This is a genomic window from Sulfitobacter sp. G21635-S1, assembly GCF_027213915.1.
Taxonomy (GTDB): Bacteria; Pseudomonadota; Alphaproteobacteria; order Rhodobacterales; family Rhodobacteraceae; genus Sulfitobacter.
This window is the reverse complement of the sequence record NZ_JAPWGV010000006.1, coordinates 1-56,533: the sequence shown is the minus strand read 5'-3', so window position 1 is coordinate 56,533 and position 56,533 is coordinate 1. Positions and strand designations below refer to the sequence as shown.

Below are 56,533 nucleotides of genomic sequence, written 5' to 3'. Positions count from 1 at the left end.
CGGGATTTGCCGAGGCCCTGAAATCGGCACCCGAGGATTTTGGCGACCACATCGCGCAGAACGTCGCGATGGGACAGGCCATGACGCTGGCCGACAGAAGCTGGGCACATGCGGAACAGACCCGCATCTTACGCAACTTCAACAAGGTGATGGATGCGTTTGACATCATCCTGCTGCCAACCGCGCCGGTTTCGCCCTTTCCGTGGCAGCAATCGCACCCGACCGAAATCGACGGGCAGGTGATGGATGTCTATTACCGCTGGCTGGCGCTGATGTATCGCGGCTCTTTGACGGGCGGGCCCGCGCTCACCCTGCCCTGTGGCCGCGATGCGCAGGGCATGCCCTTCGGGCTTCAGATGCTTGGTCCCTTGCGCGGTGACGAACAATTGCTGGCCACGGCCAAAGCGCTGGAAGCCCTCTTTGCCCGCGACGCAGACACCGCCCGCCCGCGTCCCGACATGGCGGCGCTGGCGGCTTCGAATGTTGACTTGCGTGCGATCGTGACCCATCCGCCTGTTCTGACATCAGCGGTTCCGTCAACAACACCCAACATCAGAACGGCGGTATAATATCATGTGGTTCATCCCGATCGTTTTCATCGTCTTCCTGATCAGCGGCACCGCCTTTGCCTATCTGATGGGCTCGGTGTCGGTGCTGGCCTTTGTGGCCGTGGGCAAAACCCAGTTCCTGTCCATCATGCCACAGCGCATTTTTGCGCAGCTTGACGTCTTTGCCTTTATGGCGATGCCGTTGTTCATCCTGACTGCCGAAATCATGAGCCGCGCGGGTGTCACCCGCAGCCTGATCGACTTTGCCATGTCCATTGTCGGAAGGTTTCGCGGCGGGCTTGGCCACGTCAACATTCTGACCAGCGTGTTCTTTGCGGGCATCTCGGGTTCGGCCATCGCAGACAGCGCCGCACTGTCGCGCACCTTTGTTCCCGAAATGAAGGCGCGCGGCTATGATCCCTATTACGCCGGAGCCGTTACGGCAGCCTCCTCCATGATCGGACCGATCATTCCGCCATCAATCATCATGATTATCTATGGCGGCCTGACCGGCGCATCCGTGGCCGCCCTGTTCATCGCCGGCGTTATGCCGGGGTTGCTGCTGGCGGCGGCCCTGATGCTGCTGAATGCGCTGATCGCCAACATCAAGGGGCATCCCGGCGGCACATCGGACGATCTGCCGCAATTCCTGCCCAGCCTGATGCACGCCGCACCGGCGCTGTGCCTGCCGGTGGTGATCCTGGGCGCGCTGGTCTTCGGCCTTGCCACCCCGACCGAAGGGTCGGCCATCGCCGTTCTGGTCGCGCTGATCGCGGGCCAGTATTACAAGGGTCTGAACTGGCAGATGATCTTTGATGCCGTCGAGGCGACAGCCAGAATGACCGGCACCATCTTTATCATCCTCGCCGCCATCTCGGTGCTTGGCTATCTGGCGGGTCAGCTGGGCTGGTCGCAGGCATTGGCAAACTGGGTGGAATCCTTTGGGCTGACGGGCACGAAATACCTGTTCTTCCTGGTGGCCATCTTCCTGATCGCGGGCATGTTCATGGACACCCCCGTGGCGCTGACCCTGCTGATCCCACTGTTTGCACCACAAGCGCTGGCGCAGGGCATAAGCCCGATCCATCTGGGGATCGTGCTGTGTTTCAACCTGTGCGTCGGCCTGATTACCCCGCCGCTGGGCAAATGCCTTGTGGTCGTATCGGCGCTGACAAATCTGAACTACTGGCGGCTGGCCTATGCTGTGCTGCCCTTCATCGCCGTGCAGGTTCTGCTGCTGCTGGCGCTGGTCTACTGGCCTGCGCTCAGCCTGACGTTGCCGCAGATGTTCGGCTTTTCCGTGAACTGAATAAGGGAGGACGACAAATGAAACTGACATCACTGACACTGGCCGCACTTTTGGCCATGGCGGCCCCCGCCATCGCAGAAGTCAAGATTGCACTGGATGGCAAGCCCGATCTGGAACAATCGGGGTCTTACAACTGGGCCCATGCCTTTGGCAACGCGCTGAAAGACGCCGGGATGGAGGTGCGTGAAATGCCGCGCGACTCGGTCGGGAACGAGGCCGAGAAATTCGACCAGATTTCCACCGGACTGCTGGAGGTCTCGCTGTCGGATGTGCGCGCCATCGCCCAGATCGACCCATTCGTTTATGGCGTGCGGTTGCCCTATATCTTTGATGATGCGGCGCATATGGACCGTGCGCTGGCTGCGGGCAAGGTCTTTGACCGGCTGAACGAAAAGCTGGCCGCCCAGGATGCAATGGTCGTTGCCTTTGTGCCGATCGGGCCCTCATCGGGCATTATCACCACAACCAAGGCCGTGCGCGCGCCTGCCGATATGGCCGACCTGCGGATGCGGGCATTGGATGACGCGCAGATTGAAATGTATCAGGCCTGGGGTTCGACCGGCACGGTGGTGCCCTGGGGCGAAGTGCCCGCAGGCTTGCAAACCGGCGTGATCGACGGCTACCTCAACTCGCCTTTCGTGCCGGTGATTTTCGGCCAGACCGATTTTGTCAGAAACTTCTCGGATGCGGGTGTGATTATCCCGATGCGGGCGATCCTGTTCTCGAAAAGCTGGTATGACGGCCTGAGCGACGACGAACGCGCAACCGTCGATGCCGCCGTGGCGACGGCCGATGCCGCCAACCGCGCGTGGCTGGCCGAAGCGTCCGAATCCGGGCTGACCGCGCTTGAGGAAAAAGGCGTGACCGTACAGCGCCTGACCGCAGAAGAACGCGCCGTTTTCCGCGAAGCATCCAAGCCGGTGTATGAGTCGGACCTGATGCCTGCCGAAGACGTCAAGGTCTGGACAGAGCTGTCCGACAGCAACCGCTAAAACCAACCGCCGGGCCTGAACCAAGGCCCGGCATTTCCAGTGGAGACCGGCACATGCGGCACGTCATCATCTCGATCAGCAACAGCGTTCACGCAATCACGCGGCGGGCCGCGGTTCTTGCTGTCTGCCTGATGTTTCTGACGGTCATGCTGCAAATCATTGCGCGCTACGTGTTTTCCGCGCCCCCGATCTGGACCGAAGATGTCGCCCGATATGCGATGGTCTGGACCGGCCTGCTGGGCGCAACACTGTCTTTCAAAACCCGCTCAGACGCGGTGCTGATGCAAAGCGTCTTTCCCAAACCCTCCCAAATTCTGTCCGCGCTTGGCGAAGCCATCCAAAGCGCGGCCGTGCTGATTTTCATCCTGCCGGTGGTCTATTTCTGCTTTGTCGGCCTGCGTGGTGGTTTTGCCAAAGGCTACCTCGCCAGACAGTCGGGGCTGACCGCAGACACGCTTGGCATACCGATGGTCTGGATTTCGGTGTCGGTGCCTTTGGCGATGATCATCATCCTGCTGCATCTCACGGCAAGATGGGCAGGCGATACTGCCGCTGACAATGCCCAATCGCAGCTGGACTGAAATAGCAACCTCCGTGACACGGTCCGGTGTTGCCAAGTTGTTGGCTACAGATTGTGAGGCATTGGCCAAGGGCAGATCAAGCCGCCGTGTCGGCTATGTAATCGGGACTGTTGCGTTATCCGCCCCCCGACGGCAACAGTCCCTGTTCAGCCCTGTTTCAACGTGGCGTCGATCCGGCTGCGCAGATCCACAGGCAGGGCGGGATCCGCCGTGAGGCGTTTGGCGATATGGGCCAGGGCAAGCGCGCGTGATTTAGACTTTTCACCACGCGGCGAGGCGGAAATGTGCAGGAGTTTTGACATTCTGTCTCAGGTCCTTTTGATGTCTGTCCGCTCGGATGTGCCGGGCGTCACTTGCGCAGCGCTTCCAGATCGATCTCGACCTCGATGACCGGACCAAGGCCAAAGGCCACCAGCTGGTTCATGCCGAAATCGGTGCCGTCGATGGTCGCGGTCGCCGAAAACCCGGTTTTGATGGTCGACGCGTCCCAGGGCAGCGGCATTTCATTGTTCCAGACCACGTCCAGCGCGACTTCGCGGCTCACGCCGACCATGGTCAGATCGCCATAGACAATCGCCGTCCGCTCGCCCGTTTGCTCGATCCGGGTGCTGTCAAAGGTGATTTCCGGAAATTCGACAACGTTCAGGAAATCAACCCCGCCCATGTCGCGGTCGCGCTGTTCGGAATTGGTGTCGAGGCTTTCGGAGGCAATCACAACGGAAACGGAGCTGTTGGTGACATCGTCCTGGTCGAACGTGATGTCGCCCGACACATTGCGGAACATGCCGCGCGCATTGGCCCATCCGGCGTGGCTGACGCTGAAGGTGACCCAGGTGTGGTCTTCATGCACGATGTAGAGGTCGGCCGCAGTGGCGACGGTGGATGTCGAGAGGAACAGAGCCGCAGCAATGGCCGTACGTGAGAAGAGAGTCATGGTTTTTCCTTTCAAGAGGGGGTTTGGGGTGGGGGTGGTCAGAAATTGCGCAAGGCCAGCAGCATGGCGGGGATGCCCGCCATCAGCGCGAGGGCTGCAAACGCAAAGGGTTGAACGAGGAGCGGCAAGCGAGAGAGTTTCGCGTCCGCGAACGGCAGGGCCGCCAATGTCAGGAGGAGCAGATAGGCGGCCGTGCTGAGGTTGGTGGCAAAGGTGGACAGCTGGACAAACAGGATCAGCAAACCGCCCTGGACGGTCCAGATCATCATCGGATGTCCCGATTTCGGCGCCCCGTTTTTCAGCGTGACGACAAAGATCGCCAGCGCGTATCCGCCCAGGAGCGCAGAGAGCGACAGCAACACCTGCCCCAATCCGAGAAAACCACCGAGCAAGGCAAGGACGCTGGCCGTCATGCTCATCGCCAGGTGCGCGACGGGCGAAGTGAAGGGGGATCGGGACAGATCCGGTGCCTTTGCCAGCATCGGCATCCAGACGGCAATCGTTCCCAGCGGTAAGAGCCAGCCCCAGTCAAACCGGCCCGCCGTCAGGGGGCGCTGGACAAGCCAAATAAATGTGATCGCTGCGACAATAGCCAGAAGCGCGGCGCGGCGATAGGATGCCTGATTGAAGGTCACGAGGCCGAGCACCGGAAAGGCCGCGAGCGCGTAGGCAATCTTGTGTTTGGCGGAAATCGCGGGGAACGGCGGGAGGCCTTCGTGCAGCAGGTAGATGGCTGCAATGGCAAGGCCCATCGCGACCACCAACACCCGCGACGCCGCGAAAGCACGTTGCTCGACAACCCCAAGGCCAAACCCGAGGGCGATTGGAGCAACCAGCAGGACAATGATATCTTCTGCGCCCATCTATCTGCCATTCTTTCATTAAGTTCCGTCTGAATCAGACATATATGCATGTCATTTGTTGATTAAGACGTCTTGTGTTGAATCATTATCGCCGTTATGGCGTAAATGATGGACCGCATTGATCTTCTGAAAACATTCCTGAAGGTGGCCGACACCGGTTCCTTCACGGCGGCTGCCGAACGGCTGGACATGACGCCTCAGCTGGCCAGCAAATACATCCGCGCGCTGGAAAGCGAGTTGGGGGCGCAACTGTTTCACCGCTCCACGCGGCGGGTGAACATGACCGAAACCGGGGCTGCGTTCTATGATCGCTGCGCGCGTCTGGTGGATGACTTCGAGGAGCTCAAAGCCGATGTGCGTCAGGACCATTGCGCGCCCCGCGGACAGCTACGTTTGACCGCACCGCATTGTTTTGGTGGCAAATATCTGGTTTCGGCTCTGGCGGACTTTTCCGCCGAATACCCGGAAATCTCGGCAACGCTGGATTTGACCGACCGCTATGTCAATCTTCTGGATGAAGGGGTCGACCTGGCCATTCGGGTCGGCAGCCTGGAGGATTCCACTTTGCTGGCCCGGCAGATCGGCATGGTTCCCGTCGTCCTCTGTGCCAGCCCTGACTATCTCGAAAACGCGCCCGATCTGAACAGTCCTTGCGATCTCGAACATCACGCCTGCATCATCGATACGAACTTCAAATCCCAGAACAAGTGGACCTTTCTGGTCGATGGGCAGCCGGTGACCTATCAGGTTGAGGGGCGTCTCAAGGTCAACAGCGCAAACGGAGCGCGGATTCTGGCCTTGAAAGGGCAAGGCGTTTCGTTGTCCCTGCACTATATGGTGGAGGACGATATAAAGGCGGGGCGTCTGGTATCACTGTTGACCGACTACATGGCGACCAAGCTGGCCATCAATGCGGTGTACCCCCACACCCGGCATCTGACGGCAAGGGTCCGACGTTTCATCGACTTCATGGCTGACCGATGCAAGCATCTGAAATAGGAGGCGCAGCATCGGGGACGCGTTGACCCGGAACCCCGAGCGGGCACGGGGCCGCGCCCGTCTCTGTGGGTGATCCAGTCGGCGATGATGGAATACAGCTCATCCGATCCGGCGGCTTTCCACTTCGGCGTCAGATCCCAATCCTTTAAACCATCGGAATAGATCTTGCGGAACAGGTCGATAGTTTGCCGGTCAAAGAACAATGACGCGCCAAGGAAGCGGCTTTGCCCCAGTTCGGGACTGTTCTCGACATCGCACCGCACGCCCTTGAGGAGCGGCAGAACCTGGCCTGGGTTTGCGCTATATGTCTGCCGATCGAGGCCAATCCTTTTCTGTCCGATAATCGGAAACATGAGCATCGGGGCGGACAGAAAGGCCATGGTCATTGAAGTCTCAAGCCGTGACATGATGGTTTGTTCGGTCATCGCTTGGCGTCCTCGGTAACCTGCGCCGGGACAATCCCGGCCGCATGTTAAGAAAGAGGCGGCGCAGCAAGCGCGCCCTCATCGCTTGCGGAACGCCGCGGCCTTGGCCCGGTTGCCGCAGACCTCCATCGAGCACCAGCGCCGCTTATGATTCTTGCTGATGTCGAGGAAATAAAGCGTGCAACTCGGCCCCTCGCAATTCCGGACATAGCGGAAATCCGCCTCGGTGATCAGGCGCGCGGCGGCGGTCGCGATCCTGACGATCAGGTCGCGCGGCTCGGTCAGCGGGTGACTGTCGACAAGGGCAAGCGGCTTGCTGGCGAGATCCTCGGCTGCGGCGGCGGGGGCGATCCGAAGAAACCGCGGCCCCCGTGCGAGGATCGCATTGATCTCGGCAAGGATTGGATGGTCTGCCTCCGTCAGCGGGCCGCCGCTGATGGCTTCGATGAAAGGGCGTAGCCTTTCGCGGAAGGTGACGATCTCTTTGCGTGCCTCTTCGAGCGCGGGCGCGGCGGCGGGTTCGCGGAAAGGCGTCAGCTCGGAGTCTGAGGCAAGCTCTGCCGCAACCAGCCAGTCCAGCAGGTCCGGGCCACTCTCCAGCCAGTCGTAGCGCACATTTCGCGGAATCGCGACGCTGTTCAGGAAATCCAGCGCGGGGCTTTCCCCGACGAAGAAGGGCGCCGGTCTGGGGTCTTGCGCCATCGGGTTCTCCGTCTGCGCGGCAGGGGTGTGAACGATGATGATAACCGCTATTTTCCTATTTTACCAGTTATAATCATGCGCGGGCCATCACAAAAAAGTAACTGGATAAACTTATCTTTCAAGGTTACCAAACATAACCATCAAAAACCATTAACAACAGTTATCCCGGCGCAGCATGAACCGCTCGCTCCCAACCGAACCCTACTAAAAGGACCCATCCAATGACCCAGATTCTCTATATCACGGCCTCGCCGCGCGGTGAGATGTCCCAGTCCGGCAAGCTGGCCGAGGCCTATCTTGCGGCGCGGCAGTCGGCCCAGCCGGACGTCACCATCGACCGTCTCGATCTGTGGCGCGCCGATCTGCCCGAGTTTGACGGCGACAAGGCGGCGGCGAAGATGACCTTCTTCGGCGTGGGCGACATGGACGGCCCGCGCCAGAGCGCCTGGGACCAGGTGGTCGCTGTCACAAACCGCTTCACCCAGGCGGATGAATACGTGCTGTCGGTGCCGATGTGGAACGGTGGCATCCCCTACAAGCTCAAGCAGTATATCGACATCATCACCCAACCTGGCCTGCTGTTCGGCTTTGATCCCGAAGCGGGCTACAGCGGGTTGCTGAGCGGCAAGTCGGCGCGTGTCTTCTACACGTCTGGTGTCTATGCGCCGGGGGCACCCGCCAAATACGGCACCGATCACCATTCGACCTATCTGGACTGGTGGCTCGACTTCATCGGCGTGACAGAGATCGAAACTGTGCGCTTCCAGCCCTCGCTGCTGACCGCAGACCCGGACGGAGATCAGTTGCAAGCGCTGGAACGCGCGGCGGATCTGAACCTGCAAAACGCCTGAACCGAAAGTGCCACCCCGGCGGACGAACACGCCAGGGTGGCACTGCGTCACAGCGCGCCCGTATATTCGCCGCGCGCCGGGTAGTCGTTGTTGATCGCGAAATCCAGCGCGCCCAGCAGTTCCGAGAAATGCGGCCGCACGAAGGGCATCGTCTGCACCGAGGCGTAGTAGAGCGTCTGCTCGGGCGTCACCATGAACAGGCCGGGTTCGGAAAACAGCGCCGGCTCTTCGATCCCGATGGAGGTCTTGCCGCGCGAGGTCGAGGTGAACAATCCCCAATCGTCACGCGCCGCGGGTAGTGCCAAGTCATAGGCCACCCGCAGCTTGTCCGCGCCGATCTTCTCGGCCATTCCCGCCGCCCGCTCCGACCCGTCAGAGGACACGGCCACGGTGGTCACGCCACGGGCGTTGAACTCCGGTGTCAGCTTTTCCAGTTCCTTGAGATAGGTGGCGCAGATCGGGCAGTGCAGGCCGCGATAAAAGGCGATGACGGTGCCCCGTTCGGCCTTTTCGGTGGACAGGGTGAACTGACCACCCCCGACCAGGGGCAGGGACAGATCCGGGGTTTTCTGGCGCGGGATCAGCATGGGGTTCCTCTTCGTTGATATTGCGTCTCTCCACGAGATGATGGATATTCAGTCAGAATTTGTCCGAAATACCCGACTGAAAGTCCTGTTTATGACCGACCGCCTCGCCGCCCTGATGCCTGGCCTGACCGTCCATGCCGTGGGGCTGGACCCGGCGGGCGCGAATCTGCTGATCTGGAGCTGTGCTGACGGCCATGTGCTTGGGCCAGCGGGAGCGATGCCTTTTGGTGCCGAGTTACACTTGGCCGCTCGCATAGGTGGCGGCGTGTGGATGGAGCACCTCTGGCCGGAGATGCCTGCCGTGCGGATCGGTTCGGACGATGCAACCTATCCGCTGGTCGCGCTGGCGCTGGCGGAGCTGGCGCAGCCGCGCTGCGGGAGCGTGGCGTTGATGCAGGGCTATGTTCAGGCGATCATCGTCCACATCCTGCGCAACGCCATCGAGCGCGGTAAGGTCAGCTCCGGCGTTCTGGCGGGACTGGCCGATCCGCGCGTTTCGCGCGTGCTCGTGGCACTGCATGACGATCCGGCGCTGGACTGGAACGTGGAACGCATGGCGGGGCTCGCAGGCATGTCGCGTTCGGCCTTCATTGCGCGGTTTGGCAAGGTTCTGGGGGTGCCGCCCGCCAGCTACCTGCGCCAGTTCCGCATGGCCCGCGCGCGGCAGGATCTTTCCGCAGGTGAAAAGACCCGCACCGTCGCGCGCCGCTACGGCTATGGCTCGCCCGAGGCGTTTTCGCGGGCATTGCGCGCCAACGGTCAGGCGGCGTAAGATAACCGAACGCCGCGAGTTCCAACGCGCAGTGCAACGTCCCAGCCGACTTTGCAAATCTCTGTCGGGACCTCTTAATTTCGGCACCTTCACACCGCGAGGCAGAGATACTTGATTTCCAGATAGTCATCGCAGCCGTACTTTGAGCCTTCACGCCCCTGACCGGATTGCTTGATGCCGCCGAAGGGGGCGACCTCGGTCGAAATGAGGCCCGTGTTCACACCTACCATGCCGTATTCCAGCGCTTCGGCAACTTTCCAGACCTTCGAGAGATCCTTGGCATAGAAATAGGACGCAAGTCCAAAGATCGTATCGTTGGCCTGTTCGATGACGTCATCGACAGTTTCAAATCTGAACAGCGGTGCGACCGGCCCGAAGGTCTCGTCGCGGGCCACCTGCATTTCCCGCGTGACATCCCTGAGCACCGTTGGTTCAAAGAATGTACCGCCAAGCGCATGTCGTTTCCCGCCCGTGACGATGGATGCCCCCTGCGAGACGGCGTCGATGATATGCGCCTCCACCTTCCCGACCGCGGCCTCCGAGATCAGCGGGCCTGCGGTGACCCCATCGGCAAACCCGTCCCCGACATTCATCGCCTCAACGGCTGCAGTGAGCTTTTCGGCAAAGGCGTCATAGACACCGGCCTGCACATAGATGCGATTGGCGCAAACACAGGTCTGCCCGTTGTTGCGATATTTGGAGATCATCGCGCCTTCGACCGCTGCATCCAGATCGGCGTCATCAAATACGATGAAGGGCGCATTGCCGCCCAGCTCCATCGAGGTTTTCATCACCTGGTCCGCGGATTGCTTCATCAGGATGCGGCCAACTTCGGTTGATCCGGTAAAGGTGAGCTTGCGGACCTTGTCGTTCTCACAGAATTCCTTGCCGATGTCAGAGCCTGATTTCGAGGTGACGACTGAAAACAGCCCGGCGGGCACACCCGCCTCTTCGGCCAGCCTGGCCATGGCGAGGGCGGAGAGCGGCGTTTCCGCAGCCGGTTTGGCAACAAAGGCGCAACCGACAGCAAGGGCGGGCCCGACTTTGCGCGCGATCATGGCATTGGGAAAATTCCACGGCGTGATCGACGCCACAACACCGACAGGCTGTTTCAGAACCATGATGCGTTTATCGGGCTGGTGTCCGGGGATGATATCGCCGTAGACACGTTTTGCCTCTTCCGCGAACCATTCGATGAAGCTGGCCCCATACAGGATTTCCCCCTTGGCTTCCGTCAGTGGTTTGCCCATTTCAGCGGTCAGGATGGCTGCAAGGTCATCTGCATTGGCGATCATGAGATCGTACCATTTGCGCAGAATGCCGGCACGCTCCTTACCCGTGCGCGCCGCCCAGTGCCTTTGTGCCGCATAGGCCGCATCAATCGCTGATCTGGCACCACCACGGCCCATGTCGGGCAGTGTGGCGATGACAGCGCCAGTTGACGGATTTCTGACCTCGAACAGGCCCCGGCCATCCGCTTCGGCCTCGGCGGCACTGACCCATCGGCCACCGATCAGGGCCGCATTTGACAGCAGGTCTGTGCGGTTGAGACGGTCTTCCAAATCGGTGTTTGACTGTGGCATCGGGGTATCCTGGTAGAGTGCTGCGCAGGTTTTGTGGTGACCGAGGGGCGCGCCCCTCGGCCGATGGTGTTCAGCGAATTGCTGTCGGGTTGATCATCATCTGGACAGCGCCCTTCATGCGTGTCACGCCCAGCACGAACATGAACTCCCAGGCCTCGTCCTCAGCCAATGCGCGGGTATCCATGTTTTCCAGAAGGTAGATCCCGTGTTGCGGGATCAGGATCTGGTGGACGGCAAAGACCCCATCGGTTCCGTTTTCAAAGGGCACCGGCTCCACCCCCCAAGTGTCGGCGCCAACGGCGACAACGCCGATTTCGGCAAGATACTCCGCCCCCGAGATGCCAAGCCCCGGCTCAACCGAGACATATCGTTCGTGATCGGGATTTTCACCATCGAGCAGGTCCAGCCAACCGGAATGGAACAGCACCGTGTCGCCCTTTTTCAATTCGACACCCTGCGCTTCGGCAACGGCGATGATGTCTTCCTTGGTATAGGCTGTGCCCTCTTCAACGATGTCCTGCCCATAATGCGCGGACATATCCAACAGTACACCGCGCGTGACGATCGGGGGCAGGTTGTGAAGCCCAAGCTTGGCCAGACCGTCCGCCTGTGCGACCTCTCCGCCCTTCAGGCCATTGTAATATTCGTGCTTGATGCCGATGTGACCAAGCCCGTCGATCTGGGGACCGATGCCGAGCCATCCCATGAAGATGTCGTCGTTGTAGGTCATACCATTGGTGCCCAGACCCTGTGTGGTGATCTGGTTAGGCTGCAGCACTGTGATGCTCATCGACCGCGGCGCAAAGGCCGGGGTTTTCGAGTCGACCACAATGCCAAGATTGTAGGTTTTGCCGGTCTTGATGAGTTTGGACGCGGCAAGCACGCTTTCAGGTGTGATGTGATTTGCGGCCCCAAGTTCGTCATCGGGCCCCCATGGCGAGTCACGCCAGTCCTGAGCCATGCCTGCACCCGCCATGCCACATAGCAGAGCTGCCGCCAGTGTAAGTTTTTTCATTATCTTGTCCTCCCTAGGGTTACTCGGTTTGTTGGTTCTTGCGCAGACGACAACCGAGAGACGACGCCTGCTGATTGCGTCAGAGCGACGCCTGGTAAATCCGCGCGGCATCCTCCTCGTGCATTTCGCGCGGATTGTTGATAAGGAGCCTGGTCTGGTTCATGGCATCGGAGGCCAGTTTCGGAATGTCCGACTGGGAAATACCCACGTGTTGCAACCCCGCCTCCAGACCCAGGTCAGTGTTGAGCCTGCCCAGACGTTCAATGAATTCAGCAGCCACAGCCTGAGTGTCGCGCCCGGTCTCGATGTCCGGAAACACCAGCGGCGCGAGCTCGGCATATTGCGCCCCGCAATTGGGCGCGTTGAACCGCATCACAGCTTCAAGCACCAAGGCATTCGAAAGTCCGTGCGGGACGTGGAACAGGCTGCCCACGGGATAGGCCAGCGCATGCACTGCCGCGACGGGCGAGTTGGCAAAGGCCTGCCCGGCCAGCATGGAGCCCAGCAACATCTTCTCGCGCGCCTCCCGGTTCGCACCATTCGATACGGCTTCGCGGATGTTGGCCCCCAGCAGGCGCAACGCCTCCTTTGCCAGCGTCTGCGAGATCGGATTGTTGTTCGGGCTTTTCGAGGTGAAGGCCTCGATCGCATGAACCATCGCATCGACACCCGTCGCAGCCGTGATGTGCGGCGGCAATCCCAGTGTCAGCTCTGCATCCAGCACCGCGATGTCCGGCAGGATGATGGGCGAGACGACACCCTTTTTCTCTTCCGTGCCGGTTGTCAGGATCGACACGGCGGTCACTTCTGATCCGGTTCCGGCCGTGGTGGGCACCAGCACCAGCGGCAGGCGCGTACCCTTGGCTTGGTTGACACCATACATCTCATCCAGCGGCTGGTCCGTATTGGCCAGAAGCGCGATCATCTTGGCCACATCCATGGAACTGCCGCCGCCAAAACCGACGACGCAGGCCGCGCCCTGCTGTTTCGCGGTCGCGACAGCCTCCAGCACGGTGGAGGCCTTGGGGTCCGCCTGAACCTGATCAAAGACGATCACGTCGAAACCGCATGTTTTCAGGTTGCTGATCGCGGGTGCGGCGAGGCCGAGTTTCATGATGCCCGGATCGGTGACGAACAGGACCGCCCCGTTTCCGTCCGCAAGAGGAAGGGTGTTTGCGATCTCTCCCAACCGGGCAGCGGTTCCCCAGCCCTGACGGATCGAAGCGGTTGTGTTGAAAGTAAAATCACTCATGGTTACGCGGCCTCCGCGCGGGACATCAGGCTGATCTGCCCGCGCTCAATGGAATAGACTTTGTCGACGACTTTTTCGGAATGCGTGTAGTCGGATTCCGAAATCAGAACGGTCAGTTGCTCCTCGCGCAGATTACCGATCACCTCCATCAGACGTTGGGCAAGCGCCGGGGCCACGCCTTCGAATGGCTCGTCGAGCAGCAACAGGTTGGGCCCGGAAACGAGCGCCCGGGCCAGGGCAACCAACTTCTGCTGACCCCCGCTCAGGGTCATTGCCTTGCGCTCGGCAAAGCGGCCGATTTCGGGCATCAGGTCGTAGACCCATTTCAGCCTTGAATGGTCTGTATTCCTGGTCGCCCAAAGCGAAACCATGATGTTCTCTTCAACCGTGAAATGGGGCACCAGACGCCGGTCCTCCGGCAGGTATCCGATGCCGAGAATGGCCCGTTCATGCGCTTTCGCGCTGTGCAGGTCAGTTTGGTTGAACCGAATGCTGCCCTGTTCGGCGGGCAGGATACCCATGATTGCCCGCATCAGGGTGGTTTTCCCGGCACCGTTCCGTCCGATCAATCCGCAGGTTGTCCCGGTTTCGATCTCCAGGTTCACATCCCGCAGGATCGGTACGCGTTGGATGGAAAGGCTGACATTGTTCATCGTCAACATTAGGATGCCCCCTCTTTTGCTGTTTCTTGCGCGGCTTCGCGGTGGAATTCACTGCCGATGACGAATTCGCGGACCTTGTCGTTCTCAAGCACGTCGGCGGTTGGTCCATCGGCCAGAATGGTGCCCTCGTAGAAGGCGACGCACCGGGGCGAGAACGCCTCGACGATTTCCATGTCATGCTCGATGAACAGAACGGCGGTATCCGTGGTCTTCAGCGCATCAATCAGGATGCGCATGAGGTCCATTTTCTCGTCCGCGCTCACGCCGCTGGTGGGCTCATCGAGAAACAACAGCTCCGGTTCGGCCACGGTCGCCATGGCGATATCAACAAGTTTCCGCACCCCTTGCGGCAGGGTCTGGATCTCCTGATCCGCATAGCGATCTATGTCGAACCGGGCGAGGAGGTCGTGCGCCTCCCCTTCCAGGGCGCGATCAATGGCGGGTTTGAACAAAACCGGCTTGTGCTGCTTCGAGATCGTCAGTGCGATCAACACATTCTCGATCACGGTGAGTTCCGGGAAAAGCTGCGGGATTTGGAACGAACGGCAGATCCCCAGCCGGGTGATGTCCCGCGTCGCCTTGCCGGTAATACTCTTGCCGCGATAGCTGATTTGACCAGAAGTCGGGGTCAGATAACCGGTGACCATGTTCACGAAAGTCGTCTTTCCGGCCCCGTTTGACCCGATCACGCCCACGACCTCACCTGCGGCGATGGAGATGTTGATGTCCTTTGCCGCGTAAACGGCCCCGAACTTCATTTCCAGGTTCTTGGTTTCAAGGATTGTTGTCATGTCATTCACCTGCCACCGAAGCATTCGCGCCGGCTGATTTCTTGGTTCTCGTCTTTCTGGTGAGCAGCGACCACAGTCCCTTTGGCAGGAAGATAATGGTCAGAAGCATCACACTGCCCAGGATCATCTGCCAGGTGTTCGGAGAGATCTCGACCGCGTAGACCCGGACGATTTCCAGAATGAAAGTCCCGATCATGGGTGCTGCGATGTTGCCCGTACCGGAAAGGATCGAGACAAAAACGAATTGGCCTGAGGTCGTCCAATTGGTCATTTCCGGATCGACATGGCCCAGCGGCAACGCCCAGAGAACGCCACCGACGGCGGAGACGATCGCTGCAAGCACATAGGTGATATGTACCGCCTGGTGGGCGGACGTACCCAGATATTCCACCCGCAATTCGTTCTCGCGAATGGCTTCGTTCACGTAGCCGATCGGGCTTTTGAGGAAGCGGTTGAGTGCAATCGCGCACCCGATGGCGATGGCGCATGTGAGCGTGTAGAGCATGAGCTGCGTTGTATCCCCCTCCGGCGTCCAGCCCAGGTAGGACGGGGTCGGAAGGTTGAAGCCATCGGTCGATCCCAGTTCTTCCGTGCTTGAAAGCAGACCGAAGAGGATCATTGAAACCGCCAAAGTCAGCATCGCAAAGAAGATTTCGCGATAACGCCGCAGCAGGAAGCCGAGCAGAGCGGACAGGATCAGGGCCGCCACGATGCCGGAGGCCAGCAAGACAAAGAAATCGGTAACGCCCAGGAACTTTGCCATCATGCCAGCCGCATAGCCGCCGACGCAGAAATATAGCCCCTGGCCAAAGGACACCAATCCGGCGCGCATCTGGATCATGACGCCGAGCGCAACCAGCCCGGTGCCCATCGAAACATGGACGTAATTAACGATCCACTTGGGCAAGATGAATGCAACAAGGATCAGAAGCGGCAGGGCGATGAGCAGCCCGATTTCGGTACGATCTAGAGTCTTGGTCATATCTTCCTGCTTTCTGCCAAGGCGAACAGGCCATAGGGCTTCACCGCCAGAACGGCAGCCATCACGAGGTAAATCGAGAAGAGCTCCGCCGGCGGATAGAGATGAACGGAGGCGGCGCGCGCAAAGCCGACGATCAGGGCACCGATCATGGCGCCACCGATGGAGCCCATTCCGCCAATTACGATGACGGCAAAGGACAGCACGATGATTTCGGCGCCAATACCGGGAGAAACCGAAATTTCGGGCGCGGTGATGGCGCCGCCAAGCGCCCCGAGGATCGCCCCGACAACAAAAGTGACGGTGAAGAAACGAGTCACATTGATCCCGAGCGCCCCGCTGATTTCACGGTCTTCGATCACCACCAGAAGCAATTTTCCGACGCGGGTTTTGTTGAGCACGAGATACAGCGCCAGCCCGACCGCGATGGCCGTCCCGATGATGATGAACTTGTAGACGGTATAGGGTATGTCAAAAATTTCGACGGTGCCGAAGTAGAAGGCCGGTTGCCAGGCCACGTAGGATTGCGTGCCCCATATCAGCTTTGTGACATCTTCGAGGATGAGGAAAATGGCGTAGGTCACGAGCACCATCAGGACCTCGTCCCGCCCGTACATGAATCTCAGGACGCCTCTTTCGACCACAAGCCCGGCGATGACGCCCGCAATCAGCGCAGCGAGCGGGATCAACAAAAAGCTCAGTGCGACGGTCGAGCCGGTGGCGGTGTAGATGCCGATGGCCCAGGCCGAGGAATACGCCCCAAGGGCATAAAAACCACCATGGGCGATGTTGAGGATCCGCATCACACCATAGATCAGTGTGAGACCAACTGAGGACAGGAACAGCCACGCGGCAAAGCCAAGACCATCCACTGCTATCGCGGTTGCGGTTAGCATAGATTACTCCATTTCATTGATGCGTTCACGCGGACGTTCAGGTCTGCGGCGAACAAAGTCCGGGCTTCTGTTCAGGAATTTCTGAGGTCAGTAGCCCGGTGAAGTTGACGGAGAGGGCGGTTTTGCTGCCCCCTCCGACAGGGAGTTCAGGTGGTCAGTCGCACTTGGCACCTTCAAAGCCGCTCTCGATCCACGCGAGGGAGGCCACACCGGCGGGCGGGTTCACACATTCCGCATTGAACCGCACGACATCGACCAGAACAGGTTTGCCTGTGTCCTTGTCGAATTTGTACGTGCCATAGGCCGTGTCCTGAATGGCCTGATGCCCATTCGCCAGCGCCATGGAGACTTTGCCGCTCGGGCCTTCCCATTCCAGCCCCTTCAGTGCGCCAATGATCGCATCCTGATCGGCACTGCCCGCCTTGTCCGCAGCGGCCTTCACGCCCAGAAGCGCCTGCGCCATCTTGTAGGAGGGATAGGTCGGCAATGTGCCGAAGCGATCGAAATAGGCCTGACGGAACCAGCTGTTCAGCTCGGAGTCCGGGGCCAGTTCGCCATGCGGACCACGCGCGCCGATGACGGTGCCATCCGGCATCTGGGCACCAAGACGGTGGAGTGCGGTTTCACCGGTCGTGAGCACGACCTTGGAGCGTTCAAAGATACCGCGTGCGGAGCCCTGAATGATAAAGGCCTCCATGTCGCCACCCCAAAAACTGGAATGCACGACATCGGGCTTTGATGTCAGCAGGGCCGAGATTTCGGACCCATATTGCCCCGCACCGATCTTCGGAAACTGCTCCGTGGCAATCGAGGTGCCGCTGTCGATCTGTTTCACCGATTCCGAGAAATCGCGCCATGAATCCTGACCGAAAGCATAGTTCTGATTGATGCCCGCGATGCTGTCCAGGTTGACACCTTGTTGATCCAGGTACAGCGCGGCCGCCACGTTATCCATGGTGGCATGTGCACCGGTGCGGAAGGTGTATTGCGGATCAGTGAGGATTTCCTCGAATATCTGCGGCGTGCCGCAGTCGAACAGGATTGTCAGCTTCTGGGCCTTCTCGGCCTCCGGTGCAATCGCCTTGCAGCTGCCGGATGAGATGTAGCCGATCACCATATCGACGCCGTCTTTCTCGACCAGCTTGAGGAAGTCCGCGTTCTTCTGCTTGGAATTCTCGTCAACGAAGATCGGCTCAATCATCGCGCCGCCCACACCTGCGGTATTATAGACGCCTGGCACGCTGCCTGCGTTGATGGCCTCGATCATCAGCTCGGCCGCATTACGCGCCGGAACGCCGAACGGTCCCGCAGCACCACCGGACAGGAATGTCACGATACCGACCTTGGCGGTCTTCTCCTGCGCGCTCGCGGCGCCGGTCAGAGCCATGAGGCCGATGGCTGCGGCAGCCATGAGAGATGTTGAATTTTTGAGAAGCGCCCCCGTGGTCGCGCCGAGACGAGATTTCGTCATGATTTTCCTCCAGTTTCTATCCCGTTAAGGGGTAGAAAATCGCACCCATGTGCACAGTTCGGCGAACCGCCTTCTGCGCCGTTTGTTGTACGAAGTCCTCCCTTGCAGCCTCTGTGAGGCCGCGCCCTCAGGAGACGGCAAGGCGGCCCCGTCTTCAATTTCGGCTGCGAAAAGCGGTGAGCGCATCGCGCTCAATCCGCTCCTTATTTGAGCGGCAACCGCTCAAACTGGCATCGTTCCGAGAAAACAGTCGCTGCAATGCTGGTAGACACCAAACTGTTCACCGATGTGAGGCGAACACCGACAAATGTGTACAAAGCGTCCAAACACCATTTTGTACGCGCAAGGACAAGACGGACATTGGGGAGGCAGGCAGAGATTGGCGTTGTGAGCCCAATCGGACCGATGCTGCGCTCTGCGCGAAATTCGGCTTGGCTTTGGTGATCCAAAAGCCTAGACTGAATGTCATCATCTTGGAAGATGAAGCTCCTGCGTGACACCGAAAGCCACGGCAAGGAATGTCCTTCTTCAGTTAAACTGTGGAGGACTCTTTTTGGCCCATAGCCTAAATGTGAATTTCGTTGCCGGGCGCTATGCCGTTTCCCAACTCGCCACCGATACTGACATTCCGCAGTGGTTTTGTGGGCCGGGCTTCAAGGCTGCTATCTACTCGGACGACGAGACAACCCTGGTCTGCCTCGAAGAACGTGTTCCTGCTGAAATTCCGACAGAAAAGGGTTGGGCCTGCTTGCGTACTGTGGGGCCCTTTCCTTTTGATGCTGCCGGAATTGTTCAATCTCTGATTGCGCCGCTGTCCTCCAATAATATCGGCGTCTTTGTTCTCTGCACATATGACGGCGAGCATGTGCTGATCCCATCCACAGATACTGCCAAGGCAATTCGCTGCTTGAGAGACGCGGGGCACACGATCAACAAGAAGAACCCAACGAAATAACAAACTGAAAAGGTTGAGAGAAAATGTCGACTGGACTTACTGGAAGCTGCCTATGCGGGAAGGTGACCTACGACACAGGTAGCGATCCGCTTTGGATCACCATATGCTATTGCAAGTATTGCCAACGCGCTACTGGGTCTGATCGAATGATCGAGCCAGTTTTTGAAAGACATCACTTCAACTTCACTGCAGCCTCACCTGCGGTCTTTACGCAACCCTCTGACGGAAGCGGCAAAGACATTCATGCGCACTTCTGTTCAGATTGCGGCACTAAGTTGGCGCTGACCTTCGAAAGGTGGCCAGACAAGATCGGAATATACATCGGGACGCTGGACGATCCGTCTCGGATCAGCGTCAAGCCAGAAAACAGCAAGCACATTTTCGTTTCCGAGGCTCCCTCAGGGACCCTCTTGCCTCCCAATGTCAAAATCTACCAGCGTCATGCCGCGGAGAATGATGGAACCCCAATCGAGCCAACCGTTTATTCGAAACCAGTGATCAAATAACCGAAGCGGCCGTTCGCGCAGCCGCAGCGAAAGCTCGCTTCGTCCGCACACCCAAAATCGGGGCTGCTTAACCGGAATGTCCGCTTTCAACGTGATGCATGTTCACTCGGGCCATCAGTTTGCGTGACCACCAACCGCCGAACGGGCCAGGGCGTTACTCGGACGTTGGTCGTTCTTCCACCCGGGGCCATTCCACAGGCGGGTGGTAGACCGACCATTCCCCCAGCTGAACGGTCGCGGGAGGGTATTGGTTGTTCACGATGGTCCGGCCAATCGCCTGAACCTGCAAGAGCTGGTGTGTCGCCGGATCCATGCGCGATCTGAACCCTTCCGGGTCTTCCGGCAGCGAGAGTTCGAGGTTTTCAAGTGCGGCGCGCAGGCGGTACTTGTCCCCTGTGCCACCGGCCTCACGCACGGCTTCAGCAATCGCAAGGATGCCGGAATAGGCCCCTTCTGCCGCGTAGCTTGGATAGCGCCCTGCCCGCTCATAGAACTTTTGCACAAAATCCCGGTTCTGCTCTGTTGGCGGCCAGTTCACATGATGACGGGCAGAAAGAACCAGACCAAGCGGCATGTCATTGCCAAGGGCTGCCAGAACTTCGTAATTGCCGCCTGCATCGAAATTCATGAATTGCGTGGCACCGAAAAGCCCCTGCTGATCCGCCTGTTTTACAAAGGTGACAAGGTCGAGGCCCCATTGCCCGTTGATCACGATATCCGGCTTCGCGCGGATCAGCGCGCTGATGTAGGGTGCGAAATCCGTCTCGAACACGCGCGGCCAGAACTCACCGACGTTTTCGAAGGGCACGCCATCGGCCTTGAGAAATCTCCGCAGATCGTCCCACGCCTGATAGCCGTATTCATAATCCGGTCCGATGAAGGCGATCTTCAGCGGCTCCGCGCGTTGCGCATAGGTCTCAGCTATGTACCTCGCTCCTGCCAGCATCGACTGGCGGCTGCCATTGGTCAGACGGAAGTAATAGGGATGCAGGTCTTCGCTGGTCAATGTGGGGGAGGCATGATCGGTTCCGATAAAGAACACCTCCTTTTCCCGTGCCACCGCCGACACGGATCTGGCTATGGATGAACTGACGACACCGCACAGAAAATCGACCCGATCTTCCTCGATGAACCTCCGGGCAATCTGGATGGAGCGCAAAGACTTTGACCGGCTGTCCTCGATAAGAACGTCGATCTGCGGATAGTCAGCCGGCCACAGGCTTTCGATATGCGCGACAGCCAGGCGGATGGCGACAGCGCTGTCGCGTCCATAAAGCGCACCGGGACCGGACAGCGGATAGAGGCAACCGACCTTCACCGGCGGCAAGGATTGCGCCGGGACGGCCGATCCCATCATTTGGGTTGCGACGACCATGAGAAGAAGAACAGCCCGCATCATGACAAGCCCAACCGATGCATCTTGCGCTTCAGCGCGTGTCGGGAAATGCCCAACCGTTCCGCGGCAAGTCCCTTTTTGCCGCTGCATCGCATGAGCGCTTCGCGGATCAGGTCGCGCTCGACCGTTTCCATGGACTCTTCGATCGAAAGCGCATCCTGGGGCTTTACCATCTGAATTTCAGTGGGCAGCAGATCGACGGTAATCACTTCCCCGGGATAGATGATCGACAGACGTTCAATAAGGTTTTTCAGCTCGCGCACATTGCCCGGCCACGCATAACTTTGGAAGAAATCACGCGTTCGGCCTTCAAAGCTGATCGGCTTGCCTGACGAAGTTCGGGCGAAACGGGCTGCAAAATACATTGCAAGCAACTCGATATCCTTTTCGCGGGTGCGTAGCGGCGGGATATCGAGGGGAACAACATTGAGCCGGAAAAACAGATCCTGCCGGAACTGGCTTTCTTCAACCGCCCGCGCAAGATCCTTGTTGGTCGCCGCAACGACCCGGACATCGACGCGCCGTTCGGTCTTTTGACCCGGCACGCGGTAGGTGTGGGTTTCAAGAAAATGCAGCAGCTTGGCCTGAACGGCGGTCGGCATTTCGCCGATCTCATCCAGGAACAAGGTGCCCCCGTCGGCGATATCCACCAACCCCCTTTGGCGCATGAAATGGCCGGGCTGCGATCCGCGCTCCGCCCCGAAAAGTTCCAGGTCGATCTGCCGCTCGGGCAGGGTCGCGCAATTGACCTCGACGAAAGGCGCGTCTTCTGCCGAGATCTTGCGATGAAGCTCCCGTGCGACAACCGCCTTGCCGACGCCGGTTTCCCCTCTGAGCAGAATGGTCTGTGCGTTGCTTTCGGCGATCCGGTCAATGTCCGCACGCAATTGCTTGATGCCCACACTGTTGCCGATGAAATCGAAATCGGTTGTCCGTTCTCGCAGATAGCGCACCTCGCTGTCGAGCCTGCGCCGGGTCTCGGTCTCCTTCAACAGCAAGATCAGCTCGTCCACGTCAAAGGGTTTGGCGACATAATCCACCGCCCCCATCTTCATCGCGGTGACCGCATCCTGCGTGTCATCAAAGGCGGACATCATGATGACGGGGACATCGGGCAGTTCCGTCCGGAACCATTCCAGCACCTCCAACCCGTTCATCCCCGGCATCCGGATGTCCAGCAGCACAACATCCGGCTGCTCTTTTTCGGCAAGCTGACACCCGACCCGTCCGTTATGGGCCTCGCGGCATTCAAACCCGGTCTGTCGCAAGGTGAAGGCGAGCGAACGCACCAGGTTGATCTCGTCGTCAATGATGAGAATGTTCAGATTCCTCATGAGGACCCCTCATCCTTGGCATGTGCTGCAAAGCGCATGGTGATCACTGTTCCCACGCCTGCGTCGCTCTCGATCTGGAAAGAGCCGCCATTGGTCTCCACCAGTTGCTTTGTCACGGACAGGCCCAGACCGGAGCCTCCTGTGCGTGTCGTGAAGAACGGACGCAGCACCTTTTGGCGGGTTTCCTCGTCCATACCGGCTCCGTCGTCGGCCACGGTCACCACCGCCTCGCTACACTCGCGATAGGCCTGAAGCCTGAGATGCCCGCCCTCCGGCATCGCCTCGATCGCATTGAGGCACAGGTTGAGGAGGATCTGGCTGAAATGGGCCTGATCGATCTTGATGGTCAGCGCTGAATCGCCCGAAAGATCAATGACCACATTCCCGGCTTTCGCGTTGGTGGCCAGCAAGGTGCGGATCGAGCGGAACGCGTTCCGAATGAGAACGGGTTCCGGGTCCGGCGCTCTGGGCTTTGCATAGTTCAGAAACTCGCTGATCGTGCGGTCCACGCGGTCGATTTCCGATGAGATCACCTCGAACATCTGCTGGCGTTCCGCGTCGACCTCATTGCGTTTGAGGCCATGGACCGTGGTCGCCACCGTGGCCAGCGGATTGCGGATTTCATGGGCGATGCCAGCGGCCATACCGCCCAGTGCGGCGCGTCGTTCGACCTCGACCCGGGAGTTGATAAGCCCCTCAAGCTGCAGGCGCATGCGATTGTAGGACCGCGCCAGCGCGCCGAGTTCCCCCGGGCCGTCCTCATCGACATGTACGCTGAAATCCCCGTTTGCGACCGCCCGCGCACTCTGCGTCAAAGGGACCAGATAGCCGGACAGGCGTTGTGACATCTTGAAGAACAGAAAGACCAGCCCGAGCGCGGAAAGCGCCGCCGCAACAAGCAGGCCATAGCGGATCAGGCTGAGCGGCTCGTCAAGGTTTCCGCCGTCATCAACCAGATGGATTCGCCATCCGGGCAGAAAGTGACGTGACCGGGCGAGACTTTGCCGCGCGGGATCCGGCGTTCCGACAACGGACATGCGCAGCCTGTCAAAGACAACGATCTGCGGACGATAGACCCCTGATTTGGACAGTTGAGAACCGAGTTCGGTGAGCGAGGCCAATCGCATACGCAGTGAGACGATGCCGATTGTCCCCTCCTTGTGCAGCACCGGCATCCGAATGAGAAACCAGCCGGGCCGTCCGTTCCTGGGCAGGATCGGGCCGATGACCTCCGTGTTGCCATGCTGAACAAACGGGGCATCGCTAAGACCTTCCCGATCATCACGGGCGCGCGCGCTTGGCACCTGTGTGATCAGCTCACCGTCTTTCGTCGACAATTCGATGGCGTATACATCAGGGCTTTCTGTTTCAAGAAGGAGCAGGTCCTTCAGCAAGGGGGGGATCTTCTGATCTTGCGATCGCAGGAAGAAGTCGCTCGTGTCACTCAGATCGACAATGCTCTCCAGCTTGTTGATCTGGACCGCGATGAAACTGCTCATGCGGACGGCTGTTGCCTCCACATCCGCCTCGACACGATTGGTGACCAGGGTGTCGACCAGGTTGGCGCTGTATCGGTCATAAAGCGCCGCCATCACCACAAGTGGGATCAAGGCAGCAACAAGCGCGCCCCAAAGATAGCGGCGTGCCAAATTCAGCTGCCTTCCAAAAAGGCTCTTCATGGGCTCCTCCCCGGAGCACCGTAGAACACGAAACGAAAGGCGGAAACCGCTCGGTGAAATATGCGTGAGCGGTTTTCGCTCATCGGGACTGTCATGTGGAAAGACTTCGGGGGGTTCCGTCGCAACGTTTCACTCTTTGCACGAAGCGGTCGCGCCGGTCGCCGATCAATCCGCAAGACTGGCATGGATCGTGAATGCGCGCCCCTGGCCCAGTTGGCCTTTCCCAATCATGTGCGCAGTTTCGATCCCGTCCAAAGTTGCTTTTGCTGTTACGATTGATTTGATGCCCATCATCGGTCTCATTCGCCGTTTGCAGTCACCTTAACCCGCCGAGTTGGCAAGCCGGTCGCAGATCAGGCAAGGTTGGCCGCTGCCATCCAAGCCTCGAACGCTTCGAGCGGTTGGTGAGGGCAGAGAGCCGATTGCGGGTTGCGGACTGCACGGATACGAAGCGTTGTAATTCACCCGACGATCGGAAGCCGTGCATTACCCGCTCTCGCTTTCGGAAGGGCAAGTGGCTGTACTCGGCGCGGTTATTGAGCCCCTTGTGTGACCAATGATCTGAGGCGGCAGCAGGTGGCGTTTGCAGCTGATCTTCTGTGTCTGCATCGACACCGCCTCCGCTCAGATCAATGAACCGGCAACCTAAGGCCCGTGAATGTGACAACTCGGTTTGCGGACATCGCAGGTTGCGCGAAGATATCGCGAGGCGTCGGTTCAGGGGGTCACATCAAAGCCGAACCATTTCATCGAAATCTCTTTCATGGTGCCGTCGGCTTTCAGTTCTTCCAGCGCGACATTCAGCTTTTCGCGCAGGGCATCGTCGTCCTGCCTCACCGCGATGGCTGCACCCTGCCCCAACAGGCCGCCGCCAAAGCGGGGTCCGAACAGCACAAGGTTCTCCTTGCCGTCCTGTTTGACCAGATCACTGAGGTACATCAGCGAGGCCATGATCATGTCGACCCGCCCCGCCGCCAGATCCAGTTCGGCCTCATTGCCCTTGTATTCGCGGATCTCCACGTCGGGCAGATATTTGTGAAAGAACTCGGTGGCGATGGTCGAGGCCTGAAGCCCGGCCACCTTATCGGCAAAGGCTGTGTTCAGGTCGGCCAATGCGGCCTTCAGGCTGTCTGCGTCTTTGGGGTCTTCCAACCGGATCAGGGTGTCGACATAGGGCTTGTCGGCCAGGCTGTTGTCCTTGCTGGTCACAAAGGTCAGACCGCCAGCGGCGTAGGGAATGGTGAATGATACGACCTTGGCGCGTTCGGGATTGGCCGACATGGCGGCGACAATCGCGTCGTATTTGCCCGCATTCAGCGCCGGGATGATCCCGTCCCATGGCTGGGCGATGATGGTGCATTTTGCCTTCATCCGTTCGCACAGGGCGTTGGACAGATCGACATCATAGCCGTCCAGGGTTCCGTCCTGTTTGGTCAGGTTGAACGGAGGAAAGGCCCCCTCGGTCGCGATGCGGATCGTGTCCCATGATTTCTCTTGCGCCTGCGCTTGTGCAGGCAGGAACGTGTGCGCACAAAGTGCGATCAGAGCAACAGCGGTGCCGCGCGTCAGATGTGTCAGTTTCATGGTGGTCTTCCTCCAGTGTTGGATTGGCCCTTCGTGCCGGGGCCGGTTTTTGGGGGCGTTTACCCCTCGATGAACCGCGCGAGGCGGGTGTTGTTGCCGGCCGCAAAGACTTCTTCGGGCGGGCCGGATTCCTCGATGACGCCTTCGTTCATGAAGATAACGGTGTCCGAGATGTCGCGGGCAAAGCCGACCTCATGGGTGACGATCAACATCGTGCGTCCTTCCTCGGCCAGAGCACGGATCACCCGCAGCACCTCACCAACCAGTTCGGGATCAAGCGCGGAGGTGGGCTCGTCGAACAACATCACGGCCGGTTTCATCGCGAGAGCGCGTGCAATGGCGGCGCGCTGCTGCTGGCCACCGGACAGGCGCGATGGATATTGGTCGGCCTTGTCCGCGATCCCCACCTTGTCCAGCAGCGTGCGCGCCTCGGCGATACATTCGGCGCGGGGGCGTTTCTGGACATGGGTCGGTGCCTCGATCACATTGCCCAGAACGGTCTTGTGGGACCAAAGGTTAAAGTCCTGAAAAACCATGCCGATCCGCGCGCGCATCCGGTCCATGGCGCGTGTGTCCGCCGGCCGCCGTCCGCCGCCGCGTTGGGCGACCAATTCGATCTCGGTGCCGTCGACGGTCACAGTGCCGTCTTCGGGGATCTCCAGCATGTTGATGCAACGCAGCAGTGTGGATTTGCCCGAGCCGGACGATCCGAGGATCGACACGACCTCGCCGCGATGCGCGTCAAAGTCGATGCCCTTGAGCACTTCGAGTGCGCCATAGCGTTTGCGCAGGCCGCGCACGGAAACGGCGGGGGGCTGTGCGGGCGGGGTCATCTGGTTCATGGATTCACTTCCTTTCGGGCCGCACTGACTCCGGCCCCGGGGGCAGGCTCGCGTTGATCGGGGTTCAGACGGATTTCAGCCAGGCGCACCAGCAGGATCAGGCCGTAAGACAGGGCCAGATAGATCGTGCCGGCAGCGACAAAGACTTCTACGGGGCGATAGGTTTCCGCGATGATCCGGGCAGCGATGCCGGTCACATCCGCCAGCGTGACCAGGGACGCCAGCGAGGTTGCCTTGATCATCAGGATGAATTCGTTGCCATAGGCGGGCAGCGCCTGACGCAATGCGATGGGAAAGCTGATGCGGCGGAACAGCAGCAGACCCGACATGCCACAGGCCCTGGCGGCCATGATCTGACCACGCGGCACCGACAACAGCGCACCACGCAGGATCTCGGAGCCATAGGCGGCTGTGTTCAGCGTCAGCGCCAGAAGCGCACACCAGTAAGGCTCACGCAGATAAGTCCAGGCAAAGCTGCTGCGGATTTCGGGGAATTGCGCCAGCCCGTAGTAGATAATGAACAATTGCACCAACAGAGGTGTGCCGCGAAACACATAGACATAGCCGATCACCAGCCAGTTCAATGGCCTGATCCGGCGCACGCGGATCACCGCAAAGGCCAGTGCCAGACAGGCCCCCAGCACCAGCGACAGCGTGGCCAGTTCGAGGGTGACGGGGATGCCATGCAGCAGTTTCAAAAAGGTCTGGCTGAGGAATTCAAAGTCCATGGCTCAGGCCCTTCCTCTGGAATAGCGGTGTTCGAGCCGGTTGAAAATCAGCCCGCTGAGGATCGTGATGGTCAGAAACAGCACACCGGCTGCGAAGTAGAAGGTGAAAGGCTGGCGGGTGAAGCTGGACCCGATTTGTGCCTGCCGCATGATTTCGACCAGTCCGGTCACTGAAATCAGCGCGGATTCCTTGAGCACCATCTGCCAGACGTTGCCCAGACCCGGCAGCGCGTGACGCGCGACCAGTGGCAGGGTGATGCGGCGGAATTTCAAAAGACGCGGCATACCTATTGCGGTGGCGGCCTCAAGCTCTCCCGTGCTGACCGAATAGAAGGCGCCACGAATGACCTCGGCGTGATAGGCGCCGGAGACGACGCCGATGGCACCCATGCCGGCCAGAAATCCCGGAAGCGACACAAAGCCCTCGGCCCCGAACATATGGGCAATCGGCGTCAGCAACAGGCCCGACCCGAAGTAGAACAGATAGATCACCAGCAGATCGGGGATGCCGCGCAGCACAGTCGTGTAGCCCGCGGCCAGCCAACGCAAAGGTGCGTTTCCGGCAATTTTGGCCCAGGCGACAAGAATGCCCAGACCGCCGCCCAAAGCAAATCCCGCCGCAGCGACAGCCACGGTGTTTGCCGCGGCGCGCAGCATGGCCGGCCCCCAACCGTCGGGTCCGAAACCGAACATTGCCAGAGTTTCGAGCATTTGTTCCCCTTTCGGAACCTGATGACGTTGCGACGACGATAAAGGCCGACACCGCCAGAAGGTGCATGATGCTTTATCATTTGTCAATACGATACAATTTGTCTATCTTTCAGAAGAGAAACGTCATCAAGAGGAACTGACATGACAATCCTGCCCGACATCAAAGCGCTGTGCACCGCCATGACAGAAGTTCGCCGCGATCTGCATGCCCACCCGGAACTGTCTCTGGAAGAGGCGCGCACAGCCGATGTTGTCGCCCGTCATCTGGAAGAAAGCGGGCTGGATGTGACGCGCGGCATTGGCGGCCACGGGGTCGTGGGCACCTTGCGGCGCGGGGGAAATCAGCCCGCCATCATGTTCCGCGCGGATATGGATGCGCTTGCCATCGAGGAAGCTTCGGGCGTGGCCCATAGCTCGCGCAATGCCGGGGTGATGCATGCCTGTGGTCATGACGGTCACACCGCGATGCTGCTGGGCGCGGCGCGGGCGCTTGCGGAGGATCCGTCGGTCACGCGCGACATCCACTTCGTGTTCCAACCTGCCGAAGAACGCTATTGCGGCGCGCAACGCATGATCGATGACGGGCTGCTGACACGCTTTCCCTGTGGCATGGCCTTTGGCTTGCACAATGCGCCGGGCCTGCCTGTAGGCACATTCGCGACGCGGGCCGGCCCGATGATGGCCGCCTCGGGCATCTTCTCGGTGGTGTTCACCGGAATGGGCGGACACGGCGGCGGCAGACCGCATCTGGCCGCGGATCTGACACTGGCGCTGGCCGAATTCACCATCGGTTTGCAGACGGTGATCCGACGCGGTTTCTCACCGCTTGATCCAATCGTGCTCACACTTGGGTCGGTGAATGGGGGGAACGAAAACGCCTCCAACGTGATGCCCGCGCGGGTCAAGGCGACCGGCACCATGCGATGCTTTACAATGGAAAATTGCGACCTGATTGACAGCGCGCTGAATGATCTCGCAGAGCGGATTGCGCAGGTCAACGGCTGCGATGTCAAGCTGGACGCGGAATGGGAAGCCCGCCCGCTGGTGACCGATGCCGAAGCCACCAAGATTGCCCGCACGGCAGTCGATACCCTCGGACGCGATCTGAACGAGGCGCCGATGACCACGGGGGCCGAGGATTTCTCGGATCTGACGCAAGCCTTGCCCAGCTCGTTCATGTTGATCGGCAATGGCATAGAAAAGGGCGCAGGCGGTGACGCTCTGCATGCGCCGACCTATGATTTCAACGACGAGGCGATTCCGCACGGCATCGCCTATTGGACCGCACTGGCGCGGCAGCTGTCACAAAGCTGAGGCAAAATCCCGCGCGACATGCCCGCACAAGGTCAGGGCTTGTCGCGCGTCCCGCAGATGTTGCGACATCTGCAAAAAGCCATGCGGCATCCCCGGCACCACGTCCAGCCGCACGGAATGCCCCAGCGTCAAAAGCCTGCGCCACAACGCCAGACTGTCAGACAGCAGCGGGTCCAATTCGGCCGCCAGAATGTGAACCGGAGGCAGGGCGGTCAAAGCGGTATCATTGGCGTAAAGCGGCGCGGCCAGCGGGTCGCAGCGCTGCGCCGGATCGGGCAGATACCATTCGGTGTACCGCTGCAGCTTTGCGGCGGTGAAGCCCGGGAACTCCGCAAAGCGCAGGTGCGAGGCGCGTTGCCGCCCCGGCGCGAACATGCCGTAGTACAGCAGCAATCCCGCAGCGGGGGTCTGCGGTTCCAGCAACAGGGTTGCGATGGCAAGGTTGGCACCGGCAGAATCGCCACCCACCACCACCGGACCTGCGGCGCAGCCAATGGTTTCCGGATGCCTGGCAAGGGTCAGATAGACGCTGGCCACATCATGCAACCCTGCGGGAAACGGGTCTTCGGGCGCTTTGCGGTAGTCGGGCAAGACAACGGTCATTCCGGCATCCTGCGCCAGACAGCGTCCGGCATGTTCGTCGGTTTCAGGCGCACCAAAGGCAAAGCCGCCGCCGGGGATCATCAGGATCGCGCCCGGCGCAGCATCCTCCGGCGTCAGCACCACTACACGACAGGGCGCGGCTTTGGCACGGGCGGGGGGCACCGCATATTCGTGGCGCTGCATCGGGGGCAGGTCTGTGTTCCAGATCTGCGCACGGGTCGCGGCCAGGGCGCGGCCTTCGGCAGGGGGCAATGTGGTCGGATCAATCTGCGGGCCCGAGCTTCCCAGTTTCGCCATTAGTGCAAGCAGGCTGGCGGCGGGCGTGTTGGGAATATCCAGCGGTTGTTCCTCGCGCTGTGGGTGCAGCCAGCGGGGCAAGGCATGAGACCAGACAGGCAGCAGATGATCGCGTTGGGACATCCTAGTGCGCGATCATGATGTGCCGGATCGCCGTGTAATCCTCAAGCGCATGCAAGGACATATCCCGCCCATAGCCCGATGCCTTGAGCCCGCCATGGGGCATTTCGTTGACCAGCATAAAGTGGGTGTTCACCCAGGTGCAGCCGAACCGCAACTCTTTCGACACCCGCATCGCCCGCGACACATCGCGGGTCCAGACCGACGAGGCCAGGCCGTAATCGGTGTCATTGGCCCAGTCCATCGCCTGCGCTTCATCGTCAAAGCGCACGACTGTCACCACGGGCCCAAACACCTCTTTGCGCACGATCTCGTCGTCTTGGGTGACATTGGTGATCACTGTCGGCTGGTAATAGTGACCGTTGCCTTCACCCACCGCACCGCCGCACAGCACCCTCACCCCTTCGCGCGCACGGGCGCGCTGGACAAAACCGTCGACACGGTCGCGCTGTTTCGCCGTGATCAGCGGGGGAATTTCGTTCTCGGTATCGTCGGCGTTGTCATAGCGCAGGGTTTCAACCGCCTCCGACAGCTTTTGCGCAAAGACGTCGTGAATTCCGGCTTGAACATAGATGCGACAGGCTGCGGTACAATCCTGACCAGCGTTGTAAAAGCCGAAATTGCGAACCGCACCGACCGCCGCATCCACATCCGCGTCGTCAAAGACCAGCACCGGGGCCTTGCCGCCCAGCTCAAGATGTGTGCGTTTGATCGTGGTCGCGGCGGCGTTCAGCACGGCCTTGCCGGTCCCCACGTCCCCGGTCAATGAAATCATGTCGACCTGCGGGTGCCCGATCAATGCGGCCCCGACGCCGGGGCCGTCCCCTGTCAGGATGCTCACCACGCCCTTGGGCAAGATGTCAGCCACCAGCGAGGCAAATCGCAGCGCTGTCAGCGGCGTGTGTTCGGCAGGTTTCAGCACCACGGTATTGCCCGCCGCAAGGCTGGGGGCCAGCTTCCACGCCAGCATCATCAGCGGATAGTTCCAGGGGGCAATCGCGGCGACCACCCCCACCGGATCGCGGCGCACAAAGGATGTGTGGCCAGTCAGATATTCACCAGCCAACGGCCCGGTCATCGACCGGATCGCGCCCGCGAAAAAGCGAAAGCAATCGGCAGTGGCGGGGATTTCGTCATCGCGCACACAATGGAAAGGCTTGCCACAGTTCAGCGCCTCCAGCCCGGCCAGCCTGTCGCTGTCCGCCTCGATCCGGTCGGCGATTTGCAACAGCAGCGCAGCGCGGTCGGATGGGGTTGTTTCGGACCACGCCGGAAAGGCGCGCCGCGCCGCCATGACAGCCGCGTCGATCTGGTCTGCGCTGGCGGAGGGCACGGTGACTATGCCCGCACCGGTGCGCGGATTGATCAGCTCGATCGCGTCGCCACATCCGGGGGCAAAGCTGCCATCAATAAAGTTTGCGGTTTCCATTTGGCTCTCCTGAGGGGGCATACGCAGCTAGGGCCTGGTGTTCTGCCCCAGCGCTTTTGCGTGGCGGCTTTCGGTGATGTTTCCGCCGCACAACACGGCAAGCGGGCGCGGCATGTCCTGGGACTGCGACAGTTTTTGCCATCCAGCGACGGCCAGTGCGGCGGCCCCTTCGACCCGCTGCCCGCAGTCGGCCATCAGGTTTTTCATCGCGGCTGCGATCTGGGCCTCGGTGCAGGTGACAGAACTGGCCAGACGGTCGAGCGACAGCGGTATCGTGAGGCTGTCGGGGTCAATCTCGCCCGCCACAGCGCTGGCAAGGGTCGATTCATGGGCGCGCAGGGCGTCAGGCACCTTGCGCCAGTAGAGCGGCGCGGAATTCTGCGGAAAGCAGGCGTGCAGCCGGATATCAGGCCGCAGATGTTGCAACACGACTGCCAGCGCGGAAAACAACCCGCCGCCGCCGACCGAGACAAACACATCCGTGACATCGGGGTAGTCGCGCACGATTTCCGCCGCGATCGTCGCATGGCCCAGCAGAACGCCAAGGTGGTTGTAGGGGGAAATATACGTGGCCCCGTTGCGCGCGGCCAGGCTTGCGGCGTGGTGTTCGGCGCTCAGACAATCCGCGCCGTAGATGATGGTGCGCGTCGCAATCTGGCGCACCACTTCGTATTTGGCCAGCGACACATCCTCAGGCAGCACCACGGTCGCGGCTAGCCCGTTGCGCGCGGCCGCATAGGCGACTGCCAGCCCGTGATTGCCCGATGAAGCCGTGAAAACCTCGCCCTGAACCGCAGGCAGCACACCCGGGATGCCCTGCACAGCTGTCATCGCGCCGCGTACCTTGAATGACCCGGTAGGCAACAGGTTTTCCAGTTTCAGCAACAAGGGACCAGAACCGCCGATTGTGGCGGTAATGGTGGTTGAGTTGCGCAGATCATCCGGCAGCAGCTCGGCTGCGCGTCCGTGATCGTTGCGCAAGATCCGGGCGGCCTGATGTGCCGCATCGCTCTGCGCTTCTGACCAGACCAGACGGGGTGTCACAACCCGCTTCCCAGATCATTCGACTTGTCGCGGGTGGGGCGCATTGCCTTGTATAATGTCGCCCGTGAGATTCCCAACAACTGCGAAACATAGGTCGGTGAATTGCGGATGCTGAAAGCGCCGTTGGCATCCAGATCCTGAATCATCTCGGTGCGTTCGTCGCGGGTCATCGCCTCAAGCGATGTGCGCCGTTCGCGCAAAAACTCGTAGATGCGCGTGTTGATCTGTTCGCGCCAGTCGGTTTCGAACAGCACCGACGGCTGGTCCGCCTGTTCGGGTATCCCGATCAGAGATTGCAGCATCTCGGCAGCGGCATCAAAGCGCGAAACATCAAGATTGACACAGAACAACCCGGTTGCCGCCCCGTTTTCGTCGCGCAGCACGGCTGTTGTCGATTTCATCCGATGCAGATCGCGGCTGACCTTGGGATAAGGGCCCATCACATCAAGATCGAGCGAGATATTCTCGTCCATCGCCGTTTCGGAAGGATCACCCACCTTACGTCCGGAGATCGGATTGACGATATAGGCCACCGTGTCCGTTTCCAGATCATGCAGAACCACCTCCGCATGGGGGCTGAGCAAAGCAGCAAGGCTGTCGGCAATGGGAACGTAGTTTCTGAAGATTTTTCGCATGGGCCTAACCTATCCAGATTATACAAATTGTCAACCTTGGTCATTTAGTATAGTCACGACGCAACGCACCTGCAGGGAGGCAGCAGACCCTCATGAGTTTCGCCAGTGACAATCAATCCGGCGCATCACCCGCCGTGCTGAACGCCCTGATGCAGGAGTTCAGCCGGAACGGCACATCCTACGGAACAGATGAAGCTACAAAGCGGGCGGAAGACAAGCTGCGTGACGTGTTTGATTGTGACCTGGTTGCGTATTTCGTCACCTCGGGAACGGCGGCTAACTGTCTTGCCTTGTCTGCACTGGGTGACCCCTGGGGGGCAGTCCTGTGCCATCATCAGGCACATTTGCTGCGCGATGAATCGACCGCACCCGAGTTTTTGACAAATGGTATGCGCCTGGTGCCCGTGGCTCCGTTTGCCGCGCGGCTGGACGCTGACGCTGTTGCGGCGCAGATCGCAGCCATGCCCGATGACAGGCCCCATAATATCCGCCCTCAGGTCTTGTCACTCGCGCAATCCAGCGAGAACGGTCAGGTCTATACGCCAGTTGAAGTGCGCGCCCTGTGCCGTGTTGCCCACGATGCGGGGTTGCGTGTCCACATGGATGGTGCCCGCTTTGCCAATGCGGTGGCGCATCTGGGGTGCCATCCTGCTGACATCTCAGTGCGGGCCGGCGTGGACGTGCTGTGTCTGGGGGCGACCAAGAACGGTGCGGTGGCCGCCGAGGCCGTTATTTTCTTTGATAGAACACTGGCGCGGGAATTTCCCGAGCGGATGAAGCGCAGCGGTCATCTGTTGTCCAAGGGCCGCTTCCTGGGCACCCAATTCAGTGCATGGTTGCACGACGATCACTGGCTCGACCTTGCCCGTCATGCAAATGAAAAGGCACAGGCTTTGGCAACAGCCCTGACATCCATCAATGGGGTCCGCATTGCCATGCCGCCGGAGGCAAACGAGGTCTTTGCAGTGCTGCCCCGTCAGGTCTGCGCGCAGCTGGGCGCTGCGGGAATTGGCTTTGCGGAGTGGTACGGTGACGCAATCCTGCCAGACAAGATTGAGCTGGAGCGTGAAATTCTCGTGCGTTTCGTGACCTCATTTGCGAGCAATGAAACCGGGGTTGCAGCCGTTACCTTGGCCGGGGGAGTGTTGTCACGTTAACCCTCGATTGACATGCTCGACGAAGACGGTCAGGCGCTCGACGGGGCGCTGCAGACGGTCCGGAGCTTCGTTTGACACCTGCGAGACCATGAAACCGCCCGGCATCCAAAGACGCCGGGCGGCTTTCTTTTGCGTTCCGCAACCGCCTGGAGCGGCGTGAGACGGTGGAAGCGGGACTGCTCGTAAATCAGCGCGGCCCCCTGCCATTCGCCATCGCCGAGGAACTTGATCCCGGTGCGGTCCACGAGCAGGTTCAGCGGGCCATCCCGGCGGTCTGGCGAAGCGGCAGCTTGAACAGGATCTTGATAGACAGGCAGAATTGTATGGCCGCATCGGAAAACACTGGCGGGCGTCCCGTCCGACCGTCATGCGGCGCGCGCCAGGTCATGTCCTTGTCGAGTCAGATCAGCAGCGATCCCCGCTTTCGCAGAGACGCGTTGTAGCTGGACCAGTTCGTCGTGCGATAGCGGGCGGGAGATGGCTTGCTCATGCCATCCCTGTAACCCCATGGATTCGCGAAGTGAATCCTCAGACGTCAAAGTTCTGCAACAACGCCCATCTGTACTGTGAGGGAGAAGCGCGTTCTGTGCTGGCGCGGGCTTGATGTTGTCGGCTGGGCCGGCGGGCTGACGGCGATAGCCAACATTTTGCTTTGGCATGGCGCCCGGATCATATCCGGGCGCCACATGTTTGACGGGATGACTCTCAGGCTTCGTCCACGACACCGTTCGACAGCGTGCCGATGCCCGTAATCTCAATCTCGGCGGTCATGCCCGGTTCAAGGTAAAGCTGCGGTTCGCGGAACCGGCCCACGCCGCCCGGCGTCCCGGTCGCAATCACATCACCCGGCAGAAGCGTCAGGATCTGGGACAGATAGGCGATGATCTCGGGGATGGTGATTGCAAGGTCGTCGATGCCGGCCTCTTGTTCGACATTGCCGTCAATCCGGGTGGTCAGGGTCTGCTTGGTGATATCACCGACTTCGTCCGTGGTGGCGATCCACGGCCCCATGGAGCCAGAGGCCTCAAAGCTCTTGCCGGGCCAGAACTGCGTCGTATGCACCTGATAGTCCCGGATAGAGCCGTCATTGAAGCAGCTGTACCCGGCGATCACATCCCAGGCCACATCGGTGGACACATGGCGGCAGGTCTTGCCGATGATCACCGCCAATTCGCCCTCGTAATCGAACTTGTCCGAGACCTTGGGACGGACCAACGGCACCCCGTGCCCCAGGAGCGACGAGGGGTAGCGCGTGAAGATCGATGGGTAGGTCGGCTTGTCCCGCCCGGTTTCCTTGATGTGGCTCAGGTAGTTGAGACCGATGCAGAGGATTTTGTCCGGGTTCGGCACCGGCGACTGCAACGTCACCTCGTCCAAAGCGAGTTTCGGTCCGCAGCCCTTGAGCGCCGCCACGGCATCGGCTGTCAGGACGCCGCGCAGATCCGCATAGGTCCCCGACAATTCGGCTCCGGCATCGAAGACGGTCGTGCCGTCGGTTGTCCCATAGCTGGCGGTGCCGTCCGGGCGGAGGAAAGAAATAAGGCGCATTTGCAAGTTCCGTGATTGTTGCTGGTTTTTTGTAAAGCTCCCTGACACCGCTGTGTCTCAGGCGGCGGGTATGGGCGCTGGCTGTCGCAAAGGGTTGCCGTGATCCTTGACAAGGGCACGAACGGCGGTCTTTGTCTTGTGGCCCAGGAGAGCCTTCGCGATCAGTGCACGACCCGCCACACTGCACGCATGGCCTGCGTTCATCAGGCGAACATGCCTGGATCCTAGGTAGACATCGCGACCGTCTTCTGACGCCATATTCAGACACATGTCAGTTCCATTCCTTTGTGCCCATCTGCGGAGCAGCAAATTGACTGTACCGAATAAAAATATAAAATCCTAATTGATTTATAAAATATTGGTGGGTATTTGACAAAGCCTGACATGCGGCACGGAGGAGGACCCATGCAGAACCAAAAGATCGTCATCGTTGGCGCCGGGCCGACCGGCCTGTCCGCCGCGTGCCTGCTGCACCAGCGCGGATACGACCCTATCGTGCTGGACCAGCGGACAGAACCCGAGGGCCTGCCGGCCGCCCATGTGATCAACGTCAGGACGATGGAGGTGCTGAGCGAGTTCGGCGCCGGCGATCGGGCCATCGCAGCGGGCGATCCCGAGGCGTTTAAGGGGCATATCAACTGGGTCGAAAACCTGGCCGGGCGCAAGTTCGGCGTGTTCCAGTTGACGGCCATCGACATCGAAGGTGACCGGCCGGTCGCCGGCATCCCGTCGATCAACATCCCGCAGAACAAGCTTGAGACACAGATCCGGTCCCGGCTGGAAGAGATGGGCGGGCATGTGTGGTACGGCCACAAGGTCACGCAGGTCACTCAGGATGCCGACAGCGCAAAGGTGTCGGTCGAAACCGAGGCCGGAACCAAGGTGATCGAGGCGGACTGGGTGATCGGCTGCGACGGCGCGGGCAGCACCGTGCGCAGATCGACGGGCATCAAGATGATCGGCCCGCAGTCGTTGGCCCGGTTCATGACCATCTACTTCCGCGCCGATGTGGATCACCTTCTTGGGTCGGACTACGGGGTTCTCTACTGGATCTGCGGGATGGACGCCCGCGGCCTCTTCATCAATTTCGAGCGCACCTCGCGCAATTGGGCCATGCTCGTGCCGATCGGGGACCTGCCGCTTGAGACCTTCGACGAAGCGGCGGCGCTGAGGATCGTGCGCAAAGCCATCGGTGAAGAAGACATCCCGGTCGAGCTGGTCGGCCTGTCCGGCTGGAACATGAGCGCGCAGGTCGCCGATGGATACAGGGAGGGCCGCGTGATTCTGGCGGGCGATGCCTGCCATCGCTTCCCCCCGACCGGGGGGCTTGGGCTGAACACCGGCGTCCAGGACGCGCAGAACCTGGTCTGGAAGCTTGACGCGGTGATCCGGGGGCAGGCGCCGGTCGGTCTGCTGGATACCTACCAGCAGGAACGCCAGCCGATCGCGCAGCGCAATACCGATCACAGTGTCAGCAACTTGCAGAACATGGCCGCGATTGACGAGGCACTCGGGTTTCACACGCTCGCCCCCATTGCCGCCGATGCCGCGGACGGACCGTTTCGCGTCTTCCCGTCGAAGCAGATCGGAACCGATGGCGACAGCCCCGAGGCGGTGGCGAAACGCGCGCGTGTCGATGCCGCGATCCAGGCGCAGGCGCCGCATTTTTCGCAAGGGGCCGAGGTGGATCTGGACTTCACCTATCAGCAGGGCGCGCTGAGCGCGGCTTGCCGCGACCCCGCGCGCGAAGCTGTGGGCGGGGCCTGTATCGGGCGCCGCATGCCCTTTGCCAATGCCGGGCGCGGCTGGGGCGGATCGACCCTGGCCGATGTCGCAAAGGACGGCCTGACCCTTTTTGTCGATGGACCGGGCTGGGATGAGGCCGTGCGGGTGGCCACGGACGCGACCGGGCTGGCGGTGACGGTGCGGACCCTCGCGGATTACGGTCCGCATGCGGTCGACTTGATGGGGATCGTACCAGGCGGTGCCGTCGGCGTCAGGCCCGATGGACATGTATCCTGGATCGCCCGGACCGCACCGTCCGATCCGGTTGGCGCGCTGATCGCCGCCGTCTCGGACAGCCATTGTCTGGACCTGCGCGGCCCGGCGGGCTGACGGGCCACCCAAAGGGGCCAACCAATCTTAATCAACTGGAGAGAGAGCCATGAACAGCACAGCGCCAGAGGCGTCGGACCAGGTCATAATTCCCGTCCTGCATCACGTCACGCTCAAGACCGGGCGCCTGCAGGAGATGATCGACTGGTACGGCACCCTTGTGGGGATGAAACCGCTTTACCAGTTCGAAGGCGGCGCCTGGATGAGCAATGACCGGGCGAACCATCGCATCGGCTTGCTGGCGACCCCGGACATCACCGACGACCCCGATTTTCGCATTCACAACGGCATGCACCATTCGGCCTTTGAATACGACACGATGGACGAGCTTCTGCTGACCTGGGAGCGGTTGGAAAAACAGGGCATTACGCCGCATTTCACGGTGGATCACGGTCTGACCACGTCGTTCTACTATGCCGATCCCGACGGCAATTCGGTCGAGTTGCAATACGACAATTTCGGCGACTGGGACAAATCCTCGGACTTCATGCGCAATTCGCCGCTGTTTGCGGCCAACCCGATTGGCCAGCCGGTCAGCCCGCGCAAGATGCTTGCGGCCCGGCGCGCCGGCCTGGACGGGGCAGAGGTGCAGAAGAAGGCCTATGCCGGCGACTACCCCCCGGACGAGGACGAGCTCTTCGACGGCCGCTTTGGCAAGGACGAGGTCTGAGCGGCGCAGCCCGACAGACAAGCAGAGAGCCCCGCGGCAACGCGGGGCTCATTTCCACGATCAGTCCTGAACGGAGTCCCGGCGGATGGAGGCCCAGGACACGGGCAGCAGCTCGATCATCGTGTTGGGCGTGACCCCACCCATCTTTTCTGCCGCATCCAGAACATCGCGGGCGGTGCGCATAAAATGTTCGGTCATCAGCGCGCAGGCTTCGTCGGTTTTCCGGGCCTGTGCCAGTTCGGCCAGGTCCATATGTTCCTGCCGGGCGTCCCGCTGTCCCAGCTTGATGCTCATGGCATGCGACAGGAAGCGGTACCGTTCGGTCTTGGAATAGAGGTCATTTCGCAGATCAAGCTGGAAGGTGTTGGGGCAGGCCGAAACCAGCGCCAGGTGAAACTCGGAATGGGCGCGCACCCAGTTCAGCGACGGTCCGGTGCCATCGGTCTTTTCCCCGTCATCGTCGGCCCGTAGCAGCCGGTGCAAACCGGCGACAACGCGGGTTTCCCATTCGATATCGCCGTGGTGAATGGATTTGCGCAGGCATGAGACCTCGATCTCGGTCCGGGTCTCGGTCAGCTGGGACAATTCCACCCAGGACATGGGCGCGACGGTGTAGCCGCGTTGCGCCTCGGGCACAGTCATGCCGTCGGCGGACAGCCGTGACAAAGCTTCGCGCGCCGCGCCCAGGCTGACCCCATGCGTGTCGCAAACATATTTCATCTTGATCTTCGAGCCCGGCGCGAGACGGCACTCGACGATATCCCGACGGAGCGCTTGATAGACCTTTTCCGTCTGGGTCGGGGTTTGCTTTAACGCAGGCATATTCTTGATTTCTGAATTCTATCTGAAATTATGACGACTGCCGGTGCGGTTCAAGGCCGCCCTGTCCGGCCCGGGGCGCCCTGGTCCTTGGAGTTTGTTGTCGTTGCCGCACCATTCAGTGGCGCGCGCGTATGGATTTGACCGTCCGGGTCAGAATGACGACCAATCCGCGGGGCTCTAATAGCATGACGCCGACGGCCAGAACACCCATGGCGGCAAGGTAGAGCGGCCCGAAATCGCTAAGCGTTTCGCGGAAGAGGACAAAGGCGATGGCCCCGACGATTGGCCCGGTGACCGTGCCCAGACCGCCGATGACAACCACAAAAATGATCATCACGGTCCAGTCCTGCAAGCTGAAGGACCCCGCCGGGCTGATCCTGAGCTTTTGCAGCGTGTCGATGGCACCGATCACGGCCAGCATGCCGCCGCAAAGGGAAAAGAGCACCGCCCGCGTCAGCAGCGGATTGATGCCCGCGGCAACGGCGGCCACCTCGTCGTCGCGCAGGGCGCGGATGGCCAGCCCGGCGCGGGATCTCAGCAGTAGAAGCATCGAGGCCATCACGATCCCCAGCATTCCGAGGCATAGCCAGTAGGTATTCGCGATCCTCTCGCTGACGCCCGCGCCGAACATCTTGATCGTAGCCGTCGCGAAAGATGACCCGGTGCCGCCACCAAACGCGGGACGCTGGCCGAGGATCAGCATCAGAACCTCGGCCAGAACCCAGGACGCGATGGCGAAATACGCCAGCCGCAGCCGCGCCAGCAACAGGAACGAGGGCAGAGCGACCAGACAGCCGATGGGAAACGTCAGAGCCAGCGAGAGAAACGGATGTATCCCCAGCAGCTGCGTCAGGGCAAAGAACGCGTAGGCCCCGAGTCCGACAAAGGCATGCTGCCCGATGGACACGATGCCAAGGTATCCGGCCAGCAGGTTCCAGAGCTGCGCCACCGCGATCAGCACGAACAGGTCGGTCATGTAGCGGATCTCGCTCCGGCCCAGCAGGACCGGGCCAAGGGCCAGCAGGGCGACCGCCACGGCCAGCAGGAGGATCGACTTGCGGAAATCTGTCTGTGTCATGGTTCAGCCCACCACCTTGGGAAAGAGACCCTGCGGACGGATCACCAGGACGAGAAGAAAGACGAGATGCCCGGCCAGCGTCTGATAGGACACATCGATACTGGCCCCGACCATCTGCGCCAGAGCGATGACGATCCCCGCCGCCAGGGTGCCCCAGAGGTTGCCAAGACCGCCGATCACCACCACCTCGAAGGCGATCAGCAGGCGCGACGCGCCGCTGAAGGGGTCGAAATTGGTCTTGATGCCCATCAGGACCGCCCCGACGGCCACGGTCAGCATCACCATCATGAAGGCCTTGCGGAAGGTGGCGGTGATGTCCACGCCGATCAGCCGCGCATTGTCTTCGCTGTCGGACACGGCCCGCACCTGGATGCCGAACCGCGAGCGATAGATGATCGCCTGAAACACTGCGATGAGCGCAATGGCGATCCCCAGGATCAGCACCGCAAGAACGCTGACATTGATCCCGGGCAAGGGCGAGACGCTCAGCTGTTCGATCGCCCCCGCATCCAGCTTGCGCGGATTGGTGCCGAACAGCAGCAGCAGGCCGTTCTGGATGACCACGGCAAAGCCGAAGGCCACCAGCATCGGCACCAGCGGATCGCGCCGATCCACCCGTTCGAAGATGCCGATCTGAAAGGTGAGCCCACCCAGCAGGGTCAGCGGGATCAGGATCAGCAACGCGAGGAAGGGCGAAATCGCCAGCGTCTCGCTCAGGACAAAGGCCACATAGGCCGCCAGCACCAGCACGTCGCCATGCGCGATGTTCACGATCCGAAGCACGCCAAAGACCAGCGACAGCCCCAGGGCGTAGATCGCAAAAAGGCCGCCCAGCAGAATGCCCTGGATGACGATATTGGCGATATCAGTCATGATCCCCTCCGAAATAGGCGCGTGTGATCTCGTCCTGATCCGCCTGCGCAGAGAGGCCCTGCGCGGTGACGCGACCTTCCAGCAGGCAGTAGTAGCGTTCCGAGGATTTTATGGCGCGGTTGGTTTCCTGTTCCACGATCAGAACCGCCATGCCCCCCGCCACCAGGTCCTTGATGACGTCATAGAGCCGGTCCACCACGGTCGGCGCCAGGCCCAGGCTGATCTCGTCGCACAGCAGCAGGCGGGGGCGGGCCATCAGCGCACGCCCGATGGCGATCATCTGTTGCTGCCCGCCCGACACCAGCGTGCCCTGAACATTGCGGCGTTCCTTGAGTTCGGGAAATATCTCGAACACCTTCTCGATATCGGCGCCGTCATGGCCGCCGATCGCGGCGCCGAGGCGGATGTTTTCTTCCACGCTCAGCGAGGGGAAAATCTTGCGGCCCTCGGGCACCAGACCGATCCCGGCCTGGGCCATCTGGTTCGGGCTGCGCCCGGTGACGGCCACGCCATCAAACAGGATCTGCCCGGCGGAATAGGGCTCTGCCCCGTATATCGCCTTGATGAGAGAGGATTTTCCGGCGCCATTGGCACCAAGGACGGCCACGGTTTCTCCGCGGTTCACGGTCAGGCTGACACCGTCCAGGGCGCGCAACCCGCCATAGCGCAGGTGCAGGTCCGAGACCTCCAGCAGAGGTTGGGAATGATCGGCAGTCATGTGGCTTCTTTTCCGAAATACAGGCGGCGCACTTCTGCGTTCTCGACCAGATCGGCAATCGGTCCGGTGGTGATGATCCGGCCTTCGGCCAGCACCGCCGCCTCTTTCACATATCGTTTGAGCGCGTGCAGGACGTGCTCGATCCAGATCACGGTGGTGTCCGGCATCACGTTCTGGTCGAGGATGCCAAGCAGCTCGTCGCATTCGCCATCGGTCAGCCCGCCCGCGATTTCATCAAGCAGCAGGATGGACGGATGAAGCGCAAGGGCACGGGCCAGTTCCAGACGTTTCAGATCGAGGATCCCCAGTTCGCCCGCGATCTCGCTCTCGCGTCCCGCAAAGCCGGTGCCGCGCAGCGTCTCCATCGCGCGGTCGCGCGCCGCGGGTTGCGACAGCCCCCCGCCATGGGTGAGGGCGACCATCAGGTTCTCGGTCAGGGTCATCCGCGCGAACGGCTTGGGGATCTGGAAGGTGCGCGCGATCCGGGCCTTGGCGATGGACCAGGGCCTGACCCGGCCAAGCGGCTGCCCGTTGACCGCAATCGTGCCCGAGGTTGGCCGGATGAGCGCGGTCAACAGATTGAACAGCGTGCTCTTTCCCGCCCCGTTCGGACCGATGATCCCAAGCCTTTCGCCCTTTTTCACGTCGAGGGACAGGCCGTCAAAGACGACCAGCCCGCCGAACACCATGCCCAGGGACCTGACCTCAAGGGCCAGGTCGCCGGGCGCCGCCCCGCCCTCTTGCCTCATGCCGGAAGCATCGGAAGCGTTGTGGCCTCGACCTTGACGTCGGGGGCAAAGGTGTTTTCCGTGATCGCCAGCCGCAGCGGAAACTCCGTTCCCTCCAGCCATTGCCCGCCCGCGATCGGGGTCACGGCGGTATTGGGGAACGGCCCCTTGCTGAAATCGACCCGGCCGACAATCGTGTCATCCGAGATTGCGGAAATCCCCTTCTGGACGGATTCCGGATCGTCCAGATCCTCGACCCGGGCCAGACCGGCAAAAAGCACCTCGAACATGGCCAGCTTGAAGCCCAGCTGCGAATTCCACTGGCGCCCGCTCGCGGCATGATACTCGGCCACCACCTCGGCGGCGGTCTGTCCGGTGATCGGGGAGGTATAGGGGAACTGCGGCCCCCAGGGCACTTCGGTCACCAGCCTGTGCGCACGCTCGCCAAAGGTCTCAAGCGCGCTTGGGAAGGCGGATGTCTTGCCGGCGTAAAGCACCTTGGGAATGAAGTTCTGCTGGATCGCCTCGTTGTAGAAGGTCGTGAATTCGGGCGGGGGAATGATGCCGTGCACGATTTCGACATTGTCGGCCTTGAACTTGGCCACCGCCGCCGAATAGGAGGCCAGCGGCATGTCGAACCGGCCCGGATCGGACAGGGTCATGCCCTGTTCGGCCAGCACCGGCGGAAAGATCTGGGCGAAGGTATTGCCGTCGCTGTCATTCGGCCAAAGCGCGCCGACCACACGGTTGGTGTCGACCTGGCCAAAGATCTGAAGGATCGCACCACCGGCCTGTGTGCCGCTGAAATAGAAGTGGTTGGTCCATTCGAACCCGACCGCCGGATCGCCTTTGCGGCCAAGGAAATAGGGTTCAAGTGGCGCTTCGGTTGTCAAGCAAGGCATGCCGTTCAGCTCGCATTGATCGGCAACAGGGTTCGTCGTCTCGGGCGTGCCGCTGGCCATGATGACATCGACCCCGTCATCCAGGATCAACTCAAGCGCGACCTGTGAGGCGCGGTTGGGGCTGGATTGCGTGTCCTTGATGACGAATTCGACCTGACGGTCCGAGCCGCCCACATCCACCGTGTATTTCGTTGCCCGTTCAACCTGGTCCATGACAAAGGGCAGGTGTTCGGCAAACAGCGCCAACGGCCCAGTCCGGGGAAGCGCGATGCCTACGCGTACAGGCCGGATCTTGGCAAGCGCCGGCATGGGAAAGCCGGCAAGCGCACCGGCCACAAGCCCGGTGCCGCCGGCCAGAAACGATCTTCGAGTGGTATTCTGCCTGCGTGACGTCATTGGATGTCCTCCCTTTTCAAAGCGGCCCGGGTAGAGGGTGCGTGCAATACGCTTCCGTCCTCCCGCCCTCCTCTTGAACGTTATGTTCCGGGCGGGCGTCTCTGGGGGCCCGAACAACTTATCGAAGACAACAAACATGCTGTCAATTAATTTATATTTTATGCAATATTTCATACTTTATGAGACTAAAGTGCGATCTTGCGTCTCGCATGGGCAGGCGTTCTCGGAATAGGCCGACACGTGAGCGACGCGGAGAGACTGCATTCCGGCGTCCGCGTCGGCGGTGCTTTGTCCCCTGAAAACTGGACCGTTTGAAGCTGGAGGGTATTGCCATGTGTGGACGGTTGCTATTTAGCAAGGTTTTTTTGACGTCGTGATCATCGCGGGTTGCGGTCATGTGTCCGGCCTTTTGCGCGGCACTGTTGGCCGCTGGCCCTGATGAATTCCGCTTGCCAGGTCCCTATCAAGTTGCCGGACTATGTCTGTCCTGGCAATGCCACGGGGTGTTCTGGCGGCGGCTTGCTTTGATCATCATCTCGTCTATTGTCCTTGCATCTCAGTGCGCTGCGTAAACAATGCAGCGCTGTTCACTGTTTATGCGGCTCGATAGGTTCCTCCTCTTACCAAGAGCGCCCATATGATCCGAGCGGTTTTGTTGGCCATTGCTACACTGACCAGTCGAGAGGTCTTGCGTTCTAGCAGGCTGCAGATCCAATTCTGCGGTTCGCGTTTGCGTATCAGCAACACGCCTCAGAATAGCTGTGGCCCCAACCACGAGGAGTTTACGCAAATATCCGTCACCCATTTTGGTAATACGTCCCAATCGCTCTTTGCCACCGGATGAATTTTGTCTGGGAACCAACCCGAGAAAGGCCGCGAATTGGCGTCCGGATCGGAAGAGCGAGGGGTCCGTAACTGAAGCAGCCATCGCTGTCGCGGTCAGCACTCCTACTCCCGGAATGGTCGCTAATCGCTGGCTAGTTTCGCTCGATCGGTGCCATTCAAGGATCTTGCGATCCAGTGCGCGGATTTCTTGTGTCAGACTGGTGAGTTGATCGGCCAGACTCAGCAAAGCAGATCGGGCGACGTCTGTGATGCCGCCATTGCTGTCTTCTTCGAGTTGCTGGATCAACCCGAGAACATTTTGAGGTCTCTGTGGCGCAATTATCCCCAGCTCAGCCATACGCGCGCGCAGTGCATTTATCAACATTGTGCGCTGCCGTACGAGAAGGTCACGGACCCTGTGCAGCATCATGGCCGCCTGCTGATCGACACTTTTTATGGCCAAAAAGTGCATATTCGGGCGCGTTTCAGCCTCGCAGATCGCCTCCGCATCAGCCGCATCATTCTTTTGCCGCTTAACGTAGGGTTTTACATAGGCTGGGGGAATGAGCCGCACATCGTGGCCTAGCGCCGTGATCTCACGGGCCCAATGGTGCGACGTCGCACAAGCCTCCATGCCGATCAGGCAAGGGGGCAACTTAGCCAAGGTATCTAAGACTGCACTCCGGCGAAGCTTCTTCTGCAGAACGGTCTGGCCTGCCGCATCGACACCGTGAAATTGAAAAACTGACTTTGCAATGTCGATTCCTATCGTTGTAATTTCCATCTGGGCGGTTCCTTTCAGAGCTGGTTCAAACACCAGCACTTTGGCACATTGCGGTGCCGGTGGGTGGAACCGTCCACCTCATCAAGTTGTTTTACGTCGGTGTGACAGTGCGTTCATGGCTTGTCTAAGCGGTCAGTTCGCAAGTGGAATCGGCCCAGAGTGCGAAAGCATCGCTGCGAGCGTGGCGATATGATCTTGCGGAAAGGCGATGACGTTTGGGCGAAACAGAGCGGCAGTTTGATCATGTGTCAATCGGCAGGCAATCTTGACCCCCTATCGGCATCTAAAAATGGCTCTGACGCAATTTTGGTGCAGCTTCGGCGCTCCCCCAATATTAGGACGCTTCAACGAGCCGGGCCCTGAGCAGATCGATGTTCGCCCGACCAGACATCTGGCGCTTGAGGGTCTTGAGGTGGTTAATCTGTCCCTTGGTCTCCCCGTTCGACCATGGTTCCCGCAGAGCTGCGGTAACCGCAGCCTGATCTCGCCGAAGCCCACGGGCGAAGGCGTCGAGCAGACTCTACTCCGCCTCATCCAACCATGTTTCCGCGTTCCGGAGTCGGGGGGCCGAGGGTAGAAGCCTCGTGCCGTCCTTTTTGTTATGACGCACGCGGAAATTCATCCACTATCCTGCCATCGCATGGGAAGTTATCTAATCGAGGAGCGAGCTATGAAAGCTAAAACTGCCGTCCACGAAACCAGCAGCAGGCCAATTTGGCTCATCTTTCAAACACCATTTTCGATGCTCGAATCTCGAACCTTCAAGGGTACGCTCCTTTTTGAATGAGTGGATAGGATTACTCTCGTGCTGGTTTGGTTGAGTGGAGACGCGCCTCGAAGACGCCGGCGTTGCTTCGGCCGCGCCTTGAGTACGCTATCGTTCCTAAAACCCCTCTAGCGCGATCTTGCCTTTGGCCTTGCCGCTTTCGATCAGAGCATGGGCGCGCCTGAGGTTCGCTGCGTTGATCGGCCCGAAATTCTCCGCCAGCGTCGTGCGGATCGTACCGGCATCGACCAGACGCGATACCTCGTTGAGCAAAACACCCTGTTCCGCGATATCGGCGGTGCCAAACATCGAGCGCGTGAACATGAACTCCCAATGCACCGACGCGCTCTTGCGCTTGAAGGGATTAACGTTGAGCGCAGCTGGATCGTCGATCAACGCGAAACGACCTTGCGGCGCGATCAACTCCACGATCTCGTCAAGATGCTGATCGGTGTTTGTCGTTGAGAAGACGAAGCCGGGCGCACCGATTGCCAGGGCTTCAACCTCCTTCGCCAAAGGCTTGGAGTGATCCACGACATGATGTGCGCCAAGCTCGGTCGCCCAAGCTTTCGTCTCCGGCCGCGAGGCTGTCGCGAGGACGGTCAGGTCCGTCAACTTGCGGGCGAGCTGGATGGTGATAGAGCCGACGCCGCCAGCGCCGCCGATGATGAGGATCGCATGTGCAGCACCGGGAACGGCACGGCCCTTCACGTCGAGGCGGGCGAACAGGGTTTCCCATGCCGTGATCGCGGTCAACGGCAGCGCCGCCGCTTCGGGCCAGCCAAGCGTCTTCGGCTTACGACCGACAATGCGTTCGTCAACGACGTGGTACTCCGCATAGGTACCGGGCCGCGTGATTGAGCCAGCATAGAACACCTCGTCGCCAGGCTTGAACAAACTGGCGTCCGGCCCAGCCTCCACAACGACGCCAGCCGCATCCCAGCCCAGGACCTTCCAGCTATCCGCTTCCGGTCGGACATTCGCACGAACCTTGGTGTCGGCTGGATTGACCGATATGGCCTTGATCTCCACCAGCAGGTCGCGGCCCGAAGGCGTGGGGCGCGGCAGGTCTGTATCGACCAGCGAATTGTCGTCTGCAATGGGAAGCGGGGTTTGGTATCCGATGGCGCGCATCTGCGTCTCCTGTTCGAGTCAGAATTTCATGTCTGGCTACAGGTGACGCTCCGGCGTATTCTTCGCAAGAATGCACATAAACTGCACATAGTGTCAAAAAGGATACTGTCTCTTGCCGCGCCCACGACATGAACGTTTCGACTGTAGTCCCGGTTGCCCGGTGGAGGCGACGCTTGCGCTGATCGGCGGCAAGTGGAAGGGCGTGGTGCTCTGGCATCTGCTCCAAGGCACGCTGCGCTTCAACGAAATCCGCCGCCGGCTGCCGAACGTGACACAACGGATGCTGACCAACCAACTCCGCGAACTGGAGGCGGACGGCTTCGTGATCCGGACCGTCTATGCCGAGGTTCCGCCAAAGGTGGAATACAGCCTTTCGGAGCGTGGCCGAAGCCTTGAGCCCGTTATTCTCGCGCTCAAGGCATGGGGCGAGGCAAATGTCGAAACCGCTGGCGCTTCAGGAGCCCGCAAAGCGGCCGAATAGCGGTTGCCGAGCCACGCCCCGATCATTGGCCGAGACCGGCTCATGAATGTGTCAGGAAATCTATGACCACACGATCGAATTCCTCAGGTCTTTCCACATTCAGCAAGTGCACGCCGTCCATCATCACGAGCTTCGACCGTGGTATCTCCGCTGCGATGGCTTCGCTGTGGCTTGCCGCTGTGACGGTGTCATTCACTCCCCCGATGACCAATGTCGGCGTCGTGATAAGGGAAATGCTGCGTCGTGTGTCGGCATCGCGAACCGCGGCGAAGCTCCCCGCCAGACCTTGCGGATCGGTAGAAATCACCATCTGTCGAAACGGTTTACATCTGTCCGGAGTGCTTCGGAGCATTGGTTCCGGGAACCAGTTGCCAAGGAACATGTCGGCAAAGAAGTTCATGCTGTCGGGTTCGCGGGTCTTCTGGATCAGGTCGTCCCATTGAGGTCTCGGCCCCAGATAGGGCGAAGTATTGGACAACACGAGACGATCGATCCGCTCTGGCGCATGGATCCCAAGCCATTGTCCGACGAACCCGCCAAGCGACAACCCGCAGAAACAGGCGCGGCTGATCTGCAGATGGTCGAGTAACTCAAGGACGTCGTAACCAAGGCGGTCCACCGAATAAGCGCCTTGCGGGACGTCCGACCCACCGTGTCCCCGCATATCGTAGCGGACAATGTAGAATGACTTGGCGAATTCTTCGATCTGAGCGTCCCACATATCATACGTCGTGGCGATCGAGTTCGCCAGAACGAGCCATGGCTTCCCTGGGTCGCCATCAAGGCGATAAGCGATCTTGCAGGTGTCGCCGGTCGTAAAGTGACGTTCTTCGGTCATAGCTGATTTCTCCTGTTGACCTCCCGAACATAGCCGCGAGAAAGTCCGGATAAATTACAATGTTTGAACAGAGTCAGTCGTGAAATCAAACAGTTTGAACGGTATGAAAATCGGCGATCTTCAGGCCTTTGACGCCGTTGCCCGGACTCTCAGCTTTGCCGAGGCCGGCCGGTTGCTGGGACGCTCACATCCATCCGTATTTGCTTCGTTGGGCCGTCTCGAAGCGCGACTTGGCTTGGAGTTGCTCGATCGCCGCGGGTATCGGTCAAAGCTGACCCAGGCTGGAGAGAAGTTTCATCTGCATGTCCAGCATGCGCTTCACGAACTGGGAAGCCTCGTCGAGATCGCAGAGGAGTTGCGGAGCGGTCGCGAGCCCAGACTTACCGTTGTGCTGGGTGACCTTTCGCGCAGAAAAATCGTTCTGGGCCTGCTCGCTCAGTTCTTTTCCGATCGCCCTGGCACTCAGCTCAACCTTGACTTTGAAGCGATTTCGGGCCCGTCCGAACGTGTCCGCACTGGCACCGCCGATCTTGCCATACACCGCGTCAATGACGGTGATCTCGAGCTCGAAGTGCTTCCCCTGGAGCGCGTAAGACTCATTCCCGTGGCCGCTGTCGGCTTCTTTGACGTTTCACCTGATCGGCTTTCCGTCGACATACTGCGTTCGCGTGCGCAGTGCGTGATCAGGGACACAGCGAGCGAAGCCGGACAAAACTTTTTTCTGGTGGACGGCGCTCCCCGGTGCACCGTTCCGGATCATGACATGAAGAAGGAGCTGATCCTGCAGGGGTTAGCCTGGGGACATCTGCCGGGCTTCATGGTGGCGCAAGAGTTGAGGGACGGCACCTTGATCGACATTGGCTGTGACATCCTACCCGGACGGACGGAGACAATCGGCTTGATGCGGAGGCGCGGAACGCACCGAGGACCAGTCGCAGAGGAGCTATGGAACGCCTTCAAGGCGCTGCCGATTGCGGTTGGCACCGATGTATGAGTGCGGGAGGTTGGATATCCCCTCGCCTCGCAGGCCTTCCAGCACAATCCTAATCTTCTCTTCGCCGAAATACTGCTTGCGCGCGGAGATTGAAGTCTTTGATGATCTTCTCGATAAAGCCCTTCGTTGTTTATCTCAACGTCCACTCCTTTGTGGTGACGATGAACCACAAACACTCCCTTATCAAATCGACCGAAATGGATCTACGAGCGCTGTCGTCAGACAGGCGTACAGTACGATCCCGCACGCTTTTTCCGGCGTGCGAAACCGCAAAGACAGAAAGTCATTACAAAGCGGCGGGAACTTCCGCAGCAAATGCTTCGTGGAGTTGTGTAACAAATTCCGGAGCGTCGGAAATGGGTGCGCTTCCGATCCTGCGGACGGCGATGCCCGGAGTCAGAGAGTTCATTACAACTGCGCCAGACATTCTGGACAGATCTTCCTGCCTGACTTCCTCGACCTTTTGGGGGACGCCCAGCCGATCAAGTTGCCTCCGCACGATACCCATTGTGGTGCCCAGTAAAATGGCGGCATCGGGCCAGATCACCGTCTCGCCATCCCAGAAAGCGAGATTCCAGATCGTGCCTTCACTGATCCGGCCCTGACGGTCAACAAAAAGCGCATCGTCGAAGCCCTGCCGGGCGGCTTGGCGCATGTAGTACGTCTTGCCGACCTCTCCGACATGTTTCACATGCGGAAGGTCCCTTTCATGCTCGACTGCCGCCAAGGCGAGCGGACCCTCCTGGGCTTTCCAAGGTCCAACCGTTCGCACCAACATTTGCGGCGTTGCATCGTGTCCTGACGCAGTGAACTCGCCCGCCTGGGAATAAATCGTTGCGATCACCGAATGATCGGGCGGGCTGGCTTCTACCGCCGCGCGAAGGTAGTCCTTAACTTGATCGTCCGGCAGGGCAGTACCGTACATCTCCAAAGATGCATCGCGCAGTCTTTTCAGGTGAAGGTCAATCGCCCGAGTCTGACTGTTGCGCACTTGGAAGTAAGTCGCGTGCGCGAAACCCGCGAATGTAAGAGGTTCGAGGGCTTCTAGATCTGTGATCGGATGGCCGTTTCGGTGGAGAACGAACTCACCACCGGCCGAAGTCGAAGTGGTTTCGGCGTGAGCCGAAGAAACGCCAAACGAAGAAGTCAAAGCAGCCGCACTGACCAGTCCCGTCATCGTGAGAAAACTCCGTCGACCGCCGCCGTATTCCCCTTCAAATTGCTGACTATTCATTATATTAGATTGTTTCATTTCACTTTTCCTCTCTTTATTCTCTTGATCAGACAGCAAACCAAGGCGGGTTTACTTGTGTTTGGACAGTGATTGCTTTGAGGTGCGTGTACATATTCAGCGTCTCATGACAGAACTCACTGCCGATACCGCTCTCTTTGAAGCCGCCGAAAGGTGAACCTGCTGCAAGGTTGAAGTAGTTGTTTATCCAGACGTTGCCCGCCTGTAGCCGGTCTGAGGTATCCCACGCGACCTTCAAGTTGTTTGTGTATATTCCGGAGGCGAGGCCGTAGCGGACATTGTTCGCATCATGAATCAACTGCTCATAATCGTTCCATCGTATGACGGAGAGGACAGGCCCGAATATCTCTTCCTGCGCGATGCGCGTGTCATTTGTTGTCTCGAAGACAGTGGGCTCAAAGAACCAGCCCGCGTGGCAGCCAACCACTTCGACACGGCTGCCGCCGGTCGCCAATGATGCATCCTTCTTGCCGATGTCGATATAGGACTGCACTCGGCGGCCCTGTTTCTCGGAGACCATGCAACCTAAAAGCGGCCCATGCGACGTGGGATCGGTTACCCGGATGCGGCTCATGCTGGCGGTAAGGCGCTGCATGAAATCGTCGTAAATCGCGTCGTGCAGGAACAGCCGCGTCCCCGCGAGACAGGATTGACCATTGCAATACATGGCGGCAAAAGTGGTGTTGTCGACGATAGAGTCGATGTCGGTAGGATCTACATCCGGAAAGACGATGTTTGGACTTTTGCCACCCAGTTCCAGCGAAACCGGTACCAGCCGGTTTGCACCGGCGAGCGAAACGATGCGCCCAACTTCGGAACTTCCGGTGAAAGCGAGTTTCGTCACGTCTGGGTGCGCTGTGAGCGCAGCGCCGACCTCTTCACCGAGGCCCGGCACGATGTTGATGACGCCCGGCGGGAAACTCTCCGCGATCAGCTTGCCCAGCTCTAGCGTGGATAGCGAAGCGTTCTCATCTGGCTTGAGCACCACGGTGTTGCCTGCCGCCACGGCCGGAGCGATCTTGAACGCAGCCATGATGGCTGGAACATTCCAGGGAATGATCTGGCCGCACACACCATAGGGTTCGCGCTTCGCAACAAGATATCCATTCGGAATCGATCGCCCGAAACCCTCGTGTGTCAGGGCTGCGGCGGCGAAATAGCGATATTGCTGCACTGCGATGGTGTGATCAATGCCGGTTTCCCACAGTCCTCGACCGATATCCAACGTGTCGATCATCATCAACCGGGCAGCTTCGCGTTCGATTGCATCGGCCAGTTTGTTCAGACACGCCGCGCGTTCTTCGGGAACAAGCGCCTTCCACGCTGGAAATGCGGCTTTGGCAGATGCGACAGCGTCGTCGATTTCTGCCGATCCGCAGCGGGCAATATCGGCCAGATGCTCGCCGCTTGCGGCGGCAATGGCCGGAAAGGTCCGCGCGGATGCGGGCCGAAACTCATTATCAATAAATGCTCCGTAGACCCTAGAAAGGCTCCCTCGAGCAGTTGACACATCTGTCATCCGTTTTCCCCTGTCATTCTCGTGCTCTAAAGATTGAACTCCAGTCGTGGCTCGCTTCCATGTCTGGAAAACATGGGCCACGAAATCGGCGGTTGGCAGGTCGGTTCCAGCCTGGATTAAGCGAAAATCCGTAGCTTGACCGACAAGAGCAACCGAGTTCACGCTAGGAGAACAGGGCTTCCGCTGTCTATCCGCATCTGGTGGAACATCCCAACCCGCTATCCGTTTCTTGCAGTTCTGCGGGTTTGGCTTGGTAGTTCTCCGAACCGATCACGATAAACTGATGCAAACCGGCCTAGGTGGAAGAAACCGTGAAGCATTGCAAGATCGGCAAGCTCCGTTTCCGGGTTGGCTTGAAGTGCTGCACGCACCGCATCGAGCCGCAGACCGCGAAGCCAAGACATCGGAGCTTGCCCTAGATGCGCATGGCAAAAAGTGTTCAACTGACGTTCGGAGAGCGCAACGACGCTAGCAAGATCGGACAAGGTGACGGGGTTGCAAAGGTTATCCATGGCATAGCCGTACAGCCGGTCAAGACGCCGCCGGTCATGGGTGAAACGGGTGCTCCATTCTTCACTTGGATGGCGCTGCGTCGATTGCTGCTGTAGCATCAGGAACATCGCCATACCCTGCTCCATATGAGCAAGCCACGGCTGAAGCGCCTTGTTCTGGGATCTGCCGGCCTCCAACGCGACAAAGGCGTGAAGCTGGGCGAGCCATTGCCGGTTGGCAGCGGCGGACAGTAACAGCCCTGGATTCTGACGCAATGCACTACTGAGTGCAGGCGCCCGCATCGCGTTTGCAGTCTCTTCTAGAAGCGAATGTGGTAAGCGCAGAATCAACTGTTCGCTATTCTGTGCCCACCGAAGTTTGATATTGCGACTAGGCGTGCTGACAATTGCCTGCCCCTGCCTGACAGTTTGCCGTACTTGATCTGCTTCGACCTCGATATCGCCCGAAAGTGAATAATGGATTAGCGAGAATCGGTCGTATAGGTCCGGAAAGATGTCTACCTCGGCACCGTATCGCAACGAATAGAGCGAGAGACGAGGCGTGTCGAACTTGTACAGTTGGGTGTCAACTGGACCAGCATTCCACTTGAGATGATGGTCTGCAAGTTCGGTTGACACAAGGGCGTGGGAATCCATCCGCTCGCTGGAATGAAATATGCGGCGCTGGTAGAGCGCTTCTAGCCCCGACATTCGATCCTCCTTTCATCGAACCAAGACAATCAGCTGAACGCGACGCCTTACCCAGCACCCGGTCGCCGTCCTAATCCATTAACGATCGCTCCTGTCGATCATCGCGACGATGGTTTCAAAAAGTTCGTCCTGTGCCTGCCGCTCTGTGATTTCACCAGTCGCGGCGGCATGGGACAGGGCGTCTGCAGCCCCCAGCATTGCCCAGAAGGCGGCGGGCCCGATGCCATTCGCGCCGGTGAAGGGTGCCAGCGCCTTTCGGCACTTCTCGATGAACACCTGTTGATAGCTGCGCTTCACCGCCTCCAACTCGGGGGAGCCGGCAAGCCCGGCAAGCACCCCTGGAATTTCGCGACCTTGGGTCAGCACGCATTCGACATAGGAAGAGGCAATTACTCGGGCGGCTGCTTCCAGAGTCGGTTCGCTGGCCTCTATAGCAGCGTCGATAACCGCCGTCTGGCGCACGTCGAAATCCTGATAGAGTGCGGTCAACAAACCGTTTCGCGTGCCGAAGTGGTCATAGATCACCGGCTTGCTGACCCCCGCCTCATCCGCCATACGCGGTAGCGTCAAGGAGTCAGTACCTTCTTCACTGGCAAGCCGCCAAGCCACGTCGAGGAGCTGGCGAAACCGGTCCTCGCGGCTCAAACGAATGCGCTTTGCGGTATTCTGACTGCCATCTGGCGTGTTGGACATAATTATACACCAAAGGTAATATACTTATAGTATATACGCTACAACCGTCGAAAGCAACTACCCCCGTGGTCTTGACCCCTGAAACCGGTCCGGTCTAATGGCAAATTTCGGGCACACTTCAGAAGCGGTCACTTCTAGCAGCGCAAACCACGCGTCGCCGCGCTTTAGCACCCCCTCAAACCCGTGCTTCACTTCCTGATAGGGTGCCAACCGCCCTGTCAGGAAGGCATGCCAGATGTGAATCCAGAGGCCACTGGCCGCGCGAAAGACGACTGCCCGGAACCCAAAATGTCGAATGCTGCCTTCCGAACGATTGACGGCTTATGGCTCTGCTCAACTCGACGGACCGTGCGTCGGGCTTGAGGATCACCACCTCAATGGTTGGCGTTCGGTGCTCTTGCCGATTTCGGCGGCATGAGTGCAATACACGCAATTCCGATGAGCGTCAGAGCGAGACCAGCGACCAAGATCGACCCGACGGCGAAAAGCGACGCCGCCACCGCTGACCAGACCGCGACCCCGAGGTTCATCGCACTGGCCCCGAGCGCCATGAGCACGCCTATTCGGCTCTCCGAAAGTCCCGCGAGATAGGTCTGTAGACCAGGGGCACCGAGACCGCCGAGCACCGCCCAGAGGGCCATCGCCAAGGAAGCCGTCACCAAGCCAAGTGGCAGGGCGAAGAAAGCAGCGATGGCGGCGAGAACGCCGATGAGGCAAAGCTGCACCAATTGCCGGCCGTCGCGAACGCCCCCCATGACAAGAGGCATCAGCAGGTTACCCGCCAGCGTCGCGACGCCGAATCCGGCATAGATCGCACCGACGCCGCCGGTCCCGAGATCGGTGATCTCGCGAATCCGTTCACCCGCGATGGCGAGAATGCCGATAGCGCCACCCAGACCGAGCCCCATGGCGAGGATCGCGCTGAATGCGCCGGGCACCAGGATCGGCCCTGACATGGGGGCGGCTCCTCCGTGCGAGACGCCGCCTGGCAACCAGCGCAGCCCCAGAACCGAGACTGCACCAGCCGCGGCAAGACCGGCAAAGGCCCAGTGCCATCCGAGCAGATTCGTAACCGCGGACCCGTAGAGGGGGGCGAGGATGATCCCCGTCGTCAGGCCGGCCTGGACCGCCGCGATATTCGCGGGCGCGCGGGATGGGCCGCTGTCGGCCGCGCTGGCGAAGGCGATCGGCAGCATTCCCGCCGCGCCGATGCCGGTCAGCACCCGCGTGGCCAGCGCCGCGCCAAATCCGGGGGCCAGCGCCGTGCCGAGCGATCCCAGGCAGAAAAGCACCACCGAGGGCAAGAGCACCCGCCGTCGGCCGATCCGGTCGGAGAGGCCGCCGAGAACGGGAGACAGGAGCGCGAGGGGCAAGGCGTAGGCGCCGATGAACAAGGTCACTCGCTCCGGTGCAACGCCAAGGTCGGCTCCGATCGGCGTGAGGATGGGGCCAAGGAGGAATTCGTCGCTACCGACCAGAAACGCGATCAGGAACAATAGGATGGTTTGAGGTGTCATGTCCGGGGTCTTCCCTTTCGTTGCGATGCGAAAGGGTGCTTCGGAAACTTTCGATCCGGTCGAACGTCGCGCTGCGGCGGGCTTTGGGATCACCGATCAGGCGGTCGATCTGGGCAAGCTTATGCCGCAGAT

53 protein-coding genes and 5 pseudogenes (1 of these 58 cut by a window edge) are annotated in these 56,533 nt (G+C 60.0%); 15 read left to right on the top strand and 43 right to left on the bottom strand.

The window, feature by feature from the left end; genetic code table 11:
* The 4 genes in view from O4H53_RS08160 to O4H53_RS08145 are tightly spaced (at most 53 nt apart) and all read left to right on the top strand, a layout consistent with a single transcriptional unit that may run on beyond the window.
* Nucleotides 1–569, top strand: partial view of an amidase gene (locus O4H53_RS08160; RefSeq protein WP_269362824.1) — the 3' end only. It extends 943 nt beyond the left edge of the window; 569 of the gene's 1,512 nt are visible here — the last part of the coding sequence; its start codon lies off the left edge, out of view; its stop codon occupies nt 567–569.
* 4 nt (nt 570–573) lie between these two features.
* On the top strand, nt 574–1,857 hold the full coding sequence (locus O4H53_RS08155; RefSeq protein WP_269362822.1) for a TRAP transporter large permease: 1,284 nt from the start codon (nt 574–576) through the stop codon (nt 1,855–1,857).
* 17 nt (nt 1,858–1,874) lie between these two features.
* Complete coding sequence (locus O4H53_RS08150) at nt 1,875–2,849, top strand: TRAP transporter substrate-binding protein (protein WP_269362820.1); 975 nt, start codon at nt 1,875–1,877, stop codon at nt 2,847–2,849.
* A gap of 53 nt (nt 2,850–2,902) precedes the next feature.
* A complete protein-coding gene (locus O4H53_RS08145; RefSeq protein WP_269362818.1) occupies nt 2,903–3,430 on the top strand; it encodes a TRAP transporter small permease in 528 nt (175 codons plus the stop codon).
* A 146-nt stretch (nt 3,431–3,576) separates the two neighbouring features.
* Here the strand turns inward: O4H53_RS08145 and O4H53_RS08140 are convergent, their stop codons facing one another.
* From O4H53_RS08140 to O4H53_RS08130, 3 genes are read right to left on the bottom strand one after another with little or no spacing between them, the layout of a single operon-like run.
* Nucleotides 3,577–3,732 (bottom strand): hypothetical protein, encoded by a 156-nt coding sequence (locus O4H53_RS08140; RefSeq protein WP_269362817.1) that lies wholly within the window; start codon nt 3,730–3,732, stop codon nt 3,577–3,579.
* A gap of 47 nt (nt 3,733–3,779) precedes the next feature.
* A complete protein-coding gene (locus O4H53_RS08135) occupies nt 3,780–4,364 on the bottom strand; it encodes a YceI family protein (protein WP_269362815.1) in 585 nt (194 codons plus the stop codon).
* Between the two features lie 38 nt (nt 4,365–4,402).
* Entirely contained in the window at nt 4,403–5,128 is a 726-nt protein-coding gene (locus O4H53_RS08130) for a hypothetical protein (RefSeq protein ID WP_269362813.1), read from the bottom strand.
* Nucleotides 5,129–5,335: 207 nt separating this feature from the next.
* On the opposite strand from O4H53_RS08130, the gene O4H53_RS08125 reads away from it, so the two are divergent.
* Nucleotides 5,336–6,226 (top strand): LysR family transcriptional regulator, encoded by an 891-nt coding sequence (locus O4H53_RS08125; protein WP_269362811.1) that lies wholly within the window; start codon nt 5,336–5,338, stop codon nt 6,224–6,226.
* Nucleotides 6,227–6,729: 503 nt separating this feature from the next.
* Here O4H53_RS08125 and O4H53_RS08120 read toward each other — a convergent pair.
* Complete coding sequence (locus tag O4H53_RS08120; RefSeq protein ID WP_269362809.1) at nt 6,730–7,353, bottom strand: CGNR zinc finger domain-containing protein; 624 nt, start codon at nt 7,351–7,353, stop codon at nt 6,730–6,732.
* A gap of 221 nt (nt 7,354–7,574) precedes the next feature.
* Here O4H53_RS08120 and O4H53_RS08115 point away from each other — a divergent pair, with 221 nt between their 5' ends.
* Nucleotides 7,575–8,204: an FMN-dependent NADH-azoreductase gene (locus tag O4H53_RS08115; RefSeq protein ID WP_269362807.1), complete on the top strand. Its 630-nt coding sequence runs from the start codon at nt 7,575–7,577 to the stop codon at nt 8,202–8,204.
* Between the two features lie 47 nt (nt 8,205–8,251).
* On the opposite strand, the gene O4H53_RS08110 is transcribed toward O4H53_RS08115, so the two are convergent.
* A complete protein-coding gene (locus O4H53_RS08110; protein ID WP_269362805.1) occupies nt 8,252–8,791 on the bottom strand; it encodes a peroxiredoxin-like family protein in 540 nt (179 codons plus the stop codon).
* Nucleotides 8,792–8,882: 91 nt separating this feature from the next.
* Between O4H53_RS08110 and O4H53_RS08105 the strand changes: the two genes are divergently transcribed.
* A complete protein-coding gene (locus tag O4H53_RS08105; protein WP_269362803.1) occupies nt 8,883–9,563 on the top strand; it encodes a helix-turn-helix transcriptional regulator in 681 nt (226 codons plus the stop codon).
* Nucleotides 9,564–9,652: 89 nt separating this feature from the next.
* Here the strand turns inward: O4H53_RS08105 and O4H53_RS08100 are convergent, their stop codons facing one another.
* The 8 genes from O4H53_RS08100 to O4H53_RS08065 form a co-directional block, all read right to left on the bottom strand.
* Nucleotides 9,653–11,146: an NAD-dependent succinate-semialdehyde dehydrogenase gene (locus tag O4H53_RS08100; RefSeq protein WP_269362800.1), complete on the bottom strand. Its 1,494-nt coding sequence runs from the start codon at nt 11,144–11,146 to the stop codon at nt 9,653–9,655.
* 70 nt (nt 11,147–11,216) lie between these two features.
* The gene (locus O4H53_RS08095) at nt 11,217–12,161 is read right to left on the bottom strand and encodes a cyclase family protein (protein WP_269362799.1); all 945 of its coding nucleotides are present in this window, start codon (nt 12,159–12,161) and stop codon (nt 11,217–11,219) included.
* A 79-nt stretch (nt 12,162–12,240) separates the two neighbouring features.
* Entirely contained in the window at nt 12,241–13,413 is a 1,173-nt protein-coding gene (locus O4H53_RS08090; RefSeq protein WP_269362797.1) for an iron-containing alcohol dehydrogenase, read from the bottom strand.
* Nucleotides 13,414–13,415: 2 nt separating this feature from the next.
* Nucleotides 13,416–14,075, bottom strand: a complete 660-nt coding sequence (locus O4H53_RS08085; protein ID WP_269362795.1) for an ABC transporter ATP-binding protein — start codon at nt 14,073–14,075, stop codon at nt 13,416–13,418.
* Nucleotides 14,075–14,866, bottom strand: a complete 792-nt coding sequence (locus O4H53_RS08080) for an ABC transporter ATP-binding protein (RefSeq protein WP_269362792.1) — start codon at nt 14,864–14,866, stop codon at nt 14,075–14,077. Before O4H53_RS08080 ends, O4H53_RS08085 begins: the two co-directional genes overlap by 1 nt.
* A gap of 1 nt (nt 14,867) precedes the next feature.
* A complete protein-coding gene (locus tag O4H53_RS08075; RefSeq protein WP_269362791.1) occupies nt 14,868–15,848 on the bottom strand; it encodes a branched-chain amino acid ABC transporter permease in 981 nt (326 codons plus the stop codon).
* Nucleotides 15,845–16,741, bottom strand: coding sequence for a branched-chain amino acid ABC transporter permease (locus tag O4H53_RS08070; protein WP_269362789.1), 897 nt, complete (start codon nt 16,739–16,741; stop codon nt 15,845–15,847). The genes O4H53_RS08075 and O4H53_RS08070 overlap by 4 nt, the downstream gene beginning before the upstream one ends.
* A gap of 154 nt (nt 16,742–16,895) precedes the next feature.
* Nucleotides 16,896–18,152: an ABC transporter substrate-binding protein gene (locus O4H53_RS08065; RefSeq protein ID WP_269362786.1), complete on the bottom strand. Its 1,257-nt coding sequence runs from the start codon at nt 18,150–18,152 to the stop codon at nt 16,896–16,898.
* 553 nt (nt 18,153–18,705) lie between these two features.
* Between O4H53_RS08065 and O4H53_RS08060 the strand changes: the two genes are divergently transcribed.
* Both O4H53_RS08060 and O4H53_RS08055 read left to right on the top strand, forming a co-directional pair.
* Nucleotides 18,706–19,167, top strand: coding sequence for an ACT domain-containing protein (locus tag O4H53_RS08060; RefSeq protein ID WP_269362784.1), 462 nt, complete (start codon nt 18,706–18,708; stop codon nt 19,165–19,167).
* 23 nt (nt 19,168–19,190) lie between these two features.
* Nucleotides 19,191–19,673 (top strand): GFA family protein, encoded by a 483-nt coding sequence (locus O4H53_RS08055; protein ID WP_269362781.1) that lies wholly within the window; start codon nt 19,191–19,193, stop codon nt 19,671–19,673.
* A 154-nt stretch (nt 19,674–19,827) separates the two neighbouring features.
* On the opposite strand, the gene O4H53_RS08050 is transcribed toward O4H53_RS08055, so the two are convergent.
* The 9 genes and pseudogenes from O4H53_RS08050 to O4H53_RS08010 all read right to left on the bottom strand — a co-directional run bounded on the left by O4H53_RS08050 (nt 19,828) and on the right by O4H53_RS08010 (nt 27,947).
* The gene (locus O4H53_RS08050; RefSeq protein WP_269362779.1) at nt 19,828–21,048 is read right to left on the bottom strand and encodes an ABC transporter substrate-binding protein; all 1,221 of its coding nucleotides are present in this window, start codon (nt 21,046–21,048) and stop codon (nt 19,828–19,830) included.
* 20 nt (nt 21,049–21,068) lie between these two features.
* The gene (locus tag O4H53_RS08045) at nt 21,069–22,403 is read right to left on the bottom strand and encodes a sigma-54-dependent transcriptional regulator (RefSeq protein ID WP_269362777.1); all 1,335 of its coding nucleotides are present in this window, start codon (nt 22,401–22,403) and stop codon (nt 21,069–21,071) included.
* Nucleotides 22,400–24,082 carry a sensor histidine kinase gene (locus O4H53_RS08040; protein ID WP_269362775.1) on the bottom strand — a complete coding sequence of 561 codons (1,683 nt, stop codon included), beginning with the start codon at nt 24,080–24,082 and terminating at the stop codon, nt 22,400–22,402. Before O4H53_RS08040 ends, O4H53_RS08045 begins: the two co-directional genes overlap by 4 nt.
* Nucleotides 24,083–24,247: 165 nt before the next feature.
* Nucleotides 24,248–24,394 (bottom strand): annotated as a pseudogene (locus O4H53_RS08035) (IS6 family transposase); the annotation flags it as partial.
* 41 nt (nt 24,395–24,435) lie between these two features.
* Nucleotides 24,436–24,650: pseudogene (locus tag O4H53_RS27185) on the bottom strand (DDE-type integrase/transposase/recombinase); the annotation flags it as partial.
* A 149-nt stretch (nt 24,651–24,799) separates the two neighbouring features.
* The gene (locus O4H53_RS08025; RefSeq protein WP_269362774.1) at nt 24,800–25,666 is read right to left on the bottom strand and encodes a transporter substrate-binding domain-containing protein; all 867 of its coding nucleotides are present in this window, start codon (nt 25,664–25,666) and stop codon (nt 24,800–24,802) included.
* Nucleotides 25,667–25,725: 59 nt separating this feature from the next.
* Nucleotides 25,726–26,508 carry an ABC transporter ATP-binding protein gene (locus O4H53_RS08020; RefSeq protein ID WP_443069525.1) on the bottom strand — a complete coding sequence of 261 codons (783 nt, stop codon included), beginning with the start codon at nt 26,506–26,508 and terminating at the stop codon, nt 25,726–25,728.
* Nucleotides 26,505–27,236, bottom strand: coding sequence for an ABC transporter permease (locus O4H53_RS08015; RefSeq protein ID WP_269362772.1), 732 nt, complete (start codon nt 27,234–27,236; stop codon nt 26,505–26,507). The genes O4H53_RS08020 and O4H53_RS08015 overlap by 4 nt, the downstream gene beginning before the upstream one ends.
* 3 nt (nt 27,237–27,239) lie before the next feature.
* Entirely contained in the window at nt 27,240–27,947 is a 708-nt protein-coding gene (locus O4H53_RS08010) for an ABC transporter permease (RefSeq protein WP_269362770.1), read from the bottom strand.
* Between the two features lie 141 nt (nt 27,948–28,088).
* Between O4H53_RS08010 and O4H53_RS08005 the strand changes: the two genes are divergently transcribed.
* Nucleotides 28,089–29,261, top strand: coding sequence for an amidohydrolase (locus O4H53_RS08005; protein ID WP_269362769.1), 1,173 nt, complete (start codon nt 28,089–28,091; stop codon nt 29,259–29,261).
* Here the strand turns inward: O4H53_RS08005 and O4H53_RS08000 are convergent.
* The 4 genes from O4H53_RS08000 to O4H53_RS07985 are packed head-to-tail and all read right to left on the bottom strand — an operon-like array spanning nt 29,250 to nt 33,389.
* Nucleotides 29,250–30,284, bottom strand: a complete 1,035-nt coding sequence (locus tag O4H53_RS08000; protein ID WP_269362767.1) for an alpha/beta hydrolase — start codon at nt 30,282–30,284, stop codon at nt 29,250–29,252. The genes O4H53_RS08005 and O4H53_RS08000 overlap by 12 nt on opposite strands.
* Before the next feature lies 1 nt (nt 30,285).
* A complete protein-coding gene (locus O4H53_RS07995) occupies nt 30,286–31,710 on the bottom strand; it encodes a gamma-aminobutyraldehyde dehydrogenase (RefSeq protein WP_269362765.1) in 1,425 nt (474 codons plus the stop codon).
* A 27-nt stretch (nt 31,711–31,737) separates the two neighbouring features.
* A complete protein-coding gene (locus tag O4H53_RS07990) occupies nt 31,738–32,754 on the bottom strand; it encodes a pyridoxal-phosphate dependent enzyme (RefSeq protein WP_269362764.1) in 1,017 nt (338 codons plus the stop codon).
* Nucleotides 32,751–33,389, bottom strand: coding sequence for a helix-turn-helix transcriptional regulator (locus O4H53_RS07985; protein WP_269362762.1), 639 nt, complete (start codon nt 33,387–33,389; stop codon nt 32,751–32,753). The genes O4H53_RS07990 and O4H53_RS07985 overlap by 4 nt, the downstream gene beginning before the upstream one ends.
* Before the next feature lie 92 nt (nt 33,390–33,481).
* Between O4H53_RS07985 and O4H53_RS07980 the strand changes: the two genes are divergently transcribed.
* Nucleotides 33,482–34,546, top strand: coding sequence for a threonine aldolase family protein (locus tag O4H53_RS07980; protein ID WP_269362760.1), 1,065 nt, complete (start codon nt 33,482–33,484; stop codon nt 34,544–34,546).
* A gap of 200 nt (nt 34,547–34,746) precedes the next feature.
* Here O4H53_RS07980 and O4H53_RS07975 read toward each other — a convergent pair.
* Both O4H53_RS07975 and O4H53_RS07970 read right to left on the bottom strand, forming a co-directional pair.
* Nucleotides 34,747–35,036: pseudogene (locus tag O4H53_RS07975) on the bottom strand (transposase); the annotation flags it as partial.
* A 215-nt stretch (nt 35,037–35,251) separates the two neighbouring features.
* Nucleotides 35,252–36,094: a fumarylacetoacetate hydrolase family protein gene (locus tag O4H53_RS07970; protein ID WP_269362759.1), complete on the bottom strand. Its 843-nt coding sequence runs from the start codon at nt 36,092–36,094 to the stop codon at nt 35,252–35,254.
* Between the two features lie 405 nt (nt 36,095–36,499).
* Here O4H53_RS07970 and O4H53_RS07965 point away from each other — a divergent pair, with 405 nt between their 5' ends.
* Nucleotides 36,500–38,209: an FAD-dependent monooxygenase gene (locus tag O4H53_RS07965; protein ID WP_269362758.1), complete on the top strand. Its 1,710-nt coding sequence runs from the start codon at nt 36,500–36,502 to the stop codon at nt 38,207–38,209.
* A gap of 49 nt (nt 38,210–38,258) precedes the next feature.
* Nucleotides 38,259–38,879 carry a VOC family protein gene (locus O4H53_RS07960; RefSeq protein ID WP_269362757.1) on the top strand — a complete coding sequence of 207 codons (621 nt, stop codon included), beginning with the start codon at nt 38,259–38,261 and terminating at the stop codon, nt 38,877–38,879.
* Nucleotides 38,880–38,939: 60 nt separating this feature from the next.
* Here O4H53_RS07960 and O4H53_RS07955 read toward each other — a convergent pair whose 3' ends face one another.
* The 9 genes and pseudogenes from O4H53_RS07955 to O4H53_RS07910 form a co-directional block, all read right to left on the bottom strand.
* A complete protein-coding gene (locus O4H53_RS07955) occupies nt 38,940–39,701 on the bottom strand; it encodes a GntR family transcriptional regulator (RefSeq protein WP_269362756.1) in 762 nt (253 codons plus the stop codon).
* Between the two features lie 115 nt (nt 39,702–39,816).
* The gene (locus tag O4H53_RS07950; RefSeq protein WP_269362754.1) at nt 39,817–40,779 is read right to left on the bottom strand and encodes a branched-chain amino acid ABC transporter permease; all 963 of its coding nucleotides are present in this window, start codon (nt 40,777–40,779) and stop codon (nt 39,817–39,819) included.
* A gap of 3 nt (nt 40,780–40,782) precedes the next feature.
* Nucleotides 40,783–41,652 carry a branched-chain amino acid ABC transporter permease gene (locus tag O4H53_RS07945; protein ID WP_269362752.1) on the bottom strand — a complete coding sequence of 290 codons (870 nt, stop codon included), beginning with the start codon at nt 41,650–41,652 and terminating at the stop codon, nt 40,783–40,785.
* Entirely contained in the window at nt 41,645–42,370 is a 726-nt protein-coding gene (locus O4H53_RS07940) for an ABC transporter ATP-binding protein (RefSeq protein WP_269362750.1), read from the bottom strand. Before O4H53_RS07940 ends, O4H53_RS07945 begins: the two co-directional genes overlap by 8 nt.
* Nucleotides 42,367–43,119: an ABC transporter ATP-binding protein gene (locus O4H53_RS07935; protein WP_269362748.1), complete on the bottom strand. Its 753-nt coding sequence runs from the start codon at nt 43,117–43,119 to the stop codon at nt 42,367–42,369. The genes O4H53_RS07940 and O4H53_RS07935 overlap by 4 nt, the downstream gene beginning before the upstream one ends.
* Nucleotides 43,116–44,396, bottom strand: coding sequence for an ABC transporter substrate-binding protein (locus tag O4H53_RS07930; protein ID WP_269362747.1), 1,281 nt, complete (start codon nt 44,394–44,396; stop codon nt 43,116–43,118). Before O4H53_RS07930 ends, O4H53_RS07935 begins: the two co-directional genes overlap by 4 nt.
* A 594-nt stretch (nt 44,397–44,990) precedes the next feature.
* A pseudogene (locus O4H53_RS07925) lies at nt 44,991–46,005 on the bottom strand (IS110 family transposase).
* Nucleotides 46,006–46,339: 334 nt separating this feature from the next.
* A pseudogene (locus tag O4H53_RS07915) lies at nt 46,340–46,510 on the bottom strand (ISL3 family transposase); the annotation flags it as partial.
* Between the two features lie 378 nt (nt 46,511–46,888).
* On the bottom strand, nt 46,889–47,905 hold the full coding sequence (locus tag O4H53_RS07910) for a zinc-binding alcohol dehydrogenase family protein (RefSeq protein ID WP_269362745.1): 1,017 nt from the start codon (nt 47,903–47,905) through the stop codon (nt 46,889–46,891).
* Between the two features lie 160 nt (nt 47,906–48,065).
* On the opposite strand from O4H53_RS07910, the gene O4H53_RS07905 reads away from it, so the two are divergent.
* Nucleotides 48,066–48,386 (top strand): winged helix-turn-helix transcriptional regulator, encoded by a 321-nt coding sequence (locus O4H53_RS07905; RefSeq protein WP_269362743.1) that lies wholly within the window; start codon nt 48,066–48,068, stop codon nt 48,384–48,386.
* Between the two features lie 40 nt (nt 48,387–48,426).
* Here the strand turns inward: O4H53_RS07905 and O4H53_RS07900 are convergent, their stop codons facing one another.
* Complete coding sequence (locus tag O4H53_RS07900) at nt 48,427–49,224, bottom strand: alpha/beta fold hydrolase (protein WP_269362741.1); 798 nt, start codon at nt 49,222–49,224, stop codon at nt 48,427–48,429.
* 103 nt (nt 49,225–49,327) lie between these two features.
* Between O4H53_RS07900 and O4H53_RS07895 the strand changes: the two genes are divergently transcribed.
* Nucleotides 49,328–50,218, top strand: a complete 891-nt coding sequence (locus tag O4H53_RS07895; RefSeq protein WP_269363049.1) for a LysR family transcriptional regulator — start codon at nt 49,328–49,330, stop codon at nt 50,216–50,218.
* A gap of 286 nt (nt 50,219–50,504) precedes the next feature.
* Here the strand turns inward: O4H53_RS07895 and O4H53_RS07890 are convergent, their stop codons facing one another.
* From O4H53_RS07890 to O4H53_RS07870, 5 genes are all read right to left on the bottom strand, one after another.
* Nucleotides 50,505–51,470: an aminotransferase class IV family protein gene (locus O4H53_RS07890; RefSeq protein WP_269362739.1), complete on the bottom strand. Its 966-nt coding sequence runs from the start codon at nt 51,468–51,470 to the stop codon at nt 50,505–50,507.
* A gap of 28 nt (nt 51,471–51,498) precedes the next feature.
* Nucleotides 51,499–52,989: an aldehyde dehydrogenase family protein gene (locus O4H53_RS07885; RefSeq protein WP_269362737.1), complete on the bottom strand. Its 1,491-nt coding sequence runs from the start codon at nt 52,987–52,989 to the stop codon at nt 51,499–51,501.
* A gap of 218 nt (nt 52,990–53,207) precedes the next feature.
* Entirely contained in the window at nt 53,208–54,191 is a 984-nt protein-coding gene (locus O4H53_RS07880) for an AraC family transcriptional regulator (protein ID WP_269362735.1), read from the bottom strand.
* Between the two features lie 78 nt (nt 54,192–54,269).
* On the bottom strand, nt 54,270–54,884 hold the full coding sequence (locus tag O4H53_RS07875) for a TetR/AcrR family transcriptional regulator (protein WP_269362733.1): 615 nt from the start codon (nt 54,882–54,884) through the stop codon (nt 54,270–54,272).
* 374 nt (nt 54,885–55,258) lie between these two features.
* Nucleotides 55,259–56,401, bottom strand: coding sequence for an MFS transporter (locus O4H53_RS07870; RefSeq protein ID WP_269362731.1), 1,143 nt, complete (start codon nt 56,399–56,401; stop codon nt 55,259–55,261).
* Between the last annotated feature and the right edge of the window lie 132 nt (nt 56,402–56,533).

Bases quoted from the DNA above. Each gene is read 5' to 3' on its own strand.
- O4H53_RS08155 (WP_269362822.1), top strand. From the start codon at position 574: ATGTGGTTCATCCCGATCGTTTTCATCGTCTTCCTGATCAGCGGCACC.
- O4H53_RS08150 (WP_269362820.1), top strand. From the start codon at position 1,875: ATGAAACTGACATCACTGACACTGGCCGCACTTTTGGCCATGGCGGCC.
- O4H53_RS08145 (WP_269362818.1), top strand. From the start codon at position 2,903: ATGCGGCACGTCATCATCTCGATCAGCAACAGCGTTCACGCAATCACG.
- O4H53_RS08140 (WP_269362817.1), bottom strand. From the start codon at position 3,732: ATGTCAAAACTCCTGCACATTTCCGCCTCGCCGCGTGGTGAAAAGTCT.
- O4H53_RS08135 (WP_269362815.1), bottom strand. From the start codon at position 4,364: ATGACTCTCTTCTCACGTACGGCCATTGCTGCGGCTCTGTTCCTCTCG.
- O4H53_RS08125 (WP_269362811.1), top strand. From the start codon at position 5,336: ATGGACCGCATTGATCTTCTGAAAACATTCCTGAAGGTGGCCGACACC.
- O4H53_RS08120 (WP_269362809.1), bottom strand. From the start codon at position 7,353: ATGGCGCAAGACCCCAGACCGGCGCCCTTCTTCGTCGGGGAAAGCCCC.
- O4H53_RS08115 (WP_269362807.1), top strand. From the start codon at position 7,575: ATGACCCAGATTCTCTATATCACGGCCTCGCCGCGCGGTGAGATGTCC.
- O4H53_RS08110 (WP_269362805.1), bottom strand. From the start codon at position 8,791: ATGCTGATCCCGCGCCAGAAAACCCCGGATCTGTCCCTGCCCCTGGTC.
- O4H53_RS08105 (WP_269362803.1), top strand. From the start codon at position 8,883: ATGACCGACCGCCTCGCCGCCCTGATGCCTGGCCTGACCGTCCATGCC.
- O4H53_RS08100 (WP_269362800.1), bottom strand. From the start codon at position 11,146: ATGCCACAGTCAAACACCGATTTGGAAGACCGTCTCAACCGCACAGAC.
- O4H53_RS08095 (WP_269362799.1), bottom strand. From the start codon at position 12,161: ATGAAAAAACTTACACTGGCGGCAGCTCTGCTATGTGGCATGGCGGGT.
- O4H53_RS08090 (WP_269362797.1), bottom strand. From the start codon at position 13,413: ATGAGTGATTTTACTTTCAACACAACCGCTTCGATCCGTCAGGGCTGG.
- O4H53_RS08085 (WP_269362795.1), bottom strand. From the start codon at position 14,075: ATGTTGACGATGAACAATGTCAGCCTTTCCATCCAACGCGTACCGATC.
- O4H53_RS08080 (WP_269362792.1), bottom strand. From the start codon at position 14,866: ATGACAACAATCCTTGAAACCAAGAACCTGGAAATGAAGTTCGGGGCC.
- O4H53_RS08075 (WP_269362791.1), bottom strand. From the start codon at position 15,848: ATGACCAAGACTCTAGATCGTACCGAAATCGGGCTGCTCATCGCCCTG.
- O4H53_RS08070 (WP_269362789.1), bottom strand. From the start codon at position 16,741: ATGCTAACCGCAACCGCGATAGCAGTGGATGGTCTTGGCTTTGCCGCG.
- O4H53_RS08065 (WP_269362786.1), bottom strand. From the start codon at position 18,152: ATGGCTGCCGCAGCCATCGGCCTCATGGCTCTGACCGGCGCCGCGAGC.
- O4H53_RS08055 (WP_269362781.1), top strand. From the start codon at position 19,191: ATGTCGACTGGACTTACTGGAAGCTGCCTATGCGGGAAGGTGACCTAC.
- O4H53_RS08050 (WP_269362779.1), bottom strand. From the start codon at position 21,048: ATGGTCGTCGCAACCCAAATGATGGGATCGGCCGTCCCGGCGCAATCC.
- O4H53_RS08045 (WP_269362777.1), bottom strand. From the start codon at position 22,403: ATGAGGAATCTGAACATTCTCATCATTGACGACGAGATCAACCTGGTG.
- O4H53_RS08040 (WP_269362775.1), bottom strand. From the start codon at position 24,082: ATGAAGAGCCTTTTTGGAAGGCAGCTGAATTTGGCACGCCGCTATCTT.
- O4H53_RS08025 (WP_269362774.1), bottom strand. From the start codon at position 25,666: ATGAAACTGACACATCTGACGCGCGGCACCGCTGTTGCTCTGATCGCA.
- O4H53_RS08020 (WP_443069525.1), bottom strand. From the start codon at position 26,508: ATGAACCAGATGACCCCGCCCGCACAGCCCCCCGCCGTTTCCGTGCGC.
- O4H53_RS08015 (WP_269362772.1), bottom strand. From the start codon at position 27,236: ATGGACTTTGAATTCCTCAGCCAGACCTTTTTGAAACTGCTGCATGGC.
- O4H53_RS08010 (WP_269362770.1), bottom strand. From the start codon at position 27,947: ATGCTCGAAACTCTGGCAATGTTCGGTTTCGGACCCGACGGTTGGGGG.
- O4H53_RS08005 (WP_269362769.1), top strand. From the start codon at position 28,089: ATGACAATCCTGCCCGACATCAAAGCGCTGTGCACCGCCATGACAGAA.
- O4H53_RS08000 (WP_269362767.1), bottom strand. From the start codon at position 30,284: ATGTCCCAACGCGATCATCTGCTGCCTGTCTGGTCTCATGCCTTGCCC.
- O4H53_RS07995 (WP_269362765.1), bottom strand. From the start codon at position 31,710: ATGGAAACCGCAAACTTTATTGATGGCAGCTTTGCCCCCGGATGTGGC.
- O4H53_RS07985 (WP_269362762.1), bottom strand. From the start codon at position 33,389: ATGCGAAAAATCTTCAGAAACTACGTTCCCATTGCCGACAGCCTTGCT.
- O4H53_RS07980 (WP_269362760.1), top strand. From the start codon at position 33,482: ATGAGTTTCGCCAGTGACAATCAATCCGGCGCATCACCCGCCGTGCTG.
- O4H53_RS07970 (WP_269362759.1), bottom strand. From the start codon at position 36,094: ATGCGCCTTATTTCTTTCCTCCGCCCGGACGGCACCGCCAGCTATGGG.
- O4H53_RS07965 (WP_269362758.1), top strand. From the start codon at position 36,500: ATGCAGAACCAAAAGATCGTCATCGTTGGCGCCGGGCCGACCGGCCTG.
- O4H53_RS07960 (WP_269362757.1), top strand. From the start codon at position 38,259: ATGAACAGCACAGCGCCAGAGGCGTCGGACCAGGTCATAATTCCCGTC.
- O4H53_RS07955 (WP_269362756.1), bottom strand. From the start codon at position 39,701: ATGCCTGCGTTAAAGCAAACCCCGACCCAGACGGAAAAGGTCTATCAA.
- O4H53_RS07950 (WP_269362754.1), bottom strand. From the start codon at position 40,779: ATGACACAGACAGATTTCCGCAAGTCGATCCTCCTGCTGGCCGTGGCG.
- O4H53_RS07945 (WP_269362752.1), bottom strand. From the start codon at position 41,652: ATGACTGATATCGCCAATATCGTCATCCAGGGCATTCTGCTGGGCGGC.
- O4H53_RS07940 (WP_269362750.1), bottom strand. From the start codon at position 42,370: ATGACTGCCGATCATTCCCAACCTCTGCTGGAGGTCTCGGACCTGCAC.
- O4H53_RS07935 (WP_269362748.1), bottom strand. From the start codon at position 43,119: ATGAGGCAAGAGGGCGGGGCGGCGCCCGGCGACCTGGCCCTTGAGGTC.
- O4H53_RS07930 (WP_269362747.1), bottom strand. From the start codon at position 44,396: ATGACGTCACGCAGGCAGAATACCACTCGAAGATCGTTTCTGGCCGGC.
- O4H53_RS07910 (WP_269362745.1), bottom strand. From the start codon at position 47,905: ATGCGCGCCATCGGATACCAAACCCCGCTTCCCATTGCAGACGACAAT.
- O4H53_RS07900 (WP_269362741.1), bottom strand. From the start codon at position 49,224: ATGACCGAAGAACGTCACTTTACGACCGGCGACACCTGCAAGATCGCT.
- O4H53_RS07895 (WP_269363049.1), top strand. From the start codon at position 49,328: ATGAAAATCGGCGATCTTCAGGCCTTTGACGCCGTTGCCCGGACTCTC.
- O4H53_RS07890 (WP_269362739.1), bottom strand. From the start codon at position 51,470: ATGAAACAATCTAATATAATGAATAGTCAGCAATTTGAAGGGGAATAC.
- O4H53_RS07885 (WP_269362737.1), bottom strand. From the start codon at position 52,989: ATGACAGATGTGTCAACTGCTCGAGGGAGCCTTTCTAGGGTCTACGGA.
- O4H53_RS07880 (WP_269362735.1), bottom strand. From the start codon at position 54,191: ATGTCGGGGCTAGAAGCGCTCTACCAGCGCCGCATATTTCATTCCAGC.
- O4H53_RS07875 (WP_269362733.1), bottom strand. From the start codon at position 54,884: ATGTCCAACACGCCAGATGGCAGTCAGAATACCGCAAAGCGCATTCGT.
- O4H53_RS07870 (WP_269362731.1), bottom strand. From the start codon at position 56,401: ATGACACCTCAAACCATCCTATTGTTCCTGATCGCGTTTCTGGTCGGT.